A 57,671-nucleotide genomic window follows, 5' to 3' on the forward strand; every position below is an offset into this window, starting at 1 on the left:
GGCTTTTGATCTGGACATGGAGGAAATTAAACTTTTCGCTGAAGCCGCCCGGGAGGCCCCGGTACCGGTAGCCCACCAGATGCTGGGAATGATCGGTTCGGAAATGCGGGAGGCCAGCCTCTGGGACGGCATCCTGGCCGCTTGCGATGGCTGGCATGCCTTCCCGCCGCCCTCACCGCCGCCTTACCCGCCGCGGCCGCCCTTTGCCGACCCACCTTATGCTGTGAGTGAGCAGCCGGACACCAAAAAAGAAATAGGGAAGGGGGAATAATAATGGATTGGCGGGATATGATTCGACGCGTCCTGGAACTCGATCAGAGTGAGCTTGCCCTCTGGGCGGAGATTGCCGCCGGTGCACCGTCGGAAAAGCTGCGGGTAATCATTCGGGCCATGATGGACCGGGAGAGAGACGAAATGCGTACCCTGCAGGCGATTCTCTCTTCCCACGGCGACTGGTACCCCGATCCGGGAGGACCGCCGGGATATACTCCTTATAATGAAAAAGGCCCAGAGAAATGATTAGGGTAACCGTTTACTATGACTAGCGGGCATGAGAGGCCACTAATCATGAGAGGCCACTAATATGGAAAGATTGAGCACCAGCGGGAGCCCGGCTCCCGCTTTTTGTCGTCAGGGATAATATTTCCGCGATGAAAAAAGGATTTTCCTTTAATTTGGGAGAAATAGATCCAACGTTTTGTTGGTAAAGCTCAGGCATCACGGATTTTGGGGTGGCCTTTAGCAAAATTGTAGAAGAAGATTATTCATGCTGTTTATTCCCGACTGGCGTTTTTAGTACTCATTTACTTAAGTGGCGGAGGACTGAAGTATGGCTGATACAAATACGATCTTTGCCCTGGATGTTGGTACCCGCAAAGTAGCCGGCCTGGTTCTGGCACCCGGCAAAAAGGGTTACCATATCCGTGCTGCGGCGGTTGTTGAACACCAGCAGCGGGCCATGCTCGACGGCCAGATTCACGATATTCCCCAGGTAGCCCTGGCCATCCAGGCCGTTAAGGAGCAACTAGAAAAGAAGCTACATATCTCCTTAAAAGAAGCAGCCGTAGCCGCAGCCGGGCGGGCTTTAAAGACCCGACGCGCAACAGCCACAGCCAGCCTCTCGCCGGCCCAGGAGATCGCTCCTCAGGCCGTCCTGGCCCTGGAAGCCGCCGCCGTCCAGGAAGCCGAAAAACTTCTAATGGAAGGCGGCCAGAGCCAACCGGCTTACCACTGTGTTGGCTACAGCGTAGTTGGTTACAGCCTGGATGAACACCCCATCGGTAACCTGGTCGGGCAAAGGGGCCAGGGTATGGCCGCCGAGGTTATTGCCACCTTCCTGCCCCGGGTAGTGGTTGACTCCCTGGTGGCGGCCCTGGAACGGGCCGGGCTGATGATGGATTCCCTAACCCTGGAGCCCATTGCCGCCAGTGCGGTGGCCGTCCCGGCCGCCATGCGGGGCTTGAACCTGGTCCTGGTGGATATTGGCGCCGGCACCTCGGATATCGCCATTACCGGTCAGGGCACCATCACCGGCTACGCCATGGTACCCGCCGCCGGCGATGAAATTACCGAGGCCCTGGCAGCGGCCCTCATCCTCGATTTTAACACTGCGGAAACAGTAAAAAGAAAGCTTTTGAACCAGGAAAAATTGACCTTTACCGACGTTGTCGGCCAGCGGCGCACCCTGGCGGCAACGGAGATTATTGAACTGATTAAACCAGCCGTCACCGAACTGGCGCGGCAGATTGCCACCCAGATCGTCCTCCTTAACGGTAAATCGCCCCAGGCCGTCCTGCTGGTGGGCGGCGGCAGCCTGACCCCGGGGCTGGCGGCGGCCCTGGCCGGGCAACTGGAGATCTCGCCGGAAAGGGTGGCCGTCCGGGGCCGCGAGGTTTTAAGCAACATCAGCGGTGCGAAAAATCTCGAGGGACCCCAGGCCATCACCCCCATCGGTATCGCTTTTACGGCCTTGAAGCGGGAAGGACTGGGCCTGGCCCGGGTGATCGTCAACGGCCGGCCGGTCCATTTCCTGGCCGGCCAGCAGATGACCGTTACCCAGGCCCTTCTGGCGGCAGGCATCCCGGCCCGCCTCCTCTACGGCCGTCCCGGTAAAGGCCTGGGGGTGGAGGTCAACGGCCGGCTGACTTTCCTGCGGGGCCAGCCCGGCGAGCCAGGTCGCATCCTGGTTAACGATACCCCGGCCACCCTGGAAACCCTAGTCCGGGCCGGGGATCACCTTGCCGTCACCCCGGGCCGGGACGGCGCCGATGCCCGGGGTACCGTCGCCGACCTGGTACCGCAACTGACGCCGAAAACCATCACCTTCAACGGCCGGCAGGTAACCCTGGAACCGGAGATTACCATGAACGGCCACCGGGTCGATTACCGGACGCCGGTCCAGGATCAGGCCCGGCTCACCTATGAGCCCCTGGAAACTGTAGGCCAGGTCTTGGCCCACCTGGGGGAACCCCTGGAAGGGCCTGTCCTGTTAAACGGCCAGCAGGTGCGGTTGAAAGCCCCCATCAAGGATGGTGATAACCTGGTCACCGGCACTGGTGCCACCGGCCGGAGTATTAACATCACTTTAAACGGCCGACCGGCCATCTTGAAGGTCCAGGCAGCAGATGTCCTGTTCACCGATGTCTTTAACTACTTGGATTTTCCTGCCAGCCCGCCCCCGGGCCGGAAAACCCTGGTCATGGAAATCAACGGCCGCCCGGCCGAATTTACTACCCCCCTGGCTGAAGGCGATGCCGTAACCCTACGCTGGGACCCTTGATAGGATCCAGGGGGCCCGGCAAATAAAGCCCTGTAGGCGCGCTAGAACCTGGGTTTAGTGCTAGGTTACTTGAAAATTTAATAAAACCCGAGTTTACGCGGTTCATCTACCGTGACTGGTTTAATAATGTTTAATGGTTTCCTGATCAAGCCCTTGACGGCCAGCAAAATGCCTGCTATAATAATTCTTGCTTCTGGGGCAGCAAACAGATATGCGGCAGTGGCGGAATTGGCAGACGCGCTAGATTCAGGTTCTAGTGGTGTAACAGCCGTGGGGGTTCAAGTCCCTTCTGCCGCACCAAAGAGTTAACTACAATGAGGCAAGCCATGGGCAAAATGGCCTGCCTCATTGTATATTGTTTCTTCTTAAATAACGCCCAGCAAGTTGTAGACCGCCCCTGCCACCAGGGCCGCCGCCGGGGCGGTCAGCAACCAGGCCTGGACCATCCTCCCGGCCACGTTCCACCTTACGGCCGTCACCCGCCTGGTCGCCCCAACGCCCATGACCGCGGCGGAGAGGACGTGAGTAGTGCTCACCGGGCTTCCCAGGAGGGAAGCGGTTATAATAACCATGGCCGCGGTGGTTTCAGCGGCAAATCCGTGGATAGGTTCCAGCTTAATGATCCGGGAACCCACCGTCCGGATAATCCGCCAGCCACCAAGGGAAGTACCCAGGGCCATGGCCGCCGCGCAGGCGATAATCACCAGGCAGGGCACCCGGAAAGAAGAAATTTCACCGCCGGCCAGTAGGGCCGCCGTAATAATCCCCATGGACTTCTGGGCATCATTGGCCCCATGGCTGAAAGCCATAAAGGCAGCCGACAGAATCTGCAGCCGTGCAAAACTGCTGTTTAAACGCCGTGGCGAAGCGTAACCCACCAGGAACAGAATCAACCCCATGACAAGGTAAGCGGTGCCAAAGCCCACTAGGGGCGAGGCAAACAGAGGAAGGAATATCTTCTCTACTAACCCGCGGGCATTTAGGGCCACCAATCCTTTAGCGGCGGCGGCCGCTCCGGCCAGACCACCAATGAGGGCGTGGGAAGAGCTGCTGGGTAGGCCGCCGTACCAGGTGATAAGGTTCCAGGCGATAGCGCCAATCAGGCCGGCGCTTATGACCCGGTTATCAATTAAGTGGGGATTAATTATACCGTGGCCAATGGTCCAGGCAACCCCGGTGCTGACCATAGCACCGGTAAAATTGAGGAATGCCGCCATGGTAATCGCCTGGGCAGGGGAGAGTACCCTGGTGGCTATGGAGGTAGCAATGGCATTAGCGGTATCATGGAATCCGTTAATAAAATCAAAGGCCAGGGCCAGGGCAATTACTAATGATAACTCAAACATACTTCATGACAATCCCTTGCAGCAAACTGGCTACGGCTGCACACTCCCGCAGAGTAACATAGACCTGGTCAAAGACCCGCTGCCACTTGAGGACGACCAGCAGGTCCCACAGGCCTTGATCCTGGGCTGCTGCCAGGTCCCTTAACCGGCCCTGCCCGGCGGTATAATAATCCCTGCAGCTTCTGTACATCTCCCCCAGACCATCTTGGTAGAGCCCGTCACCCTGGTCACGGTACTTTTTTATCGCCCTCGCCAAGCGCAGGATTGCCACCGCATTCTTTTTCAGCCCGGGCAGGGCCGTGACCTGGATTTTCAGGGTAGCAATGGTCGTAACCAGCACCTCAAGGAGTTGCAGAAAGTGTACGCCAGGTCTTCCCAGATCATAAATAAGCATCGCTTTGGCGGTCAGATAAAGGGATACTGCTATTTCGTTCAACCACCTGGCCAGGCCGTATATATCTTCCCGGTCAAAAGGGGTGATGAAGGTTGCGCCCAGTTTCTCTATAATGGTTTCGGTGGTCCTTTCTACCCTGAGTTTAAGTACGGCCAGGTTTTTCAGGCCCTCCGGGGCCGTGCCGTAATGGTTGCAGGTGTACTGCAGCGTCAGAGCGGCCCGGTGCAGGGTCGCCGCCGCCTCGGCAAATAACCGGAAAAACTCCTCGTCCATCCCTCTAAATTTGAACATCCGGGTTACCCCCGGTTTAATCATATGCTGGCTCCGGCTATTAAAGAAACCTTTTTGCCGTTCCAGCCAACTGTACCCCCAGCCCCTAAAAAGCTAACCAATAATCGCCTGGTTTGGTATAAGCCTTTGTTGGCAGAGCCCCCCACGGGGGCTGACGCCCCATTCTATCATTTTTATCCTCTAATGGTGCTCCTAAAAAAATCCCCGCCAGTAGCGGGGGTTACCAACTTGGGCGCTTAGTTGTCACCGAAGAATAGAAGGATCAAGATCAGAAATAGGACAAAGGCAAAGTTACCACCAGGGAAAGCTCCCAGACCACTTTCCTGGCCGCCCTTTTTCGGCCCGAACAAACCGCCTTCTTCAGCCATGGTTACACCTCCAATATGGTTTAATCTACTGTAGCTTATTCCGCAAACCTTGAAGATGTCACCATCAATACACTACCATTAGCCTTGCTTTCTGTCGGGCAACCATGCAGCGGCAATGCTTTCCGGCGTGCTAATCAACCATTAGCCGTACTCTTTGTTGAGTAGCCGGGAAGCCGACCGCTTCCTACCTGAGAACTAGAGGGTACCACTGCCAGTGGCCATAAAGCCCGGGGCGGGTTATAATAGTAGAAAAATAATAAGTGCACTCTGGAGAGGGGGATCTTATTGTTCAAGGGGAATTGTATTATCGCCCAATCAGGTGGTCCCACGGCGGTGATCAATAGCAGCCTGGCGGGGGCTATTGAAGCCGCCCTGGGTAGTGCCGCCATCAACGAGGTTTACGGCGCCCGCCACGGTATCCTGGGGATTCTCCAGCAAAATCTCTGCGACCTGCGCCGGGAAGACCCGGCTAGTATCCAGGGCCTGCGTCATACCCCGGGGGCGGCCCTGGGTTCCTGTCGCTACCAGTTAAAAAAACAGGAAGACTATGAGCAACTCCTGGATATTTTCCGCCGCTATAATATCCGCTACTTTTTTTACATTGGCGGCAACGACTCCATGGACACCGCCGCTAAAGTAAACCGGCTGGCCGTGGAGGAAGGCTATGATCTGCGGGTCATCGGTATTCCTAAAACGGTAGACAACGACCTGCCCCTGACGGATCACTGTCCGGGCTATGGCAGTGCCGCTAAATACCTGGCTGCCAGTGTCCTGGAGATGGGCATCGATATCCAGAGCCTCATCACCTCCACCAAGGTGGCCATTGTGGAAACTATGGGCCGCAATACCGGCTGGCTGGCAGCGGCTACAGCCCTGGCGCGGCGGCAGCCGGGTGACGCCCCCCACCTGATCTACCTCCCCGAGGTAGCCTTTGACATGGCAACCTTTCTGACGGATGTGGAGGAAGCCTACCGGCAGCATGATACTGTTCTGGTGGTCGTTTCCGAAGGCTTGCTGGATAAAGACGGTAATTATATCTTTAACGATGCTGCAACTCAGGATGTCTTCGGCCATCAGCGCCTGGGGGGATTGGGCCAGTTCCTGTTAAATAAAATAGAAACGGAACTAAAGATTAAGGGCCGGGTGATTCTCCCGGCAACCAGCCAGCGGAGCGCCACGCACCTGGCCTCGCGAACTGATGCTGACGAAGCCTATGCCGTCGGCCGGGCGGCGGTGGAGGCGGCCGTCCAGGGCGCCAGTGGCAAAATGGTGGCCCTGAACCGGCAGGAGGGGGAAGCCTATTACTGTACCTGTGGACTGGTCGATTTGGATCAGGTGGCCAACAGGGAAAAGAAGGTGCCCCGGACCTGGATCAACCCGCAAGGAAACGATATAACGGCCGCTTTTATTAATTACGCCCGCCCCCTCATCCAAGGGGAAGTAAATATCCCCTACTGCGACGGGCTTCCTACTTATGTAAACCTGGTTGGGCATCCGGTTCAGACACCTTAGTAAAAACCCGCAGGGCTGGTCTCTATTCTCCATGAACTATTAGGATTAAACGGCATGCACGAAGGGCTGATTAAGCTAGGCGATTGAAAATATAGGACGCTATCGACAAGGTAAGGACAGGGTTGTATTTACTCAAAAGTTAATGTAGGGAGTGACATATCAATGACCGCTAGAATCGCCCGGGGAGCAGTTATCGCCGCCCTCTACGCGGTGGTGACGATCATTCTCAAACCCATCAGCTTCGGCTACCTCCAGGTGCGGGTGGCAGAGGCCCTGACCCTTTTACCCATTCTTTTCCCGGAGGCCATCCCCGGGCTCTTTATCGGCTGCCTGGTAAGCAATATTTACGGCGGTCTGGGACCAATCGATATCTTCCTGGGCAGCCTCACCACCCTGGCCGCCGCGTGGCTGACCTACGCCTGGCGGGGAAGCCGGCTCGCCTATTTGCCGCCTATTATCCTTAACGGCGTCATTGTGGGCGTCTACCTGTCCTACCTGTTACACGTTAATATCCTCCTGGCCGTGGGCAGCGTCGCCCTGGGCGAGGCCATTGCCGTCCTGGTCCTGGGGGTACCACTATTGAAGAAGCTGCAGAAGATGAACCTGAGGTAAACGGGGAGTTAAGCACTGATGTGAAGATTCAAATTGACCATGGCTGTTGTCCTTCTCTGTGCATGTCGTCCTTCGTAAGATACGTTTAAAGTTGCAACTAAAAAACCCCGGTCGCTGCTACGGCCGGGGTTTTTAGATCCCCAGAAAAAAAGTGTTAGCCGTCCTTCTTGTTAGCAATGGTTTCTACCAATTCTTCACCGGTTTTAAAAGCTGTAGCCATCACCGGATGAGCGGCGGTTACCGGGGTCCAGGTTGTATATGGAACCAAAATCTGGCGCCAGAACTCGGCATTTATATCATTAAAACAATGACCGGCTACCTTAATATGGCTGTCTAAAACCTCCGGTCCCATACTGCCGCTGATCGCCACTAAAATTCCCAGTTTGCGTTTTGGCAGGATGCTATAAAACTCCATTTTGCCTTTACCATCAGTTACTATCTGGCAAAAAGGATAACACCGGTCAACAAATTGCTTAAACTGGCCGGTAATATCACCGTAATAGGTCGGTGTTCCCAGAATGATAGCGTCACTGGCAATAATAGCCTGATGCAATACCGGTACATCATCATCGTTTATTTTACATCTGTTTCTTTCTTCGCAGTAGCGGCATCCCTGGCAGGGTTTAATATTGTAGTCGTGGAGATAAAAAACCTCAGTCGTCGCCCCTTTACTTTGACTACCGGCCAGGATTTGTTTTACTACCGTAGCGGTATTCCCGTTTTTACGGGCGCTGCCGATAAAAGCAACGACCTTCATTTTTATTCCTCCCGTTCCGGCCCGATTTCTCCCAAACGCGCCAGCTGGCTAAAAGCGGGCTTAATCATGGTATTAAGTTCCCGGTACAAAGTAAAATAGCGATTATACAGGCTGTGGTTAGCGTCATTAACAAAGGTGCTATCTTCAACTTGCAACCATTTATTTTTGAGGTCTTTAAAATCCGGAAAATAACCCCTGGCGAAACCGGCGAAATAAGCATTGCCCAGGGCGGCATCTCCCCGGGGGACATACTCCAGGGACAAACCTAGAATATCCGTAACAATCTGGCGCCAGAGGGGACTGGTAGCGCCCCCGCCGGTGGCCACCACTCGTTTTACGGGAATGTTGGCCTGTTCATAGCTATCTCTGAGGGCATAGCCGAAGGATTCCATTAAAGCACGATATAGATGGGCCCCGCTATGGGCCGTAGTCAAGCCCAGGATTACCCCTCGGGCCAGGGGATTATTTATCGGCGTCCTTTCGCCCATGAGATGGGGCAAGATAATTAGGCCTTCAGAACCCGGCGGGATATTTTGGGCCATATTTTCCAAAACGGTGAAATCCAGTGACCCTGACGGCAATAGGACTTGTTCCCGGAACCACCTGGTTAGTTCGCCGCCGGTAAGAATATTGGCCAGGAATTGGACCTGACCGCTGCTAATGGCCGGGCCGGCGGCTATTTTCTCGAGGGGGGTAAGGCAGGTCAGCATCGTTCCGGCAGTGCCGAAGTAGATCATGGCCTCGCCTGGTTCAACGACGCCGGCGCCAAGTAACGACATAAAGGAATCCCCATTACCGGCGACTACCGGTATACCCGGGGCCAGGCCGGTAACCCGTGCAGCTTCAGGGGTAACCCGGCCGACAACCTCCGTCGGCCGGAAAACAGGCGGCAGCTTGCCCGGGTCCAGCCCCATAGCTTTAACCAGGTCGGTACGCCAGGTTAAATTGACGGTATCGAAGATCCCTCCGAAAATATTAGCCGTATCGCAATCGGTACTCAAATTACCCGTCAGCTTATAGGCGAGGTAAGAATGGGCGTTCAGGACCACCAGGGTCTGCCGGTAATTTTCAGGTTCATGACGCTTCAGCCACAGCAACTTTGGTGTTACGGCATCAGTTCCCAGGGCCAGGTTAAAACGCTGATTTATTTCCCGGCTTTCGTTTATGGCCCGATTATCACGATAAATGATGGCCCTGCGGACGGGCCGACCCCGGGCATCAATAGGGCAGAGGTTGGGAACCAGGCCGCTCAAAGATATGCCGCCTATATCGCCAGGGTCAATGGCTGCCTCCCTCAACACTTGGCGAACAATCGTAATTAAGTCGCCCCACCATTGATTTTCAGGATCATGTTCCGCCCATCCGGGATAAGGCTGGATCAAGGCATGCTTGGTAGTATGGCTGCCCAATATATGCCCCGTAAAGTCAGTCAAAACTCCCTTGGAGCCGCTGGTACCAGTGTCAATGCCCAGAAGGAACCTGGCGCCCACGAAATATAGTCCCCCTTATCCTGCTATTCGCAGCACAACCCGGTACTGGCCGCCGGCGAGGGCTAATTGAAAGCCGGCCTCTATTTGGTCAAAGGGAAGGACGGTGCTTACCATATCGTCGACTTTAATGCTCCCGCTGGATAGCAGGGCTACCGCTTCCCGGAAACTCTCTTTGTCGTGGCGGGAACTGCCCAGCAGTCGGTATTCACGATAGTGAATGTCGTTGGCATCAATGGTAACCGTGCCTGAGGGATGCATGGAGCCGTAAAGCATAAGGCGCCCGCCGGCCGCCACTGTCGTAACAGCCTGTTGGAAGGCGGCCGGGCCGCCGGCCGTAAAAACAACTATCTCGGCGCCCTGGGGATTTATCTGCCGCCGTACATAACCGGCCGGGTCTTCTTCGAGGGGATTAAGGGCGTAATCGGCACCTGCTTTTAAGGCAGCTTCCCTCCTGGCGGCATCCGGTTCGGCAATAATAACCGTAGCACCCCGGAGCTTGCACAATTTAGCATGCAAAAGCCCCATAATGCCGGCTCCCTGAATGACAACAGTATCGCCGAAGGCGACCTCTAATTGCCTGACGCTGCGGGTACAGCAAGCCACCGGCTCAGACAAAGCGGCCTGGGTAAAGTCCAACCCAGGGGAAATTTTATAGCATTCATAACCGCGCACCAGAAGATATTCGCTAAAACCCCGCGGGCCTTTAGGCTGTCCGGGCATAGGTGTTTCAGCGTACAGGCACAGGTTGTCCAGGCCCCGGCGACAGAAATAGCATTCGCCGCAGCGGGTGAGGCTGGCGATGGCTACATGATCTCCTTCCTGCAGGTCATTGCGTACGCCAGGTCCAATCTTAACAACGACGCCGGCGATCTCGTGCCCGCCCCAAAAGGGGAAGGTATCGGGTTTGGTGCTTTGGTAAATCCTTTGCTCCCAGGTGCAGATACCAACCGCCTTGACCTTTATTAAGACTTCACCGTTGCCTGGTTCAGGTATGGGAACATCCCAAAATTCAAAGGTTTTCGGTGCCGTTATCACGGCTGCTTTATATGTGCCCGACACTTTTATTACCCCTTCGAAAATTTATTATGACTAATAACGGCTTTCACCATCGCGCAAGGGTGGAAATGGCGTTATATAAACTAGCAATAAAATTTACTTAACCAGGTGCGCCATTGCGGCAGCAACATCCGCCTTTTCATGCACCAGGGCGTTTAAAACCTTCAGTACCCGGGCCGGTTGGGGATGGCCCCAAATATTGCGGCCAATAGCCACTCCCTGGGCCCCATTGCGAAGGGCATCCCAAATGTTGGTAAAAAATACTTCTTCATTATTTGTTTTGGCACCCCCCAAAACCACAATAGGAATATAACAACCGGCAGTAACGGCCGCAAAACCAGGACGATAGGGCATTTTAACCATATCAGCGCCCCATTCGGCAGCAATGCGCGCCGCCAGTTTCAAATTATCAATCGTAATCATCTCGGCGGGGCCGTTAAAACCACCCGGATACATCTCGGCGATTAATGGCATGCCGTAGCGCTCGCACTCCTGCGCTACGCGGGACAAGTTTTTAAGGGTCTTCCGCTCGACGCCTTGACCGGGTCCGGCCGAAAGGATGACGGCATCGGCACCTAACCGGACGGCTTCCTCAACTTCAATAAAAAGCTCGCAATCATAAACTCCAGTCACCAGATCGGAAGCCGGGAAATCCAGGCGGATTATCAACCCGGTTGAACCTAAAACCCGTTCGAAATTCTTAGCTACGCCGACGGTAGTTAAAATAGCATCAGCGCCGCCGGCAATAACCTGCTGCAAGGTAATTTCCGGGTTAACAATTCCCGGCATCGGACCGGAAGTACCGCCATGATCCATAGCCACAATAACCGTCCGGCCATCGGGACGTAAAATATGCTGCAAGCGTTTATACTTTCCCATCAAAAATCCCTCCAGATTAATGTAAGCGTTTGCATTATATTTCTCCATCGCTTCCCGAAATCCTGCTATAGCGATAAAAAATTTTAGGTCGCTTAACAGGAACCCCTTAATACCAGTTCAACCGGCAACAAAACCTTTTTAACCGGCGCCTTCTCCCGGCTTAATTGCTCAAGAAGGAGACGGGCTGCCTGCTGGCCCAGTTCCAAACTGGGAGAACGGATAGTGCTCAAAGGAGGGTTGCAATAAGCCGCCATGGGTATGTCGTCGAAGCCAATGACAGCAAGATCCCCAGGAATCTTTAAACCTAGCTCCCGGGCTGCCTTCAGAGCACCAATGGCCAGGATGTCATTAAAAGCAAAAACAGCCGTCGGTGGGTGAGGGCTTTTTAACAAGGCCTGCAAGCCGTCGGACCCTGATTCCAGGGAGGAATAGTCACCATAGACGATCTGCCTCCCGGCAAAGGGGAGATCGGCTTCTCTTAAAACATTTTTAACAGCTTTCAGGCGCCGGCTGGTGGTCAGCATATGAGGGCTGCCGGCAATAACCCCCAGCTGCCGGTGGCCGTTATTAACCAGATGCTGAACGGCCATGATGGTGCCGGCGTAATCATCAATATAAACAGAACTCAATTGATTCACATCGGCTAAATGTTCGATTAAAACCGCCGGCATTCTAATCTGCGCGAGTATGGGATGATAATCGTCGGGGAAAAAGCCCGAGCCCGAAAGGATAAGACCGTCGAGGCGCCTCTGATCCAGATTGCGGAGGATGGCTAATTCCTTTTCCCTGTATTCCTGGGAACTGAAGATAATCAAATTATAACCCCTGGGGATCAAAAATTTTTGACAGCCCTCGACTAACTGGGCAAAAAAGGGATTATTTAAGGTCGGCACTACCAAGGCAATCTGCCCTGTTCTGCCTGTAACCAAACCCCGGGCCAGAGGATTGGGCTTATAACCTAAATCCTCTACTAAGGCCAAAATTTTTTCCCTGGTAGCCGGCCGCACCATTTCCGGCCGGCTGAGGGCCCGGGAGACAGTGGCTACTGAAACCCCGGCCTGTTCGGCGATGGCCTTCATATCCAAAGCCAAAACCATCACTCCAATGCAAGCGGTTACGTTGAAGAACTTTGATATATAAATCATAAACTATTTACTGTAGCTATGGCAAGCTATTACCGTATAATTTATTATTGATCTCCCGGCAGGAATTTGCAAAATAGCGGCGAATATATATATCTAAATGTAAGGCTTTACATTAATTAGCCGTTGAAAGGCAGGCAAAATTAAAATGCAGGCCCTGGTAAAATACGCACCTGGTGCAGGCAACATGGAAGTGCGGCCAATACCCGAGCCGGTGCCCGGCCCCGGGCAAGTATTGCTGCAAGTAGCTTATGCCGGTATCTGCGGTTCCGATATGCATATCTATGCGGGCGCCATTGAATTTAAAAAATATCCCTTAGTTCCCGGACATGAAATAAGCGGGACCATCGCCGCCACTGGGCCCGGGGTTAAAGACTGGCGCGTGGGGGAGCGCGTAACTACTGAACATACTTTTTCCACCTGCGGCCGGTGCCTTTACTGCCGCCGGGGCGAATACCAGGAGTGCGCCGCCAGGCAATCCCTGGGCTTTGATATCAACGGTGGTTTTGCTGAATATGTACTTGCCGCCAGCGATATGCTGCACCGCCTCCCGGAAAACCTGCCTTTAGAGGCGGCCGCTTTAAGCGAGCCCCTAGCTTCAGCCGTTCACGCCGTGAGCAAGGCAGGGATTAGCTGGGGCGATAACGTCCTGGTAATCGGCCCGGGGACCATTGGCCAGCTGGCGGCCCAAGTGGCCAAAGCCGAAGGGGGCCGCGTGTTCGTGATCGGTACAGAGGCGGATGCCGAGCGCCTACAGGTAGCCAAATCTTTGGGCGCTGACTACACCTTTGCCCTGGGCGAGAAAGCTGAAGAGGGCGTGAAGGATACTTTGCTTGCTTTGACCGCAGGTTACGGTCCAGATATTGTCCTTGAATGTTCCGGTTCCCGCAGTGGAGCAGCCCTGGGTCTCGAAATTATTCGCCGCCAGGGGACCTATATCCAGGTGGGGCTTTTTGGCCGTCCTGTAGAACTGGATTACGAGCAAATTTCCTACAAAGAGTTAATTGTAAATGGAATATTTTGCCATAACTGGCCGGATTGGGAAAAAGCCCTGGCTTTAATGGCGGCCGGCAGGATCGGCTACCGGCAACTGATTACCACCAGCTTGCCCCTGGCAGAATGGCAGGAAGGTTTCCAAATGATGGCCGAGCACAAGGGCTTAAAAATTTTGCTGGCCCCTGGAGAGGGGGAACATAGTCTGTGAAGGCTATAATTTTTGACGCCCCGGGGAAATTAGCCCTGCGCGAAGTACCCGAACCGGAGATGGCAGCCGACGAAGTTTTAATCAAAATTGACGCTTGCGGCCTCTGCACTTGGGAGCAAACTATTTTTGCCGGGGTTGAACCGGCAGAGTTTCCCTTTTGGGGTGGGCACGAAATCGCCGGCACCGTCATTGCTGTGGGTCCTGAGGTGTCACCTCCTGTGGCAATAGGCCAACCAGTAGCCGTAGCCAGCCTCACCCGCTGTGGGAATTGTTACTATTGCCGGCGCGGGCTGGATAATCACTGCTTAAAAGCAGCCGCAAAGCCGGCAGGAGGCCGTCCCTGGGGGCCGGCCGGCTTTGCGGAATATATTGCCGTGCCGCGCTATATGGTTCACCCCCTGGCCAACACACAGAATTCACAGGCCGGAATTCTAGCCGAACCCCTGGCCTGCGTGGTCCGGGCCGTAAAACGGGCTAACTTAAGGAATGGGGATACGGCCGTAGTAATTGGTGCCGGTTTAATGGGGCTCCTTTTTATTCTCGTAGCCAGGTATTACGGAGCCCAAGTAATTGTCAGCCAGCCGAGTGCCCTCCGCCGGCAAAAGGCCGTTGCCCTCGGCGCGGACTATGCCCTCGACCCGCGCCAGGAAGAACTGGTGGATTTTGTCCGCCGCCATACCGAAGGTTACGGCGCTAACGCCGTTTTTTATACCGCCGGCGGACAGCAAGCAATAGCAGATGGCCTGCAGACCTTAGCCAAAGACGGCCGCCTGGTAGTTTACGCTCCTATCCATCCAGATGACACTATGACTATAAATATTAATGATTTTCATTACCGGGAGATAACCCTCACCGGCAGCCTCATGCATGATCATCAAAGTTTTGTTGCTGCCGCCGAGCTAATCGCTAAGGGGGTGGTAGAATTATCCCTGTTCAATATCTTGCCCATGCCCTTTACCAAGATGGAAGCGGCAATGGAAAAAGCCAGGGACAGGAACATTCACCGCGTCATGCTCTATTGGCCGGATGGAGGTCAAACTACAACCTGATACGGCAAAACAGCCCTATCACTTTTCTAGGGGCCACAACCTAAAAACCAACCCATAACAAAAGGCTGGATCCGGTTTTATTTAACCAGGAAGCCAGCCTTTATTTTTAGTTATCATACTGCTTGAGGATTTACTGGCAAGACAACTCTCCCTGCAAACGCCGGGCAATAGCGGCAGCCTTCCTGAGCACTTTTTCTTCATCAATAGTAACCACCTGCCGTTCGCGCATGACCACCCGCCCATTGATTACCACCGTCGCGATATTTTCCTGGTCGCAAGAGTAGACCAGGGTTGCCAGGGGGTCGTGGACCGGGGTGGCAGTGGGGGAGAGAGGGTCGAGGATCATTAAGTCGGCCCGGTAACCGGGGGCCAGTACCCCTATTTCTTTATCCAGGCCGAGGGCCCGGGCGCCTTCACAAGTAGCCATGGCGGCAACCCGCCGGGCATCGATAATCGCCGGATCGCGCCGGAAGCCCTTATGGGCCAGGGCGGTAAGCTTTAAAATCTCGACCATGTTCTGGCTGTTGTTGCTGGCCGCCCCGTCGGTGGCCAGGGCAACGGCAACAGCCGGCGCGGCCTGGGTAACGGGAGCGATACCGGACCCCAGGTAAAGGTTGGCGGCCATACAGTGGGACCAGGCCACCTGATGCTCCGCCATAATCTGCAAATCCCGCTCATTTGCCCGGACGCCGTGGACTAAAAGAAATCTGTTGGCCAGCAGGCCGGTTGCGGCCAGGACCTCCAGGGGGCGCCGGCCGTAATCAGCCAGGCTGATTTCAATATCGTAGTCGGTCTCCATGAGATGCATAGTCACAGGAACCCTATTCTCCAGGGCATAAGCCGCCAGGGAGCGGAGGCCGTCATAGCTCATGCCCCACATGATCGAAGGGGCCAACCATACGGCAAGCATGCCGTCCCTTTTATCTTCATAACGCCCGCGCAGGTAATCAACTTCTTCAAGGACCCGCTCTACTTTTTCGACCACCAGGGGCAGGACGCCATGTTCAATGCCGGCGTCATGGATACCCCGGCCGTAAAGGAAACGGATGCCGGCGTCTTTAGCGGCCGCAATCACCGCCTCCGAGAATTCGGGCCGGTAGGTAAGGTACATGAAATCCAGCAAGGTCGTCGTGCCGCTGCGGATGGCTTCCAGAAGGCCGAGTTGGGCGGCATAGTAACAGTCCTCGGCCCCAAGCAAGGGGAGCACAGGATTGATAAGCCTGTCGATCCAAGCCCGCAGCGGAGTGTCGGCCTCTAATCCTTTCAGGAGGGTCTGGAACAGGTGGGTATGGCTGTTTACCAAGCCGGGTAGGATATACCGGCCCCTGGCGTTAATTACTTCCCCGGCTTTATAAGCAGCCGTGACCTCCGCCTCCGGCCCCAGGGCCACGATGCGGCCGCCGGCAACGGCCAGGGCGCCGTCAGGGATTATCGTACCGGCGGCATCCATGGTTACCAGAGTGCCGCCGGCAATAAGCAAATCTACTTTTGCCACTTAACAGGCCACCTCGTTTTCCGGTTTTCTTCCCGCCATTAACAGCCCGATAGTCGCGATATCAGCGCCGGCGGCGTCCATGACCCCCATTAACCGGCCTTCGTAAATTACGCCGATCCGGTCGCTCACCCGAAGGATTTCGTCCAGTTCGGTGGAAACGAGTAAAATGGCGCAGCCGCGGTCCCTTTCGGCAATCAGGGTGCGGTGGATAAAGTCGGTAGCCCCGATGTCCAGGCCCCGGGTGGGGTGGACGGCGATTAATAATTTGGGCCGGCGGTAGAGGCAGCGCGCTAAAATTATTTTTTGCTGGTTGCCGCCGGAGAGGTTGCCGGCCGGTATTTCGCAGGACGGCGTCCGGATATCGAAGTCTTGGATGAGTTTTTCCGCCAGCTTTTGAATGGAGCCCCCCTGGAGAAAATGGCGCCTGCTGAAGGGGGCCTGGCTGAAATATTCCAGAATCAAGTTCTCTTCAATCTTCATATCTAAAATCAGGCCCTGCTTTTGCCGGTCTTCCGGTATATGGGCCATGCCCAGGTCCAGGAGCCGGCGCGGCGGTAAATTAGTTACTTCCTGCCCGCAGATCCGGATGCGGCCTTTAAGGACCCGCTGTAACCCCGTAATGGCCCGGATTAATTCTGATTGCCCGTTGCCGTCGACGCCGGCCAGGCCAAAGATTTCACCGGCCCGGACGGCCAGGGATACGCCCCGGACTGCCAACAGGTTTTTTTCGCCCGGGATGTGCAGGTCCTGTACTTCCAGCACTATGTCGCCGGGGGAGGCGGGCCGCTTATCTAAGTGAAAGTCTATCTGCCGCCCGACCATCAGCCCGGCCAGTTCTTCCGGCGAGGTGGCCGAGGTCAGGACCGTTTTTACCATCCGCCCGCGCCGCAGTACGGAAACCCGCTGGCTGACGGCCATGACTTCGTTGAGTTTGTGGGTGATGAAGATGACCGTCATGCCCCGGGAAGTCAGCCGGCGCAATATCGTAAAGAGTTCTTCCGTCTCCTGGGGGGTGAGGACGGCCGTCGGCTCGTCAAGGATCAGGATTTTCGCCCCCCGGTAGAGGGCTTTTAAAATCTCGACCCTTTGCTGCTGGCCGACCGATAGGGTGGCTACCTTGGCTTCCGGGTTGACCTTTAAACCGTATTCTTCCCCGGCCGACCTGATCTTGTGCGCCGCCTCCCGCATGTTGAGGTGAACGCTCCCGGTCATGCCCAGAATGATGTTTTCTGTTACCGTCAGGGCCGGAATCAGCATGAAGTGCTGGTGCACCATGCCGATGCCCAGTTCGATGGCTTCCCGGGGTGAGGCGATTTTTATCTCCCGGCCTTCTAATAGTATTTGCCCGGCGTCGGCGCCGTAGAGCCCGTAAAGGATGTTCATCAGGGTGCTTTTGCCGGCGCCGTTTTCCCCCAGCAGGGCGTGTACTTCCCCAGAGTAAATGTCCAGGTCGATTTGTTCGTTGGCCAGTACGCCGGGGAATTCTTTGGTGATGCCGCGCAGGCTCAAAAGCGGTTTCATAAGTTCGCCTCCCGTTGCGATACCTTGGTGGGACGGCGGCGATTGCCGCGGGCTTGATCTTTGTTGTAGGGCGCCCCGCTGGCTGCTGGGCCTTTGGAAGGCCCCATGAAAAAGATGAGGGCTACCAGGGTCAGGGCGTAGGGTAACATTAAAAAGAATTGATAGGGTATGGGGAAATTAAAAGCCTGCAGGCGTAATTGAAGGGCTTCCCCGGAGCCGAACAGCAGGGTGGCCAGGGCGGTACCGAAGGCCGTCCATTTGCCAAAAACGATGGCGGCAAAAGCGATGAAGCCCCGGCCGGCGGTGATGTTGTCGTAGAAGGTGTTGATGCCGCTTAAGGTGACGGCGGCCCCGCCCAGTCCCGCCAGCAAGCCGCTGCCTACTACCGCTGCGTAACGTACTTTTATAACGTCAATGCCCGCTACGTCCAGGGCCCGGGGGTGCTCACCCGCCGCCCGGACGGCCAGCCCCCAGGAGGTGTGATAAAGAATGTAGTTGGCCAGCAGGAGTAGAATGATGGCGACATACACCAGGGGCACCTGATCGAAAAATACGTGGCCGATAAAGGGTATTTTACTTAATGGCCCGAAGTTTACGGGCACCATGCCCGGTGATTCTAGCTGGTTTAGATCTGTGCCGAATATTAAACGAAAAATGGTGCTGGTTATGCCTAAGGCCAGCATGTTAAGGCCTAAGGCGGCGACAATCTGATCTACCTTGACGGTGATGCTCAGATAAGCGTGCAATAGGGCCAGGAGGCCGCCGCTCAGGGCCGCCACCAGGAGGCCGATTATAACATTGTGGGCGTAAAGGGAGCCCAGGTAGCCGAAAAAGGCGCCCATGAGCATCATCCCTTCCAGCCCCAGGTTTAAAACGCCGGCGCGCTCGCTAAAAAGCCCGCCCGTGGCTGCCAGCAGGAGGGGGATTGTCAGGCGGATGGCCGCGTTATAGAAATCGGCCTCGGTAAATATATGCAGCAGAAACATTATTGCACCCCCTCCCGCAGCTTAAAGTTGATCAACCTGATTTTCAGTTTACTAAAAGCGAGCACGCAGACGATAATGATCGCCTGGATGATATAAACAATGGTCACTGGAATGCCCATCAAGATCTGCATGGTATTGGCGCCATTGCGCAGGGCCCCGAAAAAGATGGCTGCCGCTACTGTGCCCAGGGGGTTTAGATTGCCCAGTAGGGCCACGGCAATAGCATCATAGCCGGTATTAGGCGAGAAGTCCTGAAGCAGGATGTTCTGGTAACCCAAGATCTGGACGGCCCCGGCTAACCCGGCCAGGGCGCCGCTGACAACCATAGTTACCAGCAGCGTTTTGCCGGCGTTCATACCGGCCGTCCGCCCGGCCTCGGGATTTGACCCTACGGCCCGTACCTGAAAGCCCCAATCGGTTTTGTAGAGAACGATAAAAAGGATTACTGCCACCAGCAAACCCAGGAACAGGCCGGCGTTGAGTTCGGTTCCGGCCAAAAGTTTTGGTAACCGGGCGGTAGCCGTTATCGGTGGTGACTGGGGGGCGAAGGTTGCCGGGTCCTTTAAAAAACTGTTTACCGAGTAATCGACAAAGTACACGCCGATATAGTTCAACAATATCGTGGTAATAACCTCGTTAAATCCCCGCCGGACTTTGAGATATCCCGGGATAAACGCCCACAGGCCGCCGGCGGCACAACTTGCCGCCAGCGCCAGGGGAAGGTGGATCCCAAAAGGTAATCCCGGGTAACGTGAACCGACAATAGTTGCCGCCATGGCGCCCAGGTAGAGCTGTCCTTCGGCGCCGATGTTAAAGATACCGGCCCGGAAGGCCAAGGCAATTCCCAGACCTGCCAACATCAAAGGCAGGGCTAGGACCAAACTGGCGCCCAGGTTGCCCATACCGATAAAAGCGCCCGCAAACAAGGCCGCATATGCTTGCCACGGATTGCTGCCCTGCCAGATTAAGATCAAGGAGCTTAAACCCAGGGCGACAATTATGGCTAATAAGGCAACTAAGAGGTAATTTAGGGTGTCTTGGATTTTAACTCCCAAGCGGCTGCCCGTAGCGAGTCACTCCTTAGTACATTGTTTTAATTTTTAGTTTGCCATCTAAATAATCCTTAACGGCGCTCTGCACTTTATCCACAACATCCTGAGGCACGTTCTTAAAAGGCGCCAGTGATTGGGCATTTTCCTTCATGCCGAAAACATTGTTTTTACCTTCAAATTTACCATCCTTAACCATTTTGGCCATATCGACATAGAGGGTTTCAACTGACTGGAGACCGCTGGTAACTATTGTGTCCGGTGCCATGGAATTTTGGTCCGATACCCAGCCGATGGCCTTGGCATGGGCATCCTTACAGGCCTGGAAAACGCCGATACTAAAGGAATTGCCCATCACCAGCAAGACATCATCTCCCTGGGATAACAAAGCCTTAGCTGCTTCCTTGGCCTTGGGGATATCTTCCCAGCTACCGGTATAAGAAACGGATACGGTGGCTTTAGGATTGACTTTGGCTACGCCTTCTTTGAAGGTATCGATGTCTGCGGTTACCGTTGGCGAGGCTTCCGGAGCAACGACGCCCACTTTGTTGCTCTTAGTTATCATGCCGGCTGTCATACCGGTAAAGTAACCCAGTTCGCCAAATTTAAAGTTGGTCGAGGCAAGGTTAGGACCGGTAACGCTACCGTTGATCACAACAAACTTGGTATTGGGAAACTCCGGGGCTACTGTTTTCATGGCTTCATCGAATTCATAACCATGACCGAAAATCAGGTTATAACCCTGGCGGGCATAGGTACGAATCACCTGGGCATAGTTAGCGGGGGTTACCTTTTCGGTATAGGCGACCTTGGCGCCAAATTTTGCTTGGATTTCATTAAGACCTTGGAGAGCGGAGGCATTCCAACCGCCGTCATTGACAGCGCCGGGACAAACAAGGGCTACTTTAAACTCGCCGTTACTGGATGAGCTATTACCGGTTGCTGAACTATTACCTTGCTTGCCGGCATCTGCAGCCGGCTTGCTGCCACAACCGGCCACAAGGACCAGGGACAACATAGCAATAACTAAAACAGCCAGCCCTTTTCGTATACGTTTGCTCATTGATTATTTTCCTCCTTAAAAATTTTATTATAGGTTTTGCGGTTCTCTGACTATGGAGCAACCGCTATACTCCACAATACCACCGATAGCCACTGAAGGTTTTTTCACCGTCACCCGGACCTGTTTTACCTGGTGAGCGGCCATTATTTCATCAGCAATACGTTGGGCAATCCTCTGGACGGTCCGGTACTCTTCTTGCGTTACCACCTTGGCCGCCAGAGCATAGACATCCATATAGCTCAAAGCACCTGTAAGGTCATCGGTAAGACAAGTATAACTCATGTCGGTAGCTACTTCCACATCGACCACAAATCGTTGGCCCAGCTTGTTTTCTTCGGCAAAGTATCCATGTTTAGCCCAGAATTGCATTCCTTTTACTAATAAAAGATCCTCTTTTTCCAACCACTTCACCTTCTAGCGATAATTTCTGTTTCATGGTTAGGTACACTCTCGCCGTTTTTTAGCATTATAGCCGCTTCGGCAACCCGCCGGGCAATAGTCCGGGCGTTAGCTACCCCGGTCACATCCTCCCTCGCCCCTTCCACCTTGCGATCCTGACTCCAGATAGCAGCGCCGTGATAAATACCCAGGCCGCCGCTGGCTACCAGGATACCGTGGGTGTAATAAAACCCCAGCAAAACATTAAGGGCTGTTTCCTGGCCGCCATTACGGGTGCCGCCGACGGCGATGGCACCACCTACCTTCCGGGAAAAATAATTGGGATCCTTTTTTAATATGGTATAAGTTGGACGAAAACGGTTTAAAAAAGTAACTATTTGCCCGCTGGCCCCCATGTTATAGACCGGAGAGGCCAGGAGGTAAGCGTCGGCTTCATAAAAAGTCTGATAAACGGGGCGCATATCATCGTCAAAAGTGGGACAGTAATCCAGCTCATTCTTAACACAACGGTCGCAGTGCAGGCAAAAGTTTATTTTTTTGCCCCTCAGAGTTATTAGCTGCGTTGTTACACCTTCAATTGCCGCCGCCGCCTGCAAGGCTTCCGTCAGAATATATTCGGTGGCTGCCTTTCGGGGACTACCGCAAATGCCCAGAAGTTTAACCAACAACATTTCCTCCCTGTAAACTATATAGATTTCTTAATTGATCGCCAGCGATGGATCCTTTAACGATAGTCTTGGCTGCGGTCAAATTATGAAGGCGTACTTGTCCATTAACGGGAGTCTTATTTAATAAAGCAACTAGTTGATCATGATCATTCCTGACCCATAGGCTGATAGTTAATCCATAAAGCAAGGTTTTCTCCAAGCGCGCAATGGCCAACTGCAAATCATCCACCAATGGTGGCAGAGGGCAACTGCTCCATCCCCACAGCACCCGGCCGGGATCCAGGCCATTAGTAATTAAAACCTGTAAGGTCCTAGGTAAGGCCAAAGAAGCCTGGAGGATCATGCCGACAAGGCTGGGGTAGGGGGTTACAGCAAGAAGATACTGATGGCGCTTAGTTAAAACCTTGATATTATTTAATATGTCATTCGTCGACTCCCAAACGTCAGACCCCTGATAAGAACCCGCATCCCGCTTATCCAGCAAACATAAAAGCGAGGCTTCTTTATTGGGGTCCAGGGCCGGGCCAAAAACCTCCCAGTTTTTTATTTGTACCGGCTCTGCCAGGGTAGCAACCAGGTTTTGGGGGGCATCATAACAAATATTGAGGGCCGGTAACCTGTAGCTTCCTAAATCAAAATCGCCAAAGGAAACAAGACCTTTTCCGTCTATAACGGCAAGGGTCAACAATCGGGCGGCCTCCCAGCCCGCCGGGGTATTAAAACCGCAAGCCAGAATAGTGCAGTCCGGGTAGGGGCTATATTGCTCCAGGCCATAGATCTCCGGATTAGTCACCAGGTTATCTAAAGGGTGTTTCATACCGGTTTCACTCCTTAACACCTAAAAAGTCACTGGTAAGGATGCCTAAATGAGGCGTGCCGGTGGAAAAAATGCTGCCGGTAGCCAGGTTAATCAAATTCACCTGGCAGGGGGCATCCCAATCCCTGGGCACCAGGGCCCAATCATTCTGGCAGCGTTGAAAAAGTTCCTGGAATGATGTTCCATAAATATCGCTATTCTTAACAAAGGGAATATCAGTCAATATTCGGGTTAACTCCTCATCCCGGCAGCGGACATAAATGTTGCTTTCCTGGCCATAAATAAGGCAGTCATTTACGTGACCATAAGCCACCTCTTCATCATCAACAATAGAGACAACCGGCGTAAGGCCCTCAGCCTGGACAATCTTCGCGATATCAAACCCACGGTCATAGAGGGTGGGTAGAGTTTGTTCAACGTTCCGGGCGCAAACCTGCACAGCGCCGACAATGGAGGCGGTTTTAGCCGCCAGGATATAAATGGAATCCGGCAGGATGTCAATTTCGCCGGCGATAAGTTCTGCTAAGCCCTCACCCGGGATTTCGGTGGTCTGGATACAGGCTACCGCCTTCGTAGCATAAAGATCGCGATAAGCGGTAGCCCGGGCAAAAATATCGGGAGCCCTGATACTCCTGATTGGTCCGGAAATAACGACATTTTTCCCCTGGTGATTTAACTTCCAGTAGGCCACATGGGAAGCCATTTCCGCAATTAACGGATAAGTAACTGTTATCCTTACTGCCGGGGTTAGGAAACCATCCAGGCGGTACGTGCTGAAGGCAAGTTGTCCCAGACCCCCAAGCCCTATTTCCACGAAATATTTAGCCGCCGTCCAGCTACCGGGGTATTCTATCCCCATATCAACAACAGTAGCTCCATTAGCCAATCTGGTAACCCCAATTCCCAGGGATTCGGCCTGGGGAAGAACCTCCGCCGCCAGAATCTGCGCGGCTATATTATTAAGGCTTATCCTTAAATCGCCGGGCATCAACCATTAACTCCTTTATGAAAACCTTTACATTCCTAATGAAAAGTTAATTCGACATTACTTTTTAAATTCCTTCTGCAAGCAAATAAATTTTTAAAGGACTTTTTATGTTGACGGGTTGCAAAGGTAAGTATTACTATAAAGTGAAGGTTTAAAAAGAGACCGATTATAAAGCAGGGGTTGTTTATTAATGGATATAAAAACTATTGCAGCCAGGGCCGGGGTATCCATTGCCACTGTGTCAAGGGCTTTAAACAAACCGGAGCTGGTACGACCCCAAACCCGGGAGCGCATCCTCCAAATTGTAACGGAAATGAATTATACCCCCAACCCCCTGGCTAAAAGCCTTTTAACGGGCCGCACCTATACCATAGCCCTGGTTTTTCCTACGTTACGCAATCCTTACTTTAGCCAGCTGGCCGAAGGATGCGAGGCGGCTTTATCTAGTTCGGGTTATACTACCAGCATCTTTTCCTTTGAGGAAGAAGTCCCGAAACAGCAGGCGATATTTAATAACATTATCCAGCGGCACATTGACGGGATTATCCTGGCCGGATCCGGCTCTTTACAGGAAGGATATCAACAAATCCTGGCCGGTTTAAATATTCCGATAGTGGTCGTTGAAGATATGCCCGATCTGGATTCCATTCCTGTCAGGGCAGGAATTAGTTGTATTAATATTGATGATCGCCAGGGAACTAGATTGGCTATCCAATATCTTTTACAAAAAGGACATACAGCAATCGGGGTTATAACCGGAGAGCCGCAAATGTTGATTACTAAACGCCGTCTGGAGGCAACCTGGGAGGTTTTAAAAAAAGCCGGTTTAACATTAAACCATATTGTTAGTGGTAGCTATATTTCGATTGAAAGCGGTTACCGCTGTATGAAAACGTTACTGGGGAAAGGAGCCGGGGTAACTGCCGTATTTACCTTCAATGACCTTTTAGCCATCGGTGCTCTTAATGCGGTCCTGGACATGGGGTTGCAAATCCCCCGGGATGTGGCCGTAATTGGTTTTGACGATATTCCCATTGCCCCTTTTACCAGGCCGCGCCTGACTACCGTCCATTCTCCCAGTAACGAGATCGGTATTAAAGCGGCCAGAATGTTACTCAATCATATTAATGACCCCTCGACGCCCCGGCGCCGGGTACTAGTACCGGCCGAACTGATTATCCGGGAAACCTGTTAGTTTAGTCGTAATGGAAATTTAAAAATTCCTGCCGCCAACCAGCAGGAATTTCCCGTGTAGTCGCGAATACTATATTAAACTTAATTTCCAAAAACTTAATCCCTAACCCTGCTTCGTATATTCCCGGTAATGCGGTCCGGGAGTTTCTACCAGGCAACCGTAAATTGCCCGGCTACGGAGGTTAAACCTCGTAGTCGGGTTTTTATTTGGTTCGTCTTAATCTGTCTACCGGCCGGGAAGTATAAAAGGCGGGGAAGGAGGGAAGCTTTTAGCAGAGCCTACAACCCGGTTGGCATAAAAAAAGTGGGGTGAGGAGTATATGGCAGTTCAACAGGAACCAGTTGGTTTTCTCGAAAGGTCCTTTAAATTAAGGGCCAATGGCACCAATACCCGTACCGAGGTGCTGGCCGGTATCACTACCTTTATGACCATGGCTTACATTATTTTCGTTAATCCGACCATCCTGAGCAGCACCGGCATGGACTTCGGCGCGGTCATGGTAGCCACCATCCTTTCTGCCGCCATTGCCACCCTGATCATGAGTTTCAGCGCCAATTACCCCATTGCCATTGCCCCCGGTATGGGCCTGAACGCCTTCTTCGCCTTTACCATTGTCAAGCAGATGCACTATCCCTGGGAAGTAGCCCTGGCAGCCGTCTTTATGAGCGGTGTAATCTTTATTGTTTTAACCCTTACTAAAGCCCGGGAAGCCATCGTCAACTCTATTCCTTTGTCCCTGAAACTGGCCATTAGCGCCGGTATCGGCCTGTTTATCGCCCTCATCGGCCTGCAAAACGCCGGCCTGGTGGTACCCAATCCCGACACCCTGGTGCAGCTGGGGGATCTCAGCAAGCCCCCGGTCCTCCTGGCGGCCATCGGCCTGGTGATTACCGCCCTCCTGGTGGCCCTGCGGGTGCGGGGGGCCTTGCTTCTGGGTATTATTATCATTACTCTAATCGGGATTCCCATGGGTGTAACCAAGGTAGCGGGTTTTAAAATACTGAGCCTGCCGCCCAGCCTGGCGCCCACCTTCGGGGCCTTTGTCCGGGGTCTGGGGGGCCTCTGGGCCACCGGCCTCATTCCCATTATCTTTACCTTTACCTTCGTCGACCTCTTTGATACCATCGGCACCCTTATCGGGGTCAGCAGTAAAGCCAACCTGCTGGATGAAAACGGTAATCTACCCCGGGCCGGCCAGGCCTTAATGGCCGACGCCGTTGGTACAACCCTGGGCTCCATCCTGGGCACCAGCACCCTGACGGCTTACATCGAGAGCGCCGCCGGCGTGGCCGAGGGCGGCCGTACCGGCCTGACCAGCCTGGTAGTAGCTATTCTTTTCCTGGCCTGTTTATTCATCTCTCCCCTGGTGGGTATCGTGCCGGCTGTAGCTACGGCGCCCATCCTGATCATCGTCGGTATCTTCATGATGGAACCGGTGATGAAAATCGACTTTAGCAACTTCCTGGAGGCAGCCCCGGCCTTCTTGACCATCATCATGATGCCCTTCACCTATAACATTGCCGAGGGCATCGTCTGGGGCGTCTTGGCCTACGTCTTTCTCCACCTGGTTACCGGCAACACAAAGAAAATCAGCCTCACCATGTGGATCCTGGCTGTGCTCTTTATCATTCGTTTCTTTGCTTAGTTAGCCAGAGCAGATCCCCCTGCTCTTGGTCCGGCCCTCCGGGGCCGGATTTTTTATTGGTTACGCCGGCGTTAAACCGGGGGCAGGAATAAGAAGGTTGAGAACGAATAAGATAACAAAAGATGGAGTAGAGGGGGCAAGTAAAAATGAGCGCCAGGGCCGGTATTATCTGGACGACCCTGTTAATCCTGACGGCCGCCTTAAGCCTGGTCTTGATCTTCTTTACCCTCTTTCCGGGGAAGGTACCGGCCGCCGCCTGGCAGTACTTTACGCCGGCCGAGGTAGAAAGGGCGCGGCGTTACCAGCAGATCATGGGCCTGGTAGGCATCCTGGGTTTCCTGGCCAAAACGGCCTTCCTAGTGTGGCTGGTCTCCAGCGCCCGGGCGGAGAACTGGTTGGAAGGGGTCCTGCGCCTGACGGGGGGGCGTTACTACCCGGCCCTGGTTGTCTATTTCGTCCTGATCTGGCTATTACTCAAAGTAGTGGGCCTGCCCTTTAATTTCTACGGCAGCTTCGTCGTCCAGCACCAGTGGGGCCTGGCCACCCAGAGCCTGGCCTCCTGGTGGAGCGATTACCTCAAGGGTTCCGTCCTGGACCTGATCCTCTCCGGGGCCGGGGTACTCCTCCTTTTCTGGGCTACCGGCCGCTGGCCCCGTACCTGGTGGGTAGCCGCCGGCGTCTTTTTATCCGGCTGGCTCTTTGTCTCTACCTTCCTCTGGCCTTTGCTCATCGCACCCCTCTTTAACCGCTTCCAGCCGGTCACCGGAGGTCCGGTAAAAACCATGGTCACCCGCCTGGCCGGCCGGGCCGGCCTGAGGATTGACCAAATCCTGGTTATGGACGCCAGCCGCCGGACCACCACGGCCAACGCCTATTTTACCGGCCTGGGGGCCACCAAGCGCATCGTCCTCTACGACACCCTGGTGAATAATTACCCCCCTGATGAGGTGGAAGCCGTCATTGCCCACGAAATGGCCCACTGGCAGCGGGGCCATATCGTCCGGGGATTGCTCTGGGGCATCCTGGCCAATTTCCTTCTCCTGGGGTTGCTGTATGCCGTCCTGAAGCTGACCTTTACCTATGAAATTGCCCGGCCGGGGCCCTATCCGCCCCAGATCCTGGTGGCTATCCTCCTTTTCCTGCAACTGGTTTCCTTCCTAGGCCAGCCGGTCCAGAATGCCCTCTCCCGCCGCTACGAAGCCGAAGCCGACCGGGTAGCCCTGGGGCTCACCGGCAACCCCGGGGCCATGGTCCGCCTCCAGGTGGACCTGGCCCGGAAAAACCTGGCCGACGTGGCCCCCCCGGCCTTTATTGAATGGCTAACCTATTCCCATCCCGCCACCCTGGAACGAATCCAGGCGGCCGCAGGATACCGGACAAAGCCGTGAATAACCGCCAGGCCAAGCCAGCGGCTGCCGGGGAAGACCCCAGCCAAACTTTATCCTCGCGGGCAATAAAAACCGCAGGCCTGGCTTTCCGGCCGCGCTTTATTGATCGCCTTCACCAGGGCCTCTTTCCCGGCCAGCCAGATAAAGTCAGCGGCCCGGAGTTCCGCCGGCACCCGCCGGGCACCGGTCAGGTAGAGGTCCATGGTGGCCAAACAGGCCGGCCGGGTTTCTTCCCGGCCCAGGATAGGGACGCAAAAGCGGCATCCCTGACAAGTGGCCGCCGCCCGGTCTTTGAGCCCCGGTAGCATCAGCCGATGGCCTTCATATAAAGCGTTAGCCCCGCGCATAAAGCACCCCCGCTCCCGTTAAGGATACCGCTCGGTGAATAACCTGCTCGCCGTAGCGGTTTTTTAATTGATCGCAGACCCGGTCCAGGCGCGCCTGCCTTTCTACCCGGCCGAAGAGGTCCTCCTGGCGCATCGTGGCCGGCACCAGGCCGCCAAGACTCACGCCCACCAACCGTACGGCCCGCCCGGCCGGCCAGTGACGGTGGAGGAGCTCCCGGGCCGCGTTATAGATGGCCGCCGCCGTGTCGGTATAACAGGGCAGTGTATAAGAGCGACCCAACCAGTTAAACTCCTGATCCTTGAGGCTGAGGTTGACCGTCCGGCCCATATAATTGCCCATCCGTACCCGCCGGGCCACCAGTTCGGCCAGCTCCAGCAGAACCACCTCGATTTCCCCATAGCTCCGGTAGTCCCGAGGCAGGGTGATCTGGTGGCCGATGGATTTCACTGTGTCCAGGGAGTGGGGGTCAACGGGGCTGGCGTCCAGGCCGCGGGCGCACTGGTGCAGGATGCGGCCGACCACGCCGAAACGCCGGGCCAGCGCCTCAACCGGGAAACGGGCCAGGTCGCCGATGGTGTGAATACCGAGTTGCGCCAGGTGGGCTTCCATCCGGGGGCCGATGCCGAAGAGTTCCTTCACCGGCAGGGGCCACATTTTGGCCGGGACATTCGGGTAATCCAGGACCGTCAGGCCGTCGGGCTTCTGCATCCCGGCGGCCATTTTGGCCAGGAGTTTGGAGGGCCCCAGGCCGACGCTGGTGGTGATGCCCACCTCGTCCCGGATTCTTTGCTTTAAGCACCTGGCGATGGCCAGGGGCGAACCGTAAATACCGCGGCAACCCCGCACGTCCAGCCAGGCCTCGTCGATGGAAAAGGGCTCCACCAGGGGGGTGAAATCACGCATGATGCGCAAAATACGGGTGGAGAACTCGATGTACAGGTCGTGGCGCGGGGGAATAAAAATGCCCTCCGGGCAGAGGCTGCGCGCCTCCCGGGCGGTCATGCCGGTTTTGATGCCGTAACCCAATTTGGCCTCATAGCTGGCCGCCAGGACGATGCCGTGGCGGGTGGTTTCCCGGCCGGCGACGATTACCGGGCGCCCGCGCAGGGCCGGCTCCAGGGCCTGGTGGACGGAGGCAAAGAAGCTGTTGGCATCGCATAAAAGAATGGGACAGGTGCCTGACATTATTCTCACCCCGAACATATGTTTGAATATATTATACCCCCGTCATTCAGAAGAAACAATAGTTCACATCCGGTAAAAAGTGGTTTCTCCGCACCCTGACGGCATAGCCAGTTACCTTATACCGGCCCGGTGTTACCCCTAAATGCCCTGGTGGTTCCGCCGCCGGTCCGGGAAAGATACATATGGCACAAGGGGGACGGCGAAAGCCAGGCTAATTCTTGTTCAGCCGCAAAGAGAGAAGAGCCAATCGAGGATTGTGCCCCGGGATACATTTAAGTTTTCATGGCTTTAATGTTCGGTTAAAACCTATAAAAGACTTCATCCGGCCGCGCTTTTTCCTTGTAACACTATCTTATTTTATCCTGGGAGTAAAATTAGCTATTAAATAGGATTTGCAGTCACGTTTTTTAATTGTTATTCTATTCATAGTTCAACTTGTATATACCTGTATAAGCATGTATGGGAGTGGCAACGTGGCTGCTATTAATCCGACAGGACCTGTCCCGGTTTATTGCCAGATCAAACAAGACCTGCTAAACCAGATCCTGACCGGCACCTTAAAACCTGACGATCGCGTGCCCTCAGAAACCGACCTGGCCGGCACCTACGCGGTTAGCCGGATGACAGCCCGCCATGCTTTAACTGAACTTGTTAGCGAGGGTTATCTATACCGCGTGCATGGTAAAGGCACCTTTGTTTCCCGGCCTAAGATTGAACGGAGCTATGCCCCGCTGACTGGTTTTATGGACGATATGCGCGCACGCGGTTTCCGTCCCTCCTCCAAGTTGCTCCACCTGGAGCAGGTGGTGCCCGGCCCTGAATTGCGTAATAGGCTTAAATTAGCTCCCACCGAAAAAGTCTACCAGATCAGTCGCCTGCGGTTTGCCAATGCCGAACCCATTGTGATCCAGAATTCCCGGATTCCCTGCCGCCTGTGCCCCGGACTGGAATTCGAGAATTTGGAGGATAATTCCCTGTACTCTATTTTGGAAAACCGTTATGGTTTTCGCCTTTATCAGGCCCAACAACGTCTGGAAGCTACCCAGGCCAATCCCGAACAAGCCCGTTTGCTGGAAGTGCCCCGGTTTAGCCCCTTACTTTATGTCCACCGGTTAAGTTTGCTGGCAGACGGTACCCCTCTGGAATTTGTCGAATCCTGGTACCGGAGTGATCGTTATGCCTTTGAGGTTACCCTTTATAAAGATTGGGGCGGGCAGTAGCGATAAAGGAAAAAGCTGTTGAGCAGGGGGAAAGGGTTATGATCAGTTGATTCCCAAATAAACAAATAACCGCAGAGGTTAAAATACTATACATAATATGCTATAACGTGAACTCCAGATAACTTAAATTTAAGAGTCAGCTGTCAGCTCAGCAATAGCTGTGGCTGATAAAAAACTCCGACAACAGGCCGGAAAGAGGTGAGCGCCTCAAAAAATAACCTAAATGCAAGCAGCGGCATGGGGCAGTAAAATTTTAAGGAGGTAGGTTAAAGAATGGAAAAATGGTTTAAAAGGTTCATTACCGTCGCCCTAATCGCTATTTTGGCCCTGGGGATGGTAGCCTGCGGGGGAAGTAAATCCGGCACCAGCAGCGAGAACAAGGGCGCGCCAAGCGGGGGAGCCGCTCCGGCGGAGAAAAAATTTAAAGTAGCCATGTTGCTTTCCGGTTCCATTAACGACGGCGGTTGGAATACCAATGCCTACAACGGTTTACAAGAAATCCAGCAAAAGCTGGGGGTTGAAACCGCTTTTACCGAAAACGTCAAAAAGAATGACCAGGTCCAAATAATGCGGGAATACGCCCGTAAAGGCTTCGATGTAATCATCGGACACGGCTTTGAATTTTCCGACGCCCTGAAGCAGGTTTCCGAAGAGTATCCCAAGGTAATGTTTGCCGGGGTGGGTACCAATGTCACTGCCCCCGGGGTGGCTTCTTTGCAATTTACCCCGGGAGAGTTAGGCTACCTGGCCGGGATTGTCGCAGCCCACAGCACTAAAGTAAACAAGATCGGCATTGTTACCGCCACCAAAGATCCCACCGGCCAGGTTGAATTTGACAATATTAAAGAGCGGGTCGCGAAGATCAACCCCCAAGCCTCGGTGGTCATTGCTTATACCGGCAGCTGGGATGATGTCAATAAGGCAAAAGAGGCCGCCCTGGCCCAGATAGCCAGCGGCGTAGATGTCATCGTCGCCGATAATGATGCCGGTAATTTGGGAGTAATCCAGGCCGCCCAGGAACAAAAGGATAAAAAGGTTAAGGTCATCGGCTGGACGGGTGACTATTATGATCAAGCTCCCGATGTCATTTTAACCAGTGCCGTCCAAAAAATATCGACATTAATTTTTACCGGAGTCAAGGATTTCAAAGAGGGTAAATTTAAAGGGCAGATCTACCGCTTCGGTTTAAAAGAAAAAGCCCAGTATATGGGTAAATACAGCGACGCCGTACCCCAGTCAGTGAAGGATGAAGTTACCAAAGCCACTGAAGATCTTATTAGTGGTAAAATCAAGCCCATAGGTAACCTGTAATCCAGCTAGTACCATCCGGGCGGGGGCACCCCCCGCCCGGACTAATTTCCCGGGGCGGAGGATTGCATCATGACTGCCATGCTGGAACTAAAGGGTATCTGCAAATCTTTTCCCGGGGTTAAGGCCAATGATCACGTCGACCTGGAAATTTTACCCGGGGAAATCCATGCCCTGCTGGGTGAAAACGGAGCCGGTAAAACAACGCTGATGAATTGTGTCTACGGCCTCTATACCCTTGATGCCGGCCGGATCTTTTGGCAAGGAAAAGAAGTAAAAATCAATACCATGCGCGATGCCATTAATCTTGGTATCGGTATGGTGCACCAGCACTTCATGCTGGTCCACAATCTTACCGTGTTGGAAAATATCATGCTGGGCTTGCCTTCAAAAAGGGAACCCTTTTTAGACCAAAAGCGGGTAGCCGCCGAAATTAAGGAGTTAATGCTGGCCTACGGCCTCCAGGTGGACCTGGAGGCTCAGATCTGGCAATTGCCCGTCGGTGTCCAACAACAAGTGGAAATTTTAAAAGCCCTCTACCGCAAGGCGCAACTTTTAATTCTGGATGAGCCCACGGCAGTCTTGACCCCCCAGGAAGTTAAGGAACTCTTCCGGGTTTTAGGCCAGTTGACGGCCCGGGGCCAGGCCATCATTTTAATCACCCATAAACTTGACGAAGTTATGGCTATCGCCCATCGGGTCACGGTGTTGCGGGACGGCCAGGTGATCCAAACCCTGGCTACCGCAAGCACTGATAAGCAAACCCTGGCCCGCTTAATGGTCGGCCGGGATATCTTCTGGGCTGCTTCCAAAAACCCCGGCAAACCCGGTGCCGTCATCCTGGAAGTAAAAAATTTACAGGCAACCAATAATCGTGGCCTGCCGGCCCTGCGAGGCGTTTCTTTCAATATCCATCGGGGTGAAATCCTGGGCATTGCCGGGGTTGCCGGTAACGGCCAAACGGAGCTGGCGGAAGTCTTGACGGGTTTACGCCGGGCTACCGGCGGCAGCGTGCTGCTATGCGGGCGGGAGATTATCAATTTACCTCCCCGGGCTTTATATAATCTCAACCTGGCTCATATACCGGAAGACCGCCAGCGTACCGGGCTGATACTTGAATTTTCCGTAGCGGAAAATACGATGCTCGGCGTATACTACCGCCGGCCCTTTGCTAAAGGTCTCCGGGTCATGCACGAAAATATCAGGAACCATGCCCGGAGGTTAATTAAAGAATATGACGTCCGCACCCCGGGCATCGACACGAAAACCCGTCTCCTATCTGGAGGTAATCAACAAAAATTGATTCTCGCCCGGGAACTGGAACGCCACCCGGACCTGCTGATTGCCGTCCAGCCAACCCGGGGACTGGATATCGGCGCTACTGAATTTGTCCAGCAGCAAATCCTGACCCAGCGGGAGCGCGGTGCGGCTATCCTTTATATTTCTACTGAACTGGAGGAAATTATGAAATTAAGTGACCGGATTGCTGTCTTTTATGCCGGACAAATCGCCGGGCTCCTGGAGGCAGGACAGGCCGACCCGGAAACCTTAGGCTTAATGATGGCCGGTTCCCGGCATCCGGCATAAAGCAGGGGGCGGAAGGGTAATGAAACTTTTAAAATTCCTGCGGATCTTTGAACGGGAAAGCTGGAGTGCGATCTTTACTCCCATTTTGGGCATCTTTTTCGGTCTGGCCATTGCCGCCCTGTTCATCCGCCAGCAGGGGATAAACCCGCTGGCCGCCTATCGCGAATTATTCCTGGGCGCCTTCGGCGATCTGGATGGCCTTACCTTTACCCTGTTGCGCTTTATTCCTCTATCCTTTACCGGTCTGGCTGTTACCCTGGCTTACCGGTGCGGTGTTTTTAACATCGGTGCCGAAGGCCAGCTTTATGTCGCTGCTTTGGTAGCGACCTGGATAGGTGTAAGCCTGCCGGGTTTGCCGGCGTATATCCACCTGCCCCTGGCCCTCCTGGCGGGAATGGCGGCCGGCGCCGTCTTTGCCTTGATCCCCGGTTACCTGAAGGCAACACGCGATTTTAATGAAATCTTAATTACCATCTTAATGAACTATATCGGCATTTACTTGGTAGGACTGGCAGTAAACACTTTTCTCATGGAACCCAATCAACCGGCCCCCCAGAGCGCTTTAGTAGCTAAAAGTGCCTGGCTGCCGATTATTTTCCCGGGGACTTTCTTACATGCGGGCTTAATTTTAGTATTTATCTTTGCCGGCCTGATTTACTATATCCTCTGGCATTCAACCTGGGGCTATGAGATCCGCAGCGTCGGCCTGAACCGCGAAGCAGCCCTTTACGGGGGGGTGGCGGTCAAGCGGGTCATGATTTTAACTATGGTTGCCAGCGGGGCCCTGGCTTCCTTCGCCGGCAGTTCCGAAATCTTGGGGGTCCAGCATCGCCTGCTGGAAAATTTCATGACCGGTTACGGCTATGATGCCATTGCCGTGGCCCTCTTAGGCGGTTTGCACCCCTTCGGCACCCTCCTGGCGGCCCTCTTTTTCGGTGCCTTGCGTAACGGCGCCAATTCCATGCAGATCGCAGTCGGCGTCCCGGTTGCAATCGTATATATTATTCAAGCTCTGGCGGTTCTAAGTATTATCGGCGTCACTGCAGCCCGCAAAATCTATTTCCAGGGCTGGTTCAAAGGAGGGAAAGTAAATGGCGGTATTCCTGGCAGCAATTAGTTCCGTCGATTTTCTGATTGCCAGCCTGCGTATGACGACACCCCTTTTGCTGGCAGCCATGGGCGGTATTTATTCCGAACGGACCGGTGTTTTAAACATCGCCCTGGAAAGCATGATGCTGATTGGCGCTTTCGGTTCCTTTGTGTGGGGGTATTACTCCGGCAATCCTTACCTCGGCTTGCTGGCAGCAATTTTCCTGGGATTAATTATGGGACTGGTTCATGCCTTCTTTACCGTTACCCTGCGGTGTGACCAGGTGGTGACTGCCGTAGGCGAAAATATATTTGCCCTGGGGGTTACCAGCACCCTCTACCGGACGTTTTTCGGTGTCACTACCCTGCAACCGGAATCCCCCGGCTTACCCCAACTGGCCCTTCCCTATTTGAGCCAACTCCCCGTCCTGGGACCGATACTTTTTAACCATACCATCCTGGTCTATACCGGCTTGCTGATGGTCCCCCTCACCTATCTGGTAATGTTCCGTACTACCTGGGGGCTGAAAATCCGCTCCGTCGGTGAACATCCCCGGGCTGCCGATACCCTGGGGATCAACGTCTATCTGGTCCGTTATACCTGTATTATTATCAGCGGCATCCTGGCCTCCCTGGGGGGAGCCAGCCTGACCGTCGGCGGCCTCAGATATTTTCAGGAAAACATGACCGCCGGTCGCGGTTTTATTGCCTTCGCCGCCATAATCTTTGGTCGCTATAACCCGGTGGGTACTTTTATCGCCACCTTACTCTTCGGCGTTACCGATGCTTTCCAGTTACGCATGCAGGCCATGGGGGTGCCGCTTCCCCACCATATCTTCTTGATGTTGCCTTACATTGTTACTTTGCTGGCTTTAATCTTCCTGGTAGGGCCCTCCATCGTACCCCGGGCCCAGGGTATCCCTTATGTCCGGTATGAACGCTAAAATTTAACTGGCCTATTTAACGTACCGGTTGTTGAGGAGGAAAAACTAGATGCTTAAAACTCGTCGCCTGCAACACTTATTTCAACCCGATGGCCGGGTGTTTATCGTCGCCATGGATCACGGCACCAATGCCGGTGCCCCGCCAGGACTGGAGCACCCCGGGGAAACCATTGCCCGCATAGCTGCCGGCGGCGCCGACGCTGTTATCGTTAATTACGGCGTCGCCCGGCAGTTCGCCCGGGATCTGGTCGGGTTAGGACTTATCCTCCGCCTGGATCTGGCGCCGACAATACTGGGCCAGGGTCACTCCAGTCGTTTGATTTACGGGGTAGAAGAGGCTCTCCGCCTGGATGCTGATGCTGTAATTGTCAATGCCGGTCCTGGTGCCGGCGTCGAGGAAACCACCCTCCCGCAACTGGCGGCTATGGCCCGCCAGGCCGATGCCTGGGGCCTGCCTGTAGTAGGGGAGATCTCCCCCGGGGGTTTTGATAGCGACCCGGGTATACGCACCCTGGCCAATATCCAGTTAGGGGCCCGAATTGCCAGCGAGCTGGGGGTGGATATCATCAAGACTATTTATCATCCGGGTTTTCAGGCGGTGACGGCGACCAGCTTTGTACCGGTTGTTGTCCTGGGAGGAGCCAAAACCAGTGACGAACGGGCATTGTTGACCGCAATTAGGGAAGCCCTGGAGGCTGGTGCCGCCGGCGTAGCCATCGGCCGTAATGTTTGGGGCCATCCTCGCCCGGAAAAAATGGCCGCCGCCCTGGCAGCCATGATTCACAGAAATGCCTCTGTTGAAGATGCGCTGGCTATTATCTACAGTTAAGGGAGAGGTTAAAATGATACGCGCAGTAATGGTTGCCCCCGGGGCCATTGAATTACAGGAAGTACCAGTCAGGGATCCCGGCCCCAACGAAGTCCTGGTCAAAGTTAAGGCCTGTGGTATCTGCACCTGGGAACAACGATTCTACCGGGGTATTGAAGGTATTTATCCCTTCCTGGGAGGGCACGAAATCGCCGGCGAGGTAGTATCCGTGGGGGGGCAGGTGGCCGAAAAACTCTATCCCGGTCAAAAGGTCGCTGTAGCCAGCCTGACCCGTTGCGGTGAATGCTACTATTGCCGGCGGGGTTTAGATCACTTGTGTGCCAATGCCGGCGAAAAATCAACGCCGGGGGAGTATTGGGGTCCGGCCGGGTTCGCCGAGTATATTATAGCTAGGGGTTATGAGGTTTACCCTTTAGATGATACTGCGGATCCGGTTCAGGCTACCTTCGCTGAACCCCTGGCTTGTGTAACTAAAAGCATCAACCGGGGCAACCTGCGTTTTGGGGATACGGCAGTCATCCTGGGGGCCGGCGTCATGGGGCTGTTGCATTTAAAATTGGCCCGGCTGAGGGGGGCCCGGGTAATCATCAGCGAGCCTGATGCCGCCCGGAGGGAAAAGGCTTTACACCTCGGCGCCATAGCCGCCATTGACCCGCGTCATGAAGACCTCCCTGGCAAGGTTAAAGAACTAACCTCCGGCCGGGGTGCGGAAGCAGTCTTCTTTACAGCCGGAGGGACCCCGGCCCTGGCCGAAGGTACAAAGCTCCTGGTTAAAGGCGGTACCCTGGTGGTCTACGGTTCCATCCACCCGGCAGTACCGCTGGATCTCAACCCCAATGATCTCCACTACGATGAATATACCCTGACTGGTTCTATCCGCCATGATAAAGAGAGCTTCCGCCAGGCGACGGCCCTTTTAGCCGCCGGAATTGTTGACGTCAGGGATCTCATTAGTGCCTGTTTCCCTTTCACAGAAATAGATGCCGCCTTTAAAGAAGCAATTCGCCCGGAAACCTTCCGGGTAGTCCTAACCTTCTTGACATAGCGGCTACAGGAGTGTATCTTAAAATAAAAACCAAAGGCTAAGCGAAGGCGCTTGCGACGGAAGGGAGATCAATCCTTTCCGCGGGGCGCTTTTTCTTTGTAAACTTTTTTGTCGCAATCCCTTTTGTTACAGCTTCCCCGGCATCCTGGGAGTATGGTTTCGGAGATCATCTTAACACGGACATGCTTGTATAAATACGTCCTGCAAAAGGACTTCCTGCAAACAATGGCGAATATTGATTCTAATAGCGAAGGTTTTCAGACTGGAGTGGTAACCATGCCCCTGACCGTGAGTCAAGCCTTACAAATTGGCCCTTTGCGCCGGGCCAGGGTCGTTGCCGGCGTCCACAACCTGGAAAGGGAAATAACCTTCGTCAATATCATGGAAGTTCCGGAAGTGACCCGTTGGATGAAAGGGGGCGAATTGTTACTTACGGCCGGTTTTGCCCTCAAGGATAATCCCGAACTACGCAAACGAATTATCTACGACCTGGTCGGTAAGGGGGTAACTGCCTTTGCCATCAAACCCGGCCAGTACCTTCAGGATATCCCTGCCGATATGATCGAACACGCCAACCAGGCAGGCCTACCCCTGCTGGAATTGCCTCCTGACGTCCCTTACATGGATATCATGTTGCCCATCTTTGAGTTGTTAATGAATGAGCAACTCTACCGCCGCCAGCGTTCCCAGGAGATTCACGATCTCCTGATTAACGTTATCCTGGGCGGCAGCGGTCTACCAGGGATCTGTAAGGCCCTGGCCCAGTTCACGACCAACCCCGTCTTTATCTTTTGCTGCGGTACTTGCCTGGGGGCCGGTTACCCGCCCCTCACCAACGGTCAAATACTGCCTGCCTGGGGTGACACGCTGGCCAACATTTTCCGTGAGATCCCGGAAGAGATAAGAAGCTTATCTCCCCACCGGGCGGCCCGCCTGCGGTTGAACCCTGAATGGCCTGCCTGCGTTATTGTACCCGTAGCTACCCAGGAGACAATAGACGGTTACCTGGTAATTAGCGAAAGCAACCGTCCTTTAAATGATATCGAGATCCGGGGCCTTGAAACCGGAGCCGCCATCGTCGCCCTGGAGTTTACCAAACAAAGGGCGGTTGCCGAAACTGAGATTCGCCTGGGAAGTGAACTCCTGGATGAGTTGCTCCAGGGAAAAATAGATCATCCGGAGAATATTATCAAGCGCGCCGCCCATCTAGGGATTAATTTAACCGGCCAGCTGGCAGTTTTCATAATTGGTTTTGCTAGCGACAATCAGGCGGCAGGATACCACGTCGATGTCCATTCCGAGATTATCCACCTCCTACGGGCCCACTTTGGCCAGCACCCCGGGGGAATCCTGCTCCAAAGCAAAGGCGTTCAGGTCATCGGCCTGTTGCGTTATTGCTCCGGTACTGGGAAAGAGGTGCCGGGAATTTTACAGGAAATCCTGGCTACGACCACCTCTCGCTACCTCAAAGCCAGGCTGCGGGCGGGTATTGGCCGGGCTTACGAAGGCTTACCCCAAATTAAAACCTCCTATGAAGAAGCCCGGTTGGCCCTGAAGGTAGCCTGGCAGGCCGATTCGCTTGGACCGGTTTCCTTTGCCGAATTAGGGCCCCTGCGCATCTTGTTCAGTGTCAAGGATTTACCCCAGGCAAAAGATTTCTGTCGCGAGTATATCGGCAGACTAAGGGATTACGATAGCCAGAACAAAACCGACCTGGTAGCGACTTTGATTGGCTACCTGAATAACGACGGCAACCTGCGTAAAACCGCCCAGGCTTTATTTGTCCATAAAAACTCCGTTATCTACCGGGTTAAAAAAATCGAGGAGATTACCGGCTTGAATCTCAGTAGTGCCGAAGCTCGTTTTTTACTAATGCTGGCCGCAAAATTGTCCCAGCTAACTTTTTGAGCTGCGAAAAAGCTTAAATAACACCAGCCTATGTTATAATAGAGCTAGTAAAGCAGCGTAGTTTACGCGGGTAAGGAAGCCCCCGCTGGCGAATAGTCCAGCCGGGGCTTTTTATATTTGTAACCCTGGTCCAAAGGGAGAGCTGCCTGAACGCCGAATACCTTTGCATGTAAAGATAAAAAGGCAAGGGGGCCTAAAAATGCAGCAGCGTCTCGGTTTAATCGTCCCATCCTCCAACTCGGTTATGGAAGTAGATTTTTACCGCCATTTACCCAACAGTATCACCCTCCACGTAGCGCGCATGTATTTAAGGGATACAACTATAGCCGGAGAAGAGGAGATGCTCGATAGCCATTTTCCCGTTGCCCTGCGGGACTTAGCCACTGTTGAACCCCAGGCTATTGTTTTCGGCTGCACCTCAGCCGGGGCTCTGCGGGGTAATGCTTATGATACCGAACTCTGTCGGCGCATCAGCGATACCGCCCGCTGCCCGGCCATCAGTACGGTGGCCAGCGTTAGGGAGAGCTTAAAAAAGAGGGGTATGCAGCGAGTGGCGGTTGTAACCCCCTATATTGAAAGCTTAAATGAGCGTATCCAGACCAGCCTGGAAGCCGATGGCCTCGAAGTAGTCTTAATTGCCGGTTTGGGCATCCATTATAACTTTGCCATCGCCGGTGTCTCCCCGGAGGAAATCCTCTCCTTTACCCTGAAGACCATTGAAGGACAAAAAGTTGATGGCCTCTTCCTTTCCTGTACCAATTTTCATGCCCTAGATGTCCGGGATCGCTTGGAGTATCTGACCGGGCTGCCAGTAGTCACCAGCAACCAAGCGGCCCTGGAGCAAGCCCTTATGGTTTTGGAGCATAAGGAAGCGTAAGGTATAAAATAAGAACTTCAATCTTGTTCCTTTGGTCTAAAGGCTTTCTTACTTGCAGAACGAATCTAGATAATAAACTAATATTGGCAACAGCGCAAAGAGGTGCATCGATGTGGCAGATCTTCAAGTAAACTTTGCTGGAATAACCTTCCGTAATCCCCTGGTACTGGCTTCCGCCACCCCCGGTTGGGATGGCCTCCGGTTAAAAGAAGCCGGCCAGGCCGGTTTTGGCGCCGTCATACCCAAAACCATCGGGCCCATCCAGGATTGGGCTGTTCATCCCCGTAACGGCCGCCTCTTCCTCTACCGGGTCGGCAACCGCCCTATTGGCATGGTTAATTTGGAGCTCTTTACCACCAAAACCCGTGATGAATGGATTGCCCGGGATCTGGCCGTGGCGCGAGAGGGAGGGGCTAAAATCTGCGCCAGCATCCTGGCTATGCCGGAACCGGAACAAACCGCCGAACTGGCCCAACAGGTAGAAGCCACCAGCCTGGCGGATCTCTTTGAATTAAATGTCTCCTGCCCCATGCCGGCAGCAACAGTGGGCATGCATATAGGTAAAAACCCGGAGCTGACTTTCCGCCAAGTCAGAGCCGCCAAAAGGGCACTCAAATTGCCATTATCCGTAAAACTAACGCCCAACGTCGCCGATATGGTGGAAATCGCCCGGGCGGCTGTCGAGGCTGGGGTCGATGCCATCACCATTAGCAATTCCATCCGCTCCTTTGCCGGCGTGGATATAGAAACCGGGCGACCGCATCTGCGCGGTTACGGCGGTTATACCGGCCCGGCCATTAAGCCCATTATCATGCGGCACTTTTCCGAAGTCGCCCGGGCAGTAAAAGTCCCCCTTGCCGCTGTAGGAGGCATAACCAGTTGGCGTGAAGTTGTCGAGTATATCATGTTGGGAGCGACTACCGTCCAGGTAGCGACAACAGTTATGTGGGACGGCCTGGGTAAAGTCGAGAAGATCCTGCGCGGCTTGGAAGAATTTATGGAACGTAAGGGTTATAAATCTATTGATGATTTCCGGGGTATAACTCTCCCCTATATCAAGACGGTAGAAGAACTGGCCCAGGAGCCCCCGCGTTTTGCTACCATCAATATGAGTCTTTGTAAAAACTGCGATATCTGCAGCCGGGTATGCTTCTACGGCGCTATCCACCAGGAAGAAGGCCGGACTTGGGCTGATAGAAACGCCTGCGATGGATGCGGTCTCTGCGCCCAGTGGTGCCCGGCTGGAGCCATCGAACTAAAAGAATAGTAGGGGGCTAAAAAATGCTTGTCGATTTGCAAGGGGCCATTGATCTCCATGTTCATACCCATCCCTGTCTTTTTCCCCGGATCTGTGATGATTATACCGCTGTACAGGCTGCCGCTGGAGCGGGGATGGGGGGGATGGTACTGAAGTGCCACCACGAGAGCACCGTCTCCCGGGCCAGGGAGGTCTCCCGGCAGGTGGAAGGGTTTCAGGTTTTCGGCGGCATCGTCCTCAATACTTACGTCGGCGGCATTAACCCGGCCGCGGTGGAAGCGGCCCTGAAAATGGGCGGCAAAGTCGTCTGGATGCCCACCATCGACGCCGATTACCATGCCCGCATCCACGGTTCCCGGGGTAAGTATGATGTTCAGGAGGGGGGAAATACCGGCGGGGAAGAGGAAATAGCGGGAATTTCCATATTCGATAGCGAAAATAATCTTACCGGTAATACCCGGGAGGTCTTAAAACTCGTCGCCAGTTACGGCGCTATCTTAGGTACCTGCCACCTGGCGCCGGAGGAGATCTTGGCCCTGGTACAGGCGGCACGGTCGGAAGGTGTAGAAAAGATCCTTATTACCCATCCCTTTTTCAAGGTCCCGAAATTATCGGTAGCGCAACTAAAGGAGCTTGTCGCTCTGGGGGCTACGGCAGAATTCGGCTACTGCACTGTTTCGCCTATGTGGCATTACGCCACCATCGAGGAAGTCTTTGCCGCCATCAAAATTATCGGCGTGGAACACACCGTTTTAATTAGCGATGCCGGTCAGAGGCATAATCCCCTGCCTCACGAGTCCTTACGGGTTTTCGCCCAGTGCTTATTCGAAAAGGGGTTGACCGAGGAAGAAATCCGCCAGCTGGTAGTCAAAAAACCGGCAGAGCTGCTGGGGATAGAAGCGAGGTGAGGTTTAATGTCCCGTCAACAGGTGAGCCTGACAGTCAATGGCCAACCCGTAACAGCTACTGTAGATTCCGACCTTACTTTGCTGCGCTTTCTGCGGGAACATTTAAGGTTAACCGGAACTAAGGAGGGTTGCGGCCAGGGCGAATGTGGCGCTTGCACCGTTTTAGTTAACAACCAGGCTGTTAATTCCTGCCTTGTTCCTGTGATAGCCGTAGACGGCTGTGCAATAGTCACCATTGAAGGCCTGGCCCCAAACGGCGAACTCGATGCGCTGCAGCAGGCTTTTATTGACGAGGGCGCCATCCAGTGCGGTTTCTGCACCCCTGGGGCGATTATGTCTGCTAAAGCATTACTATTAACAAACCCTCATCCCACAGAAGAAGAAATCCGGGAGGCATTAGCAGGAAATCTCTGCCGCTGTACTGGTTATCAAAAAATAGTACGAGCGGTTAAGGCTGCTTCCGGGCAGGTTCCCCCTATTGATGAAATAACAACCTCGGAAGGATTCAGCGTTATTGGCCGGAAGGTCCGGCGCCGGGATGCTAGCGATAAGGCTACCGGTAAAGCGCTCTATACTGATGATCTCTCTTTACCTGGAATGCTTTACGGCCGGGCCCTCCGTAGCGCTCACGCCCATGCCTTGATTAAGGGTATTGATTGTACGAAAGCCAGAGAGTCGGCGGGTGTCGTTGCCGTCCTCACGGCCAAAGATATCCCGGGTATAAACCGTTATGGCCTCGTCTACCTGGACCAACCGGTTCTGGCCGATGAGAAAGTACGTTGCTATGGCGATGCTGTAGCCCTAGTAGTGGCTGAAAGTGAGTCGGCAGCTGAAGCGGCTCTCCAGCTCATCCAAGTTGATTATGAAGAATTACCTGGCGTTTTCTCCCCCGAAGAGGGATTACAAGCGGGCGCACCTCTGGTTCACGAAAAAGGCAACCTGGTTCAGCATACAAAAGTAAGGAAAGGTGATATTGACTCCGGCTTCAGCCAGTGTGACGTAATCGTCGAAAATACCTTCCACACCCAGTGCGTCGAGCATGCTTACCTGGAACCGGAATGTAGCGTAGCGGCAGTAGATCACCAGGGTAACCTTACTGTTTGGACCCAAACCCAGTATGTCTTTCGCGACCGGCGGCAAATAGCTCCTGTTTTAAGCCTGCCGGTTAACAGAGTAAGGGTAATCCAAATGACTACTGGGGGCGGCTTTGGCGGCAAAGACGATATCACCACAGAGATCCTGGCGAGCCTGGCTGCTTTAAAAACAGGCCGGCCTGTAAAGGTCCGTTTTACTCGCGAAGAATCCATGCGCGCAACAACCAAGCGTCACCCTATGGTTATCAAAGAAGCCCGTCTGGGAGCAAGTAAAGAGGGGAAATTCTTGGCTCTAGAAGGAGAAGTTTTCGGTGACACGGGGGCCTATGTTTCCCTTGGCGTTTATGTCGTCAAAAAAGCCGGCCTACACCTGAGCGGTCCCTACTACATCCCCAATATCAAAGTAGATACCTATACCGTTTACACCAACAACCCGCCCTCAGGTGCCATGCGCGGTTTTGGGGTGGTCCAGGCCGCCTTCGCCCACGAATCTTTAATAGATGCTTTAGCGGCACGTTTAAATATGGATCCCTGGGAAATCAGATATAAAAACGCCCTGGCGCCCGGGTTGAGTACCGGTACCGGCCATGTATTGCAACATAGTATTGGTATAAAAGCAACCCTTGCCGAGGTTAAAAAATACCTGGAAACCCATCCTTGGGAAGCTCCTGGCAAGGCAGGTGAAGGTGCAAGATGAAAAAACGGGGTATCGGTTATGGTTGCATGATGTATGCCATTGGATACGGTTTCGGGCGACCGGATGCTTCCGCAGCTTCCGTCGAAATAGGCGAAGATGGTACTGTTACGGTATTAAGCGGTTGCGCCGAAATAGGCCAGGGTTCTACAGAAATGATCGCCCTCATCGCTGCTGAGGAGTTAGGCATCCTCCCGGAAGATGTCATGGTTTTAACCTCTGATACTGCTACTACTCCGGATGCCGGTCCCAGTACGGCCAGCCGGCAAACCTATGTTACGGGCAATGCCGTTAAGAAGGCGGCCGGCGAACTGAAGCGGAGCCTCCTTATGGGTGCAGCCGAACTCCTCGGGGTTGAACCCGAGGGGATTACCTTCAAAAAAAGAGGAGTATATTACACCGGCGAAAAAACCGGCTTAACCATGGCCGATGTGGCCAGCCATTGCCGGCGTACAGGCAAACAATTTATGGGTTGGGGCTGGTTCAATAATACCACTCCCGATGTCGACCCGGAAACCAACCAGGGGGACGCCTATGCATCCTATACTTTCGCTACCCAGGCGGTGGAAGTTGAAGTCGATACCGACACTGGTGAGGTCACCGTACTGCGGGTAGTTGCCGCCCACGATGTCGGCCGGGCCATCAACCCCCTGGCCATTGAAGGGCAAATCGAAGGCGGGGTGGCCATGGGTCTGGGTTACGCCTTAATTGAAGAAGTAATTCTCGATAAAGGTAGACCGCTGACTCCTACCTTTGCCGAGTATCTACTACCTACAGCTAAAGACGTGCCTCCCATTGTAAGTTTAATTGTTGAAGAAGCGGAACCTACCGGTCCCTTTGGCGCCAAGGGTGTCGGCGAACCCGCTACTATACCTACAGCGCCAGCCATTATCAATGCCATTTATAATGCCGTGGGGATTAGAATTACGGAATTGCCGGCTACGCCCGAAAAAATTCGCCAGCTACTAAAGGAAAAAGGGTTTTGATGAGGGGGTGAAAACATGTGGCAGGAATACTTTCGTCCGGAAACATTAGCGGAAGCCCTAAAGATGCTGTCCTCTGGCAATGGCGAGGCCCGGGTGATTGCCGGCGGTACTGATTTAATGCTGGATCTAAAAAAGGGAAGTAAAAAAGCAAAATACCTGGTTGATATCCGTGGTATTGCAGGAATAAATGTCATCGAGGAAAGGGGGGATAAAATCTTCCTCGGCGCCGGAGTAACTCATACCCAGGCGGCTACCAGCTGGTTAATTAGAGAAAAGGCTACGGCCCTGGCTGAAGCCGCCGCTCTGGTAGGTAGCCTGCAAATCCGCAACATCGGCACGATAGCTGGTAATATTATCAATGCCCAGCCGGCGGCCGATACTGCAGTCGCCTTGGTGGCCCTGGAAGCGCAAGCTGAAATTGCCCTGGCGGACGGTAGCCGGCAAGTTATGAAGGTAGAAGATCTCTATGCAGGGCCGGGAAAGTCGAAGATAGATAGCACCAGCAGTATTGTCAGCGGCATATATATTCCCTTAAGGCCAAACTGCCGTTCCAATTTCCAGCGAATAGCCCGACGGCGTAGTTTAGCCTTGCCGGTCATCAATGTAGCAGTAGTTTTAGGGTATGAAAATAGTTCGATTACTTCATGCAGCTTCGCTGCCGGACCGGTTGGCCCGCAACCGATGCGCCTGAGGGAAGTTGAAAACTTCTTAATCGGAAAAACGCTAAGTGATAGTATCATAGAAGAAGCCGGTAACATGGCTGCTGATATTACCCAGCCCCGAAGCTCGGTACTAAGGGGAGGTAGGGAATACAGGCAACATTTAATTAAAGTGTTAATTAACAGTTTCCTGCGGAAATATATACAAGACAGATATAAGACCTAAAAAGCGAAATAGGCAGATCTTTAGGGAGGTATAGACTATTGATGCGTTACTTAGAGTTTCCAGTCGCAGAAGTCAAGGAGCGGATTAAAAAGCTGCAGCAAGGATTAGCGAAAGCTGGTATGAAAGGCGCGATAATTACCGCTGAAAGTAACTTCTATTATTTCACGGGTTACCGTACCCATACGCCCTGGACAACCCACGCCCGGGCTACATGGCTTTTTATTCCAGCAGATGGAGAAGGGGTGCTCTTGGTGCATAGTTTCGTAGTGCCGGAGGCAAAATCCCGCTCGGTCGTTACCGATGTACGTAGTTACGATAGCCTACTTGGCACACCCATTGGCCAAGTGAAAGAGATTATGACAGAATTGGGTATGAATCAGGGCCGAATCGGCATGGAGTTGGGCCGCGAGCAACGGTTGGGGATCGATTACCAGCATTTAGAGGCATTGCGTAAAGAGCTACCGTCTGCCGAGTTTGAGGATATTTCCAAGATTCTCTGGGATCTGCGGATGATTAAGTCCCCTTCGGAGATCGATTTCTTACGTCTAGCTTGTCAGGCGGCTGATTACGCCCTGGACCACGTCTTTGATGAGATCCATGAAGGTATGACTGAGAAGGAAATCTCCCGTCGGGTATCACGGCTCATGCTGGAAGGCGGGGCTGAGGGGGTTGGTTTCGTAATTATAGTTTCGGGCAAGGGGAATTACGAACGCATCAGCGCTATTGCCACCGAACGCAAGTTGGAAAAGGGTGATATGGTCTGGCTAGACATTAGCGCTATGGTAGGAGGTTACTTCACCGACTACTGCCGCGCCGGCGTGGTGGGCGGGCCGACGGGCGAGCAGATACGGCTTTGGGACATTACTCACGCGGTTACCATGAAGGCTATCGCTAAAATTACGCCCGGGATGCCCATCGCTGAGATCGCCCGCGAGTGTGGCCGGGCCATGCAGGAGCGCGGCATTGACCTGAGCTTCGACTGCGGTCGCATGGGCCACGGCATTGGCCTGAACAGCACCGAGCCGCCCCATAACGCCGTATACGATGATACCATCCTGCAACCTGGTATGACTTTTACGGTAGAACCGGGGATCGTCAATGACTTAGGCGTCTTTGATATCGAGGAGAACGTCGTGGTCACTGCCAATGGTTACGAATTGCTATCCAGGGCGGATAGGAATTTACACACGATTAGATAAATGGGGGAGATGGCCATGTCAAGCATCGACAACTTAGCGGACGAAATTATCATTTGTGACGTTCTGATCGTCGGTAGTGAAGGTGCTGGAGCCAGAGCCGCCTTGCAGGCGGCCAAGAAGGGCCTGCGGGTAGTCGTCGCTTGCAAGGGCGTGGTGGGTAAGTCCGGAGCCACCTTGACGGCGGATGCCGACATCGACGTGGACAGTAAAAGCTGTGTAGAAAAATTCGGCTTGCCCGGCGACTTACGAGATAACCCTGATAAATTCGCCGAGGATATGATCCGCGAGGCCGAGTTCATTAACAATCAATACCTGGTGAAGATCCACTGTGAAGAGGCACCAGATCGAGTGCGGGAGGTCGTGGACATGGGCGCAAGGGTCGATAAGCTAACCCATGCACCAGGGCATAGCTACCCGCGTGGCATCTGGATCCCCGGGACTGAATTTGCGCGCGTGGGTAGTGCCGAGATGCGCAAGCGAGACAACATCCGCCTGCTGCAGTACATCATGATCACCGACTTCCTGACCCAGGACGGTAGAGTAGTGGGTGCCTGCGGCCTGAATATCGCCAGCGGCCAGTTCTACGCCTTCAAGGCCAAGGCGGTGATCATCTGCGCCGGCGGCGCCATGCGGGTCTATCCTCATACCACGGCGCCGGAGGATCTTACTGGCGACTGCCTGGCGGCGGCCTACCGAGTCGGCGCCGAACTCATCGACATGGAGTTCCCCATGTTCCTGCCCTACACCCTGATTAAGCCGGACTCCCTAGATGGAGTAGATTTCACCTACCTCCTTAGCGCATACCTGGAAACCCATGCTTTAAACCGCATTGGCGAACGCTATATGAAGCGCTGGGACCCCGAACGCATGGAACATAGCACTCGCGACGTCAACTCCATCGCCGCCATGGTGGAGGTCCTGGAGGGACGGGGCAGCCCCAACAACGGCACCTACCTGTCCTTGCGCCACCTGCCCAAGAACATTCTCGACTATTCGGCGGAATGGTTCCCTGAGAATATATCCAACTGGCGTTATGGCGGCTTTAACATGAAAAAGTTTTTACCCGACCTATCCCAGGAAGCCATGGAGACCGCACCAGCCGCTCACTTCTGGAATGGTGGAATCAAGATCAACGAGCGCTGTGAGACCAATATTCCTGGCCTATATGCCGCTGGTGAGGGTACTGGGAGCATTATGGGGGCCAATCGCATCTCTGGCAACGCTCTGACTATGACCCAGGTTTGGGGTTACCGGGCTGGCACCTATGCTGCTGAGTATGTAGCTGGGGTAGGAGAAGGCAAGATTGATATGGACCAGGTGGCGGCTATCAAGCAGCGTCTCTTTGCTAGCCTGGAGGCCAAAAAGGGCGAGGATGTCGTTAAGCTTCGCAAAGAATTACAGGATATCGCCTGGATGAATGTCGGAGTAGTACGTGACCAAGAGGGTTTAGAAAAAGGCCTGAAGCGTATTGCAGTTTTACGGGAGAAGCTTCCAACCGTCTGTGTTACCACCAAGGCACGAGCCTATAACAAAGAGTGGATAGAGGCCATCCAACTCGAAAATCTATCCGTGGTGCTAGAGATGGTGGCTCGTAGCAGCCTCTCCCGCCAGGAAAGCCGGGGCGCTTTGTACCGCCGCGATTTTCCCAAGACGGATAATGTGAACTGGCTTAAAAACGTTGTTATTTATAAGAATGAACATGGGATGGCCCAGAGGATTGAAGACGTGGATCTCGCCTATATCCAGCCAAAACGGGTAATCCGGGACTACGGGCAGAAGGGATGAGAACAATGAGCGAGGCTATAGAAACTATAAAAATTAAGGTACAGCGGTTTGATCCGGCAGTGGATAAAGAGCCTAATTACCAGGAATATACCGTTCCCTATGCTAAAGGCACGACGGTCATGAGCGCTTTGCGCTATATTTATGAAAATCTCGATCATAGCCTGGCTTACTACGCCTCGTGCCGGATCGGCAAGTGCGCCGGTTGTCACGTACGTGTTAACGGTAATACCAAGCTAGCCTGCACGACGATCATTGAAGGCAACGTGACGATAGAGCCCAAGAAAGGCAAGGTTATTCGTGACCTGGTCGTGGAGACGCCGCCACGGGGTGAGAAGGAAGGTCACGAGGAAGTAGTTCCGGAGGTTTAGATGATAAAAGATCAGACCCAGTCACTTTTCCCGCAAGTATGCAGCTGGCGCCGTCAGTTGCACCGGAATCCCGAGCGAAGTGGCGCCGAGGTTAATACGGTGGCTTTCATTGCTGATCTCCTCGATGGGCAAGATTTGGAGATTAGACGAATTAATGGGGGCTATGGCCTGGTGGCGGTGGTTAGAGGTGTCTCCGGACCTACTATTGCCTTACGGGCCGATATCGACGCTATCCCGGTGCAGGAGAAGGCAGAAGTGGATTTCGCATCAACCGTCGATGGTTTGAGCCATACCTGTGGACATGACGTACACACGGCGGTTATGTTGGGCGCTGCCCGCTATTTCGCCAAAAGGCGAAAATCCCTAGTCGGGAACATTGTCTTCATCTTCCAGCCGGAGGAGGAGACAAACCTCGGCGCTCAGAAGATGCTAGAAGCTGGCTGTTTGAAGGATCCCGTCGTAGATTGCATTCTAGGCTTCCATGTCCTTCCGGAATATCGCGTTGGTAGTGTCGCTATCAGTAGTGGACCGTTGATGGCGGGCGAGAGCAATTTTGACATTACAATTAGAGGCATAGGTTGCCACGGTTCCACACCCTACAATGGTGCTGATGCCATTGCCGCAGCAGCTACCCTGGTGACTAATCTTTATACAGCCCTGAATCGCCGTCTGAATGCCATGGACCCGGTAGCATTGACCGTGGGCGAAATCTCTGGTGGCCGGGCCCCCAACGTGGTGGCCGACAGCGCGGTGCTACGGGGCACAGCGCGCTCCATCAGCAATCAATCTGACCGCTTGATCGAGCGGATCCTCAAGGAGACAGCGGCCAGCGCCGCGACGGCCTTCGGCGTGGAAATCAACGTGGAGTATCGGCGCGAGGTGCCCCCACTGGTCAACCACGCCGATGTCGCCAAGCTGGCCAAAAAGATCCTGGCCGCGGACCTGCCCGACCTGGAGGTGGTGGAGGCCCGGCCGATCATGGCGAGCGACGACTTCGCCTTCTATTTGCAGGGAGTGCCAGGTCTCTTCTTTTTCCTCGGCATTTCCTCCGGCAAGGAAGCGGCCTACCCCTTGCATCACTCATTGTTTAAAGTCGATGAGATGGCCCTGCAGCACGGCCTGACGGCGGTGATCGCCCTGACCGAAGGTATACTTTGCGAGCTGAGGCGTTAGGGATGGCGGCTGAACAAAGGCTTGGCCGCTCTGTACCGAGAAATGTAAAAGTTATTTCAGAAGGGATTACACATCTAAAAAATGTAACGCTATAATATCATGAAAAGGGGGTTTTTAGATTGAGTAAAAATGGCGTCCTGTTGACTGAACTCCAGGTGGCTAGGAGCATCGACAAGCTGTCCATCAATTCCTTCATGAAGTACATGCTAGTAGTGGCTGCAGCCGGTTTTTTGTTTGATTCCTTCGATACTTCTCTGGTCGCCTACATCATGCCTTCCATAGCCAAGGAGTTTAACCTATCGCCGGTAATTATTGGCCTAGTCGCCTCCGCCGCCGTATGGGGGACCGTGCTGGGCCAGTATGTCTGGGGGCCGTTAGCTGATAAGCTGGGACGGCGCTTTGCCTTTCAAGGGACGGTCCTCAGCTTCGGCTTGTTGACCGGCTTGGCGGCCTTCGCCTGGAACTCCGTCTCGCTGTGGTGGGCACGCTTTATGGCCGGCACTGGCCTTGGCGGCTTCATTCCCCTGGATGCCGTGATGATCATGGAGATGGCACCCACCAAGGTACGCGGCCGAATGGTGAGCTTCCTGCCGGTCTTCTTTCCCGCCGGCCAGCTGCTGGCCGCCGGTACAACCCTCGCCCTCTTGCCTCTCCTTGGTTGGCGCGGCATGTTTTTAGTCGGCGCTCTTCCAGCTATCCTAGCCTGGTGGGCTCGACGCGTGATCCCGGAGACGCCACGCTGGTTAGTTGCCCAAGGGCGGCATGATGAAGCCAAACAATCCTTAAAGCGCCTTGGTGTTACTGAGGAGATAATTAACGAAGCTGGCAAAGAGACAACGGGCATGGCTATCCAGCAGGGCAATAACGGCAGTCTAGCCGAACTTTTTTCCGGTAAGTACGCGGTCCGTATCATCGTCACCTGGGGTATCTGGTTCGCCCTGAATTTCGGGTACTTCGGTTTTATGCTCTGGTTGCCCTCGATCCTTGTCACAATGTTTAAGTTCACCCTTGTGCGCAGCTTGACCTACACAGTAATTATCGCAGCCACGGGTACCCTGGGTCGCATCATCGGGGTGTTACTCATCGATAAGATAGGTCGTAAAAAACTGATCGGCTTCACCTTTGCCTGCGCCGGCCTAGTTGGCCTTATTTTCGGCAGCGTCAGCGACCACAAGCTACTGCTTATTTTTGCCGCCCTTTTCTTCTTCTTCGCTGACCAGGGCTCGGTTGGCGTGGTGACCTACGTGCCGGAGCTCTATCCCACCCACCTGCGTGCCCTAGGGTCCTCCTGGGCGGCGGCGCCAGGCCGGATTGCCGCTGCTGTGGCGCCCATCGTCCTTGGCACCCTCATGGCCGCCCAGAGCTACTTTACCATCTGGATCATCTTTGCCGCCCTCTACTGGTTGGGCGCGCTCTTGGTCCTGACCCTAGGGGTCGAGACTAAGGGTAAAGTGCTGGAGGAAGTTTAGGGTTTAGGCTGAGGGGAGGGTTAACGTTGAGCCCTGATTCCCTCACGCCACCTTAATTTGCAGCTATTAGTCATGTTATGATTTAACGCCAGCAAGTTTTGAGGAACACCGCTCTCTAGCGATTCACCTATCTTAGCAATCAGGTTGGGAAACAAGAAGGCCAGTTTTAAAAAATAGAATAGGGGTGGATTACATGACTGAGGATTTAAGGACCCTAGTCAAGCGTATGGAGGTAGCCGGCCACATCCGCCGGGTCGAAAAAGAGGTTGACCCCCGCTATTTTTCAGCCCTGATGGCCCAATCGGAGACGGCTCTCTTCTTCGAGAAAGTGAAGGGTTACAACATCCCCGTGGTGATGGGCCTACTCTCGACCCGGCCCCGCATGGCTTTTGCATTAGGGACCAACGATATTGGTAAGAAGTTTGCCGATGCCATTGCCAGGCCCATCCCACCAGTGGAAGTAGCGACTGGCCCATGTAAAGAAGTTATCATAAAGGGCGACGATGTCGATCTAACCCAGTTGCCTATACCTTTTATGCATACTAAAGACGGTGGCCCTTATCTTTCAAGCGGGGTGGTCTTTTCCAAAGATCCTGTTTATGGACCCAATGTCGGCATGTATAGGCTTATGTATAGGAACCCTAAAGAAACTAGCATTGACCTCGTATCGCCCTCCGATATGCGCTTCTACTATGAACGTGCCTATCAGCAGGGCAAGCCATTGGAAATCGCTGTCGCCCTAGGTTGTCACCCTTGCGAGATGACAGCTGCTAGCTATAAAGCGCCTATGAACGCCGATGAGATAATTTATGCTGGTGGCCTGCACGGCGCACCGGTGGAAATAGTCAAGTGCGAGACGGTCGATCTGATGGTTCCGGCAGATGCCGAAATTGTCCTTGAAGGAGAAATTCTGCCTATCGGTTGGACAGAAGATGAAGGCCGTTTCGGTGACTTCGCCCACCTGCAATGTGAGGTTAAGTGGAACCCCGTCGTGCGCTATAAAGCCATTACCATGCGCAAGGACGCCATGTTTTATGCCTTGCAGATGCCCTGGGAGAATGACTGGCTAGCCGCGCCGGTCACCGAGGCTGCTGGCTGGCGGGCGTTGTTGGAAGCTAGCGTGCAGCCGGTGAATATTTTGGCTACGCCTGGTAGTTGCTGTTATTGGGAGCTAGTCGCTTCCATCCACAAACGGCCAGGCGAGGGCAAGAACGCTTTGTTGGCCCTGTTATCCGTTGCTGAGGTTAAAATCGCCATCGTCACTGACGACGATATAGACATATATAACCCAGAGGAGCTAGATTGGGCTCTTTCCCTGCGGGTTCAACCAGCAGAAGACGTTATCATTATCCCTGGTGCCCGCGGTAAGCACCTCGACCCCAGCACAAAAGCCTGGATGTTGCCCAAGGGTAGCCTGCCAACTTCAGGCAAGCTCGGCATCGATGCCACTATTCCAGAGGGAGTAACCAATGCGGCTTACGAACGTTTGGAGTATGCCTTTAAAGACCGGGTGCAACTCAAGGACTATCTTATATAGATGCCAATGTTATCAGCAACACCAGGATGGATTAAATGGCAAAAAGCGCGTATTTTAAGATAGCCAGAAAACTAGGAAATGAAAGGCGGGGGGGGGGAAAATCAATGAGTGACTTAAGTTGTTCAGCGAAAGGGGTTTTGGAATCTATTCTGGAGTTGGCCAAGCAAGGTCCCTTCTACTTTGTCGATATATTGAATAACCTGCCAGAGGCTGACTACCGAGACATCCTAATCGCATGGGGTGAAATACGCGAGCGTGGCAAGCTCCATCGGGATAAGGAAGGACGGTATATCTTGGAGCGCTTTGTGTAATAATCCGAATTTGGAAATAAGGGACAACCCACTTGGGGTAGATGACAGGATAGGTATGGATAAGGCATGGGAATGGGTAGATAAAACGTGTGTCTATAAATTGCGTTCAGGATAGTAGCCGTAGCCAATGTTTAGCTGAGCGGGACAGCCTAATACTCTTTGTCCCGCTCAGCCTATTCAACTCAACCAGGCAACCCACAAGGCATATTTGTTGATTGTCAATAGAATTGACCCACTATGTGCAAATAAAATTGACCCACTGAGGAACAAAAATAATAAGCTTCAAGTCATGCGCCAAAGGGAATGAAGGGATAGCCTCGCTGCCGAATTAACGGTCATTGGCTGCTTTCAGTTTACCCTTGAGCCGGTAGCTAGTGCCGTTAATATAGAAAATGCGGGCGTGGTGCACAAGCCGGTCAATTATGGCCGCGGCCACCACCTGGTCGGAAAATATCTCCCCCCATTCGTTAAAGTTATAGTTGCTGGTCAAGATAATACTCCCCTTTTCATAGCGCATGGAGACAAGGCGGAAGAGGAGGTTGGCCTGTTCTTTGCTTACAGGCATGTAGCCTAGCTCGTCGATGATTAGAAGGTTCAGCCGGGAGTAACCCAGCAGCTTGTCGAGAAGGCTGCCGTCTTTTGTGCTCAAAAGTAGTTCTTCTAAAAGCTTCTGGGCCGTGATAAATGCTACGCGATATTTGGCCATGCAGGCCTTTATACCTAAGGCCACCGAGAGATGGGTCTTGCCGACCCCAGGGGGACCCAGGAAGATGATATTTTCCTTTTTCTCCACGAAATCCAGGGAGCCTAAAGCGATAATTTCTTTTTCCCAGATGGAGGGCTGGAAGCTAAAGTCAAACTCCTCCAGGGTTTTGATGAAAGGGAAACGTGCTTTATTGATTTTCGTCTTGATCGTGCCTTCGTTTTTCCTTTTTAACTCCTCTTCGAAGAGAAGGGAGAGGTACTCTGTATAAGAAAGGTTGTTTTGTGAGGCCTTCTCCGTTACCTCCTGGTAATGGGCAAGCATCCCCTTTAGTTTTAAGGACTGCATCTGGCTTTCCAGGTAACCGGTTAATTTGTTACTCATGATACTGCCGCCACCTCGCTCTCCGGGAGGGCATAACAGGAGAGGTCCCGTTTGATTCTAACCGGTGGCATATTTAAATTTATCGGGTCACCCGCTGGCGCAAGGGGGGCGACTTTCATCTGTTCTAAAAGCCTTTTTACACTGTTTTTGTGATAAGAGCCGATTTTTAAGCATTCTTTGATGGCTGCGGCAATATCTTCCCGGGTATATATCTCCTGGTAGCTTAAGATTTCGGTCAGGTGCCAGTACAGGTTGGCCCCATTCTTATCGCACAGGCCTGCCAGATACCTTTGGCCGTCCTCACCAAAGGCGCTGGTGAACTTCTCTACCAGGGCCGAGCGTGCCTTTAGTTTCTTTTCCTGGTAGTGACGGTTGATGGTTTCGTATTCGGGGTGAAGGGGACGGGCGGTTTGTTTTCTAAGTTCAAGGTCGAACTCCGCTAAAAGCGCCCCTCCTTCGTCATATACCTTCACGCGCCGGCCGTAGATGTTTTCGATCCACACCCTCCTTAAGCAGTAGCGCAGGGGTACGGGGTAGAGATTGCCGTCATGGGATATATAGCCGTCATTACTCACCTTCCGGGGTTCTTTATGTTGTAATAAGGCCGGTTCGACAGCTGGTATTTTGAGAAGGCATCCTTTTTCCTCGGCAAACATCTCCTCCGGCGGTCGGCCTAAGCTGCTGTGGGACCTTTTGTTGTAGGCTTCCTGGAACTCTGAAAGCCTTACAGCGAATTCGTTTAAACCGGCCACCTCCAGACCCCGCAGCAGGTGTTCCTGGACATAGTAAAAGGGGCGCTCTACCTTTCCCTTGGTCCGGGGACGGTAGTTTTCGCAAGCTGAGGGCTGGATGCCATACAGCCCGCAGAATTTAAGGAACTCGTCATTGTACCGGATGATACCGTCTTTCTGGTGGGTGATAACCATTTGCTTGCCGTTGTCAATCACCAACTCCGGGGCATAACCGCCGAAAAAGTCAATGGCTTCAACCAGGTCCCGAATCACATCGGCGGTGGTGATGCTTAAAGAGAAGGTGTAGAATTTCATTCGGCTAAAAGACAGGATCACTTCGTGGAGATATATTTTCACGGGCTTCCCGTCTACTGGTAGCGTCCACACCTTCCAATCGTACTGCATCTGTTTACCCGGCCCGGTCTCTACCCGTGTGGTGGCTAATTTGGCTGCCTTATCTTCTGCCTTTATGGATCTTAGGTAACGGTGGACGCTGGCCAGGGAGCCTTGATAGCCCTTATCTACCAGTTCGTTGTAAATCCTTGTGCCGATATATCCCTTGGCAAGCATAATCTTGATTTCTTCCAGAAACCTGTCCAGTTCTTTTACGTACTCCCTGGCTTTAAACTGGGGCGGGTTGGCTTCTTTCAGGTACTTCCTGACGGTATTCCTGGATACCCCCACAGTCCTGGCTATCTGCCTGATGCCGGCCCCTTGAGTATGCAGTGCCTTGATGCACTGCCATTTGTGCATACTGACCACCTCTTTTTCCTCCCCCTCTCAGGGGAGATTTTATCACAAGGTGGGTCAGTTTTATTTGACGATCTAGGGTCAATTCTATTTTACGATCTAAAGCATATTAATTTTTGGCTCCTCGCTATTTGGTGTGGGTGATCATTTTTTGTTCTTTTTTTAACGACCATTCAACGAAGCGAAGCGGAGGCCTTTGACATGGAGAATACCCGTGTTAGCCTGATTTGGCAAGGGGCAGCAAGCGAAACTATCCTGCCCCCTTGTCCCTTGGAAAAACGGGTGCGAGGCTCCATGTCAAGGGCGGACGCAAAAAAATTGCTCTACCCACACGAAACTGCGAAGAACCTGATTTTTAGGGTGGGGTGGAGATGGAAAAACGGATGACAGGTACCTTAAGGCCAGATCAGTGTGGAAGCCTCTATACCTACTTTTGTCAAATATGTAGCATGGGCCCACGATGGATGGGCACTACTGGCCAGCAGCAGGTGTTGAAGTTCCTGGAGGAATTTCTTGCTGGAAATGCTGATGTTGTATACGTGCGAGAGCCCTTCCGCTACCTGAATTTTCATCAGGTTACGGCTGAGCTATGCCTCGTGGGGGATGTAAGAGAAACAAATGTTCCTTGCCAAGCCTTGGCCTATTCAGGGGAAACACCGGTTGGCGGCATCATTACCAGGCTGAATTATGTGGGGCAAGGTACTCCTGAGGATTTCGCTGTCTTAAAATCGGGAGAAGTTCAAGGACAAGTGATCCTAACTGATGCCCTGAAGTCCTATGAGGCTGCCCAAGGGCGGAAGTGGCTGGCGCCGCAGGAGTAATCCTGGGTAATAACTTGACTGAGGATCTGATTCGAGTCGGAGCTACTAACTACGACCGTGTCGTCGGTTCTATACCGGCCTTGGCAGTATCCTCGCAAAGTTACGCCAAATTAAAAAGGCAGCTCAGGTGGGAAAGAGTATAGAGCTTAAAGTTGCCGTTCAGATACAGGAGGAGACTGGCT

Annotated in this window: 53 protein-coding genes, 1 tRNA gene, 1 pseudogene and 1 riboswitch (1 of these 56 running past the window's edge); of the genes and pseudogenes, 34 read left to right on the plus strand and 21 right to left on the minus strand. The window is 53.6% G+C overall.

The annotated features are described in order from the left end of the window. The 4 genes and pseudogenes from SDD30_RS08690 to SDD30_RS08705 form a co-directional block, all read left to right on the plus strand. A pseudogene (locus tag SDD30_RS08690) lies at positions 1-271 on the plus strand (hypothetical protein); the annotation flags it as partial. 2 nt (positions 272-273) lie between these two features. Beyond that, the gene (locus SDD30_RS08695) at positions 274-519 is read left to right on the plus strand and encodes a hypothetical protein (protein ID WP_434074532.1); all 246 of its coding nucleotides are present in this window, start codon (positions 274-276) and stop codon (positions 517-519) included. A gap of 310 nt (positions 520-829) precedes the next feature. Next, on the plus strand, positions 830-2,779 hold the full coding sequence (locus tag SDD30_RS08700) for a cell division FtsA domain-containing protein (protein ID WP_434074533.1): 1,950 nt from the start codon (positions 830-832) through the stop codon (positions 2,777-2,779). Between the two features lie 213 nt (positions 2,780-2,992). Next, positions 2,993-3,079 (plus strand) — tRNA-Leu (locus tag SDD30_RS08705). 65 nt (positions 3,080-3,144) lie between these two features. On the opposite strand, the gene SDD30_RS08710 is transcribed toward SDD30_RS08705, so the two are convergent. From SDD30_RS08710 to SDD30_RS08720, 3 genes are all read right to left on the minus strand, one after another. Further along, positions 3,145-4,125 (minus strand): inorganic phosphate transporter, encoded by a 981-nt coding sequence (locus SDD30_RS08710; protein ID WP_434074534.1) that lies wholly within the window; start codon positions 4,123-4,125, stop codon positions 3,145-3,147. Then, positions 4,118-4,810, minus strand: a complete 693-nt coding sequence (locus SDD30_RS08715) for a DUF47 domain-containing protein (RefSeq protein ID WP_434074535.1) — start codon at positions 4,808-4,810, stop codon at positions 4,118-4,120. The genes SDD30_RS08710 and SDD30_RS08715 overlap by 8 nt, the downstream gene beginning before the upstream one ends. 236 nt (positions 4,811-5,046) lie before the next feature. Then, positions 5,047-5,178 (minus strand): hypothetical protein, encoded by a 132-nt coding sequence (locus tag SDD30_RS08720; protein ID WP_434074536.1) that lies wholly within the window; start codon positions 5,176-5,178, stop codon positions 5,047-5,049. 285 nt (positions 5,179-5,463) lie between these two features. On the opposite strand from SDD30_RS08720, the gene SDD30_RS08725 reads away from it, so the two are divergent. Together SDD30_RS08725 and SDD30_RS08730 are read left to right on the plus strand one after the other, a co-directional pair. Further along, positions 5,464-6,690 (plus strand): 6-phosphofructokinase, encoded by a 1,227-nt coding sequence (locus tag SDD30_RS08725; RefSeq protein WP_434074537.1) that lies wholly within the window; start codon positions 5,464-5,466, stop codon positions 6,688-6,690. 162 nt (positions 6,691-6,852) lie between these two features. After that, positions 6,853-7,302, plus strand: coding sequence for a QueT transporter family protein (locus SDD30_RS08730; protein ID WP_434074538.1), 450 nt, complete (start codon positions 6,853-6,855; stop codon positions 7,300-7,302). A 154-nt stretch (positions 7,303-7,456) separates the two neighbouring features. Here SDD30_RS08730 and SDD30_RS08735 read toward each other — a convergent pair whose 3' ends face one another. The 5 genes from SDD30_RS08735 to SDD30_RS08755 form a co-directional block, all read right to left on the minus strand. Next, positions 7,457-8,059 (minus strand): flavodoxin family protein, encoded by a 603-nt coding sequence (locus SDD30_RS08735; protein ID WP_434074539.1) that lies wholly within the window; start codon positions 8,057-8,059, stop codon positions 7,457-7,459. A gap of 2 nt (positions 8,060-8,061) precedes the next feature. Then, complete coding sequence (locus SDD30_RS08740) at positions 8,062-9,549, minus strand: FGGY-family carbohydrate kinase (RefSeq protein ID WP_434074540.1); 1,488 nt, start codon at positions 9,547-9,549, stop codon at positions 8,062-8,064. Positions 9,550-9,564: 15 nt separating this feature from the next. Next, positions 9,565-10,608 (minus strand): zinc-dependent alcohol dehydrogenase, encoded by a 1,044-nt coding sequence (locus SDD30_RS08745; protein WP_434074541.1) that lies wholly within the window; start codon positions 10,606-10,608, stop codon positions 9,565-9,567. A 93-nt stretch (positions 10,609-10,701) separates the two neighbouring features. After that, positions 10,702-11,484: a class I fructose-bisphosphate aldolase gene (locus tag SDD30_RS08750; protein ID WP_434074542.1), complete on the minus strand. Its 783-nt coding sequence runs from the start codon at positions 11,482-11,484 to the stop codon at positions 10,702-10,704. 92 nt (positions 11,485-11,576) lie between these two features. Beyond that, complete coding sequence (locus tag SDD30_RS08755; protein WP_434074543.1) at positions 11,577-12,575, minus strand: LacI family DNA-binding transcriptional regulator; 999 nt, start codon at positions 12,573-12,575, stop codon at positions 11,577-11,579. 199 nt (positions 12,576-12,774) lie between these two features. Between SDD30_RS08755 and SDD30_RS08760 the strand changes: the two genes are divergently transcribed. After that, the gene (locus SDD30_RS08760) at positions 12,775-13,830 is read left to right on the plus strand and encodes a zinc-dependent alcohol dehydrogenase (RefSeq protein ID WP_434074544.1); all 1,056 of its coding nucleotides are present in this window, start codon (positions 12,775-12,777) and stop codon (positions 13,828-13,830) included. Continuing rightward, positions 13,827-14,879, plus strand: coding sequence for a zinc-dependent alcohol dehydrogenase (locus tag SDD30_RS08765; protein WP_434074545.1), 1,053 nt, complete (start codon positions 13,827-13,829; stop codon positions 14,877-14,879). Before SDD30_RS08760 ends, SDD30_RS08765 begins: the two co-directional genes overlap by 4 nt. Positions 14,880-15,009: 130 nt before the next feature. Here SDD30_RS08765 and SDD30_RS08770 read toward each other — a convergent pair whose 3' ends face one another. From SDD30_RS08770 to SDD30_RS08810, 9 genes are all read right to left on the minus strand, one after another. Then, complete coding sequence (locus tag SDD30_RS08770) at positions 15,010-16,374, minus strand: amidohydrolase family protein (protein ID WP_434074546.1); 1,365 nt, start codon at positions 16,372-16,374, stop codon at positions 15,010-15,012. Then, complete coding sequence (locus tag SDD30_RS08775; protein ID WP_434074547.1) at positions 16,375-17,895, minus strand: ABC transporter ATP-binding protein; 1,521 nt, start codon at positions 17,893-17,895, stop codon at positions 16,375-16,377. Beyond that, positions 17,892-18,881 (minus strand): ABC transporter permease, encoded by a 990-nt coding sequence (locus SDD30_RS08780; protein ID WP_434074548.1) that lies wholly within the window; start codon positions 18,879-18,881, stop codon positions 17,892-17,894. Before SDD30_RS08780 ends, SDD30_RS08775 begins: the two co-directional genes overlap by 4 nt. After that, entirely contained in the window at positions 18,881-19,936 is a 1,056-nt protein-coding gene (locus tag SDD30_RS08785; protein WP_434074549.1) for an ABC transporter permease, read from the minus strand. The genes SDD30_RS08780 and SDD30_RS08785 overlap by 1 nt, the downstream gene beginning before the upstream one ends. 25 nt (positions 19,937-19,961) lie before the next feature. Next, entirely contained in the window at positions 19,962-20,993 is a 1,032-nt protein-coding gene (locus tag SDD30_RS08790; protein WP_434074550.1) for a BMP family protein, read from the minus strand. 27 nt (positions 20,994-21,020) lie between these two features. Then, entirely contained in the window at positions 21,021-21,395 is a 375-nt protein-coding gene (gene folB, locus SDD30_RS08795; RefSeq protein WP_434074551.1) for a dihydroneopterin aldolase, read from the minus strand. 5 nt (positions 21,396-21,400) lie between these two features. Further along, positions 21,401-22,057: a flavodoxin family protein gene (locus SDD30_RS08800; RefSeq protein WP_434074552.1), complete on the minus strand. Its 657-nt coding sequence runs from the start codon at positions 22,055-22,057 to the stop codon at positions 21,401-21,403. Further along, positions 22,050-22,748: a methenyltetrahydromethanopterin cyclohydrolase gene (locus SDD30_RS08805; protein ID WP_434074553.1), complete on the minus strand. Its 699-nt coding sequence runs from the start codon at positions 22,746-22,748 to the stop codon at positions 22,050-22,052. Before SDD30_RS08805 ends, SDD30_RS08800 begins: the two co-directional genes overlap by 8 nt. A 136-nt stretch (positions 22,749-22,884) precedes the next feature. Further along, positions 22,885-23,865, minus strand: coding sequence for a methenyltetrahydromethanopterin cyclohydrolase (locus SDD30_RS08810; protein ID WP_434074554.1), 981 nt, complete (start codon positions 23,863-23,865; stop codon positions 22,885-22,887). Positions 23,866-24,055: 190 nt separating this feature from the next. Between SDD30_RS08810 and SDD30_RS08815 the strand changes: the two genes are divergently transcribed. From SDD30_RS08815 to SDD30_RS08825, 3 genes are all read left to right on the plus strand, one after another. Beyond that, positions 24,056-25,060 carry a LacI family DNA-binding transcriptional regulator gene (locus SDD30_RS08815; protein WP_434074555.1) on the plus strand — a complete coding sequence of 335 codons (1,005 nt, stop codon included), beginning with the start codon at positions 24,056-24,058 and terminating at the stop codon, positions 25,058-25,060. Between the two features lie 93 nt (positions 25,061-25,153). Continuing rightward, a riboswitch (purine riboswitch) is annotated at positions 25,154-25,255 on the plus strand. A gap of 124 nt (positions 25,256-25,379) precedes the next feature. Then, complete coding sequence (locus SDD30_RS08820; protein WP_434074556.1) at positions 25,380-26,705, plus strand: NCS2 family permease; 1,326 nt, start codon at positions 25,380-25,382, stop codon at positions 26,703-26,705. A gap of 146 nt (positions 26,706-26,851) precedes the next feature. Continuing rightward, positions 26,852-28,093: a M48 family metallopeptidase gene (locus SDD30_RS08825; protein WP_434074557.1), complete on the plus strand. Its 1,242-nt coding sequence runs from the start codon at positions 26,852-26,854 to the stop codon at positions 28,091-28,093. Between the two features lie 50 nt (positions 28,094-28,143). Here SDD30_RS08825 and SDD30_RS08830 read toward each other — a convergent pair whose 3' ends face one another. Beyond that, positions 28,144-28,440, minus strand: a complete 297-nt coding sequence (locus SDD30_RS08830) for a hypothetical protein (protein ID WP_434074558.1) — start codon at positions 28,438-28,440, stop codon at positions 28,144-28,146. Next, positions 28,427-29,626 carry a DNA polymerase IV gene (gene dinB / locus SDD30_RS08835; RefSeq protein WP_434074559.1) on the minus strand — a complete coding sequence of 400 codons (1,200 nt, stop codon included), beginning with the start codon at positions 29,624-29,626 and terminating at the stop codon, positions 28,427-28,429. Before dinB ends, SDD30_RS08830 begins: the two co-directional genes overlap by 14 nt. Positions 29,627-30,099: 473 nt before the next feature. Between dinB and SDD30_RS08840 the strand changes: the two genes are divergently transcribed. From SDD30_RS08840 to SDD30_RS08940, 21 genes are all read left to right on the plus strand, one after another. Further along, positions 30,100-30,846 (plus strand): GntR family transcriptional regulator, encoded by a 747-nt coding sequence (locus SDD30_RS08840; RefSeq protein ID WP_434074560.1) that lies wholly within the window; start codon positions 30,100-30,102, stop codon positions 30,844-30,846. A 273-nt stretch (positions 30,847-31,119) separates the two neighbouring features. Next, positions 31,120-32,157 carry a BMP family protein gene (locus tag SDD30_RS08845; RefSeq protein ID WP_434074561.1) on the plus strand — a complete coding sequence of 346 codons (1,038 nt, stop codon included), beginning with the start codon at positions 31,120-31,122 and terminating at the stop codon, positions 32,155-32,157. Between the two features lie 69 nt (positions 32,158-32,226). Beyond that, on the plus strand, positions 32,227-33,741 hold the full coding sequence (locus SDD30_RS08850; protein ID WP_434074562.1) for an ABC transporter ATP-binding protein: 1,515 nt from the start codon (positions 32,227-32,229) through the stop codon (positions 33,739-33,741). 19 nt (positions 33,742-33,760) lie between these two features. Beyond that, a complete protein-coding gene (locus tag SDD30_RS08855; protein WP_434074563.1) occupies positions 33,761-34,858 on the plus strand; it encodes an ABC transporter permease in 1,098 nt (365 codons plus the stop codon). Continuing rightward, positions 34,833-35,774 carry an ABC transporter permease gene (locus SDD30_RS08860; protein ID WP_434074564.1) on the plus strand — a complete coding sequence of 314 codons (942 nt, stop codon included), beginning with the start codon at positions 34,833-34,835 and terminating at the stop codon, positions 35,772-35,774. The genes SDD30_RS08855 and SDD30_RS08860 overlap by 26 nt, the downstream gene beginning before the upstream one ends. Before the next feature lie 49 nt (positions 35,775-35,823). Next, positions 35,824-36,603, plus strand: coding sequence for a class I fructose-bisphosphate aldolase (locus SDD30_RS08865; RefSeq protein WP_434074565.1), 780 nt, complete (start codon positions 35,824-35,826; stop codon positions 36,601-36,603). Between the two features lie 13 nt (positions 36,604-36,616). After that, positions 36,617-37,648, plus strand: coding sequence for a zinc-dependent alcohol dehydrogenase (locus SDD30_RS08870; RefSeq protein WP_434074566.1), 1,032 nt, complete (start codon positions 36,617-36,619; stop codon positions 37,646-37,648). A 276-nt stretch (positions 37,649-37,924) separates the two neighbouring features. Then, positions 37,925-39,556: a PucR family transcriptional regulator gene (locus tag SDD30_RS08875; protein WP_434074567.1), complete on the plus strand. Its 1,632-nt coding sequence runs from the start codon at positions 37,925-37,927 to the stop codon at positions 39,554-39,556. Between the two features lie 199 nt (positions 39,557-39,755). Next, positions 39,756-40,433, plus strand: coding sequence for a maleate cis-trans isomerase family protein (locus SDD30_RS08880; protein WP_434074568.1), 678 nt, complete (start codon positions 39,756-39,758; stop codon positions 40,431-40,433). A gap of 112 nt (positions 40,434-40,545) precedes the next feature. After that, positions 40,546-41,700, plus strand: coding sequence for a tRNA-dihydrouridine synthase (locus SDD30_RS08885; RefSeq protein WP_434074569.1), 1,155 nt, complete (start codon positions 40,546-40,548; stop codon positions 41,698-41,700). Between the two features lie 14 nt (positions 41,701-41,714). After that, entirely contained in the window at positions 41,715-42,599 is an 885-nt protein-coding gene (locus tag SDD30_RS08890) for a DUF6282 family protein (RefSeq protein ID WP_434074570.1), read from the plus strand. 6 nt (positions 42,600-42,605) lie between these two features. Then, positions 42,606-44,390, plus strand: a complete 1,785-nt coding sequence (locus SDD30_RS08895; RefSeq protein ID WP_434074571.1) for a molybdopterin cofactor-binding domain-containing protein — start codon at positions 42,606-42,608, stop codon at positions 44,388-44,390. Continuing rightward, on the plus strand, positions 44,387-45,373 hold the full coding sequence (locus SDD30_RS08900) for a xanthine dehydrogenase family protein molybdopterin-binding subunit (RefSeq protein ID WP_434074572.1): 987 nt from the start codon (positions 44,387-44,389) through the stop codon (positions 45,371-45,373). Before SDD30_RS08895 ends, SDD30_RS08900 begins: the two co-directional genes overlap by 4 nt. Before the next feature lie 15 nt (positions 45,374-45,388). Continuing rightward, entirely contained in the window at positions 45,389-46,258 is an 870-nt protein-coding gene (locus tag SDD30_RS08905) for an FAD binding domain-containing protein (RefSeq protein WP_434074573.1), read from the plus strand. Positions 46,259-46,299: 41 nt separating this feature from the next. Then, positions 46,300-47,457, plus strand: a complete 1,158-nt coding sequence (locus tag SDD30_RS08910; RefSeq protein ID WP_434074627.1) for a M24 family metallopeptidase — start codon at positions 46,300-46,302, stop codon at positions 47,455-47,457. 15 nt (positions 47,458-47,472) lie between these two features. Next, positions 47,473-49,242 (plus strand): FAD-binding protein, encoded by a 1,770-nt coding sequence (locus SDD30_RS08915; RefSeq protein ID WP_434074574.1) that lies wholly within the window; start codon positions 47,473-47,475, stop codon positions 49,240-49,242. A 5-nt stretch (positions 49,243-49,247) separates the two neighbouring features. Further along, positions 49,248-49,610 carry a 2Fe-2S iron-sulfur cluster-binding protein gene (locus tag SDD30_RS08920; RefSeq protein WP_434074575.1) on the plus strand — a complete coding sequence of 121 codons (363 nt, stop codon included), beginning with the start codon at positions 49,248-49,250 and terminating at the stop codon, positions 49,608-49,610. Further along, positions 49,611-50,783 (plus strand): M20 metallopeptidase family protein, encoded by a 1,173-nt coding sequence (locus SDD30_RS08925; RefSeq protein WP_434074576.1) that lies wholly within the window; start codon positions 49,611-49,613, stop codon positions 50,781-50,783. A 119-nt stretch (positions 50,784-50,902) separates the two neighbouring features. Continuing rightward, a complete protein-coding gene (locus SDD30_RS08930; RefSeq protein ID WP_434074577.1) occupies positions 50,903-52,252 on the plus strand; it encodes an MFS transporter in 1,350 nt (449 codons plus the stop codon). A gap of 193 nt (positions 52,253-52,445) precedes the next feature. Then, a complete protein-coding gene (locus tag SDD30_RS08935) occupies positions 52,446-53,789 on the plus strand; it encodes a UbiD family decarboxylase (RefSeq protein WP_434074578.1) in 1,344 nt (447 codons plus the stop codon). Positions 53,790-53,893: 104 nt separating this feature from the next. Next, the gene (locus tag SDD30_RS08940) at positions 53,894-54,100 is read left to right on the plus strand and encodes a hypothetical protein (RefSeq protein ID WP_434074579.1); all 207 of its coding nucleotides are present in this window, start codon (positions 53,894-53,896) and stop codon (positions 54,098-54,100) included. Between the two features lie 328 nt (positions 54,101-54,428). Here the strand turns inward: SDD30_RS08940 and istB are convergent, their stop codons facing one another. After that, a complete protein-coding gene (istB, locus tag SDD30_RS08945; protein WP_434074580.1) occupies positions 54,429-55,187 on the minus strand; it encodes an IS21-like element helper ATPase IstB in 759 nt (252 codons plus the stop codon). Further along, positions 55,184-56,671: an IS21 family transposase gene (gene istA / locus SDD30_RS08950; protein ID WP_434074628.1), complete on the minus strand. Its 1,488-nt coding sequence runs from the start codon at positions 56,669-56,671 to the stop codon at positions 55,184-55,186. The genes istB and istA overlap by 4 nt, the downstream gene beginning before the upstream one ends. 368 nt (positions 56,672-57,039) lie before the next feature. Here istA and SDD30_RS08955 point away from each other — a divergent pair, with 368 nt between their 5' ends. Both SDD30_RS08955 and SDD30_RS08960 read left to right on the plus strand, forming a co-directional pair. Then, complete coding sequence (locus SDD30_RS08955; protein WP_434074581.1) at positions 57,040-57,489, plus strand: hypothetical protein; 450 nt, start codon at positions 57,040-57,042, stop codon at positions 57,487-57,489. Between the two features lie 127 nt (positions 57,490-57,616). Further along, positions 57,617-57,671, plus strand: the start of a protein-coding gene (locus SDD30_RS08960) for a M28 family metallopeptidase (protein ID WP_434074582.1). 575 nt of this gene lie beyond the right edge of the window; 55 of the gene's 630 nt are visible here — the first part of the coding sequence; it begins with the start codon at positions 57,617-57,619; the stop codon falls past the right edge of the window.

Origin of the sequence: Moorella naiadis (nom. illeg.) (assembly GCF_051020825.1) — a bacterium.
Classification (GTDB): Bacteria; Bacillota; DSM-521; order Neomoorellales; family Neomoorellaceae; genus Neomoorella; species Neomoorella naiadis.

Coding starts and splice junctions, on each gene's coding strand:
- SDD30_RS08820 (WP_434074556.1), top strand. CDS start 25,380: ATGGCAGTTCAACAGGAACCAGTTGGTTTTCTCGAAAGGTCCTTTAAA.
- SDD30_RS08865 (WP_434074565.1), top strand. CDS start 35,824: ATGCTTAAAACTCGTCGCCTGCAACACTTATTTCAACCCGATGGCCGG.
- SDD30_RS08760 (WP_434074544.1), top strand. CDS start 12,775: ATGCAGGCCCTGGTAAAATACGCACCTGGTGCAGGCAACATGGAAGTG.
- SDD30_RS08870 (WP_434074566.1), top strand. CDS start 36,617: ATGATACGCGCAGTAATGGTTGCCCCCGGGGCCATTGAATTACAGGAA.
- SDD30_RS08890 (WP_434074570.1), top strand. CDS start 41,715: ATGCTTGTCGATTTGCAAGGGGCCATTGATCTCCATGTTCATACCCAT.
- SDD30_RS08920 (WP_434074575.1), top strand. CDS start 49,248: ATGAGCGAGGCTATAGAAACTATAAAAATTAAGGTACAGCGGTTTGAT.
- SDD30_RS08700 (WP_434074533.1), top strand. CDS start 830: ATGGCTGATACAAATACGATCTTTGCCCTGGATGTTGGTACCCGCAAA.
- SDD30_RS08735 (WP_434074539.1), bottom strand. CDS start 8,059: ATGAAGGTCGTTGCTTTTATCGGCAGCGCCCGTAAAAACGGGAATACC.
- SDD30_RS08900 (WP_434074572.1), top strand. CDS start 44,387: ATGAAAAAACGGGGTATCGGTTATGGTTGCATGATGTATGCCATTGGA.
- SDD30_RS08845 (WP_434074561.1), top strand. CDS start 31,120: ATGGAAAAATGGTTTAAAAGGTTCATTACCGTCGCCCTAATCGCTATT.
- SDD30_RS08790 (WP_434074550.1), bottom strand. CDS start 20,993: ATGAGCAAACGTATACGAAAAGGGCTGGCTGTTTTAGTTATTGCTATG.
- SDD30_RS08880 (WP_434074568.1), top strand. CDS start 39,756: ATGCAGCAGCGTCTCGGTTTAATCGTCCCATCCTCCAACTCGGTTATG.
- SDD30_RS08875 (WP_434074567.1), top strand. CDS start 37,925: ATGCCCCTGACCGTGAGTCAAGCCTTACAAATTGGCCCTTTGCGCCGG.
- SDD30_RS08775 (WP_434074547.1), bottom strand. CDS start 17,895: ATGAAACCGCTTTTGAGCCTGCGCGGCATCACCAAAGAATTCCCCGGC.
- SDD30_RS08855 (WP_434074563.1), top strand. CDS start 33,761: ATGAAACTTTTAAAATTCCTGCGGATCTTTGAACGGGAAAGCTGGAGT.
- SDD30_RS08850 (WP_434074562.1), top strand. CDS start 32,227: ATGACTGCCATGCTGGAACTAAAGGGTATCTGCAAATCTTTTCCCGGG.
- SDD30_RS08910 (WP_434074627.1), top strand. CDS start 46,300: ATGCGTTACTTAGAGTTTCCAGTCGCAGAAGTCAAGGAGCGGATTAAA.
- SDD30_RS08905 (WP_434074573.1), top strand. CDS start 45,389: ATGTGGCAGGAATACTTTCGTCCGGAAACATTAGCGGAAGCCCTAAAG.
- SDD30_RS08695 (WP_434074532.1), top strand. CDS start 274: ATGGATTGGCGGGATATGATTCGACGCGTCCTGGAACTCGATCAGAGT.
- SDD30_RS08955 (WP_434074581.1), top strand. CDS start 57,040: ATGGAAAAACGGATGACAGGTACCTTAAGGCCAGATCAGTGTGGAAGC.
- SDD30_RS08925 (WP_434074576.1), top strand. CDS start 49,611: ATGATAAAAGATCAGACCCAGTCACTTTTCCCGCAAGTATGCAGCTGG.
- SDD30_RS08815 (WP_434074555.1), top strand. CDS start 24,056: ATGGATATAAAAACTATTGCAGCCAGGGCCGGGGTATCCATTGCCACT.
- SDD30_RS08825 (WP_434074557.1), top strand. CDS start 26,852: ATGAGCGCCAGGGCCGGTATTATCTGGACGACCCTGTTAATCCTGACG.
- dinB (WP_434074559.1), bottom strand. CDS start 29,626: ATGTCAGGCACCTGTCCCATTCTTTTATGCGATGCCAACAGCTTCTTT.
- SDD30_RS08895 (WP_434074571.1), top strand. CDS start 42,606: ATGTCCCGTCAACAGGTGAGCCTGACAGTCAATGGCCAACCCGTAACA.
- SDD30_RS08940 (WP_434074579.1), top strand. CDS start 53,894: ATGAGTGACTTAAGTTGTTCAGCGAAAGGGGTTTTGGAATCTATTCTG.
- SDD30_RS08710 (WP_434074534.1), bottom strand. CDS start 4,125: ATGTTTGAGTTATCATTAGTAATTGCCCTGGCCCTGGCCTTTGATTTT.
- SDD30_RS08860 (WP_434074564.1), top strand. CDS start 34,833: ATGGCGGTATTCCTGGCAGCAATTAGTTCCGTCGATTTTCTGATTGCC.
- SDD30_RS08715 (WP_434074535.1), bottom strand. CDS start 4,810: ATGTTCAAATTTAGAGGGATGGACGAGGAGTTTTTCCGGTTATTTGCC.
- SDD30_RS08750 (WP_434074542.1), bottom strand. CDS start 11,484: ATGGGAAAGTATAAACGCTTGCAGCATATTTTACGTCCCGATGGCCGG.
- SDD30_RS08810 (WP_434074554.1), bottom strand. CDS start 23,865: ATGCCCGGCGATTTAAGGATAAGCCTTAATAATATAGCCGCGCAGATT.
- SDD30_RS08915 (WP_434074574.1), top strand. CDS start 47,473: ATGTCAAGCATCGACAACTTAGCGGACGAAATTATCATTTGTGACGTT.
- SDD30_RS08730 (WP_434074538.1), top strand. CDS start 6,853: ATGACCGCTAGAATCGCCCGGGGAGCAGTTATCGCCGCCCTCTACGCG.
- SDD30_RS08780 (WP_434074548.1), bottom strand. CDS start 18,881: ATGTTTCTGCTGCATATATTTACCGAGGCCGATTTCTATAACGCGGCC.
- SDD30_RS08830 (WP_434074558.1), bottom strand. CDS start 28,440: ATGCGCGGGGCTAACGCTTTATATGAAGGCCATCGGCTGATGCTACCG.
- istA (WP_434074628.1), bottom strand. CDS start 56,671: ATGCACAAATGGCAGTGCATCAAGGCACTGCATACTCAAGGGGCCGGC.
- SDD30_RS08720 (WP_434074536.1), bottom strand. CDS start 5,178: ATGGCTGAAGAAGGCGGTTTGTTCGGGCCGAAAAAGGGCGGCCAGGAA.
- istB (WP_434074580.1), bottom strand. CDS start 55,187: ATGAGTAACAAATTAACCGGTTACCTGGAAAGCCAGATGCAGTCCTTA.
- SDD30_RS08935 (WP_434074578.1), top strand. CDS start 52,446: ATGACTGAGGATTTAAGGACCCTAGTCAAGCGTATGGAGGTAGCCGGC.